This is a genomic window from Niastella populi (genome assembly GCF_002078015.1).
Taxonomy (GTDB): domain Bacteria; phylum Bacteroidota; class Bacteroidia; order Chitinophagales; family Chitinophagaceae; genus Niastella; species Niastella populi.
Genome location: NZ_LWBP01000001.1, coordinates 230,685 through 288,355, shown reverse-complemented (window position 1 = coordinate 288,355; position 57,671 = coordinate 230,685). Strand labels below are relative to the sequence as shown.

General features: G+C 44.5%; 36 protein-coding genes and 1 pseudogene (2 of these 37 cut by a window edge). 14 read left to right on the top strand and 23 right to left on the bottom strand.

What is annotated here, in order from left to right; translation table 11 throughout:
* Window positions 1–2,169 carry the 5' portion of a PKD domain-containing protein gene (locus A4R26_RS01045; RefSeq protein ID WP_133054502.1) on the bottom strand. It extends 774 nt beyond the left edge of the window, so the window shows 2,169 of its 2,943 coding nt (coding positions 1–2,169); it begins with the start codon at window positions 2,167–2,169; its stop codon lies beyond the left edge, outside the window.
* Window positions 2,170–2,496: 327 nt separating this feature from the next.
* Here A4R26_RS01045 and A4R26_RS01040 point away from each other — a divergent pair, with 327 nt between their 5' ends.
* Together A4R26_RS01040 and A4R26_RS01035 are read left to right on the top strand one after the other, a co-directional pair.
* Window positions 2,497–4,479, top strand: coding sequence for a tetratricopeptide repeat-containing sensor histidine kinase (locus tag A4R26_RS01040; RefSeq protein ID WP_242674794.1), 1,983 nt, complete (start codon window positions 2,497–2,499; stop codon window positions 4,477–4,479).
* The gene (locus A4R26_RS01035) at window positions 4,476–5,111 is read left to right on the top strand and encodes a response regulator (protein WP_081158751.1); all 636 of its coding nucleotides are present in this window, start codon (window positions 4,476–4,478) and stop codon (window positions 5,109–5,111) included. The genes A4R26_RS01040 and A4R26_RS01035 overlap by 4 nt, the downstream gene beginning before the upstream one ends.
* 267 nt (window positions 5,112–5,378) lie before the next feature.
* Here A4R26_RS01035 and A4R26_RS01030 read toward each other — a convergent pair whose 3' ends face one another.
* From A4R26_RS01030 to A4R26_RS01015, 4 genes are all read right to left on the bottom strand, one after another.
* A complete protein-coding gene (locus tag A4R26_RS01030) occupies window positions 5,379–6,626 on the bottom strand; it encodes an OmpA family protein (protein WP_081158749.1) in 1,248 nt (415 codons plus the stop codon).
* A gap of 165 nt (window positions 6,627–6,791) precedes the next feature.
* A complete protein-coding gene (locus tag A4R26_RS01025; RefSeq protein ID WP_081158747.1) occupies window positions 6,792–7,403 on the bottom strand; it encodes a hypothetical protein in 612 nt (203 codons plus the stop codon).
* A gap of 979 nt (window positions 7,404–8,382) precedes the next feature.
* Window positions 8,383–8,619: a hypothetical protein gene (locus tag A4R26_RS01020; protein ID WP_081158745.1), complete on the bottom strand. Its 237-nt coding sequence runs from the start codon at window positions 8,617–8,619 to the stop codon at window positions 8,383–8,385.
* Between the two features lie 34 nt (window positions 8,620–8,653).
* Window positions 8,654–9,097 (bottom strand): hypothetical protein, encoded by a 444-nt coding sequence (locus A4R26_RS01015; RefSeq protein ID WP_081158743.1) that lies wholly within the window; start codon window positions 9,095–9,097, stop codon window positions 8,654–8,656.
* Between the two features lie 428 nt (window positions 9,098–9,525).
* Here A4R26_RS01015 and A4R26_RS01010 point away from each other — a divergent pair, with 428 nt between their 5' ends.
* Window positions 9,526–10,077, top strand: coding sequence for a DUF6985 domain-containing protein (locus A4R26_RS01010; protein ID WP_081158741.1), 552 nt, complete (start codon window positions 9,526–9,528; stop codon window positions 10,075–10,077).
* A gap of 190 nt (window positions 10,078–10,267) precedes the next feature.
* On the opposite strand, the gene A4R26_RS01005 is transcribed toward A4R26_RS01010, so the two are convergent.
* The 4 genes from A4R26_RS01005 to A4R26_RS36005 form a co-directional block, all read right to left on the bottom strand.
* A complete protein-coding gene (locus A4R26_RS01005; protein ID WP_081158739.1) occupies window positions 10,268–10,750 on the bottom strand; it encodes a hypothetical protein in 483 nt (160 codons plus the stop codon).
* A gap of 55 nt (window positions 10,751–10,805) precedes the next feature.
* Window positions 10,806–11,588: a hypothetical protein gene (locus A4R26_RS01000; RefSeq protein WP_081158737.1), complete on the bottom strand. Its 783-nt coding sequence runs from the start codon at window positions 11,586–11,588 to the stop codon at window positions 10,806–10,808.
* Between the two features lie 296 nt (window positions 11,589–11,884).
* Window positions 11,885–12,334, bottom strand: a complete 450-nt coding sequence (locus A4R26_RS00995; protein ID WP_081158735.1) for a hypothetical protein — start codon at window positions 12,332–12,334, stop codon at window positions 11,885–11,887.
* A gap of 1,111 nt (window positions 12,335–13,445) precedes the next feature.
* Window positions 13,446–13,526, bottom strand: coding sequence for a hypothetical protein (locus A4R26_RS36005; RefSeq protein ID WP_500684384.1), 81 nt, complete (start codon window positions 13,524–13,526; stop codon window positions 13,446–13,448).
* On the opposite strand from A4R26_RS36005, the gene A4R26_RS35545 reads away from it, so the two are divergent.
* On the top strand, window positions 13,494–13,694 hold the full coding sequence (locus tag A4R26_RS35545) for a hypothetical protein (protein WP_242674793.1): 201 nt from the start codon (window positions 13,494–13,496) through the stop codon (window positions 13,692–13,694). The two genes, A4R26_RS36005 and A4R26_RS35545, sit on opposite strands and share 33 nt — an antisense overlap.
* Window positions 13,695–13,729: 35 nt before the next feature.
* Here A4R26_RS35545 and A4R26_RS36000 read toward each other — a convergent pair whose 3' ends face one another.
* The 11 genes and pseudogenes from A4R26_RS36000 to A4R26_RS00930 form a co-directional block, all read right to left on the bottom strand.
* Window positions 13,730–14,029: a type II toxin-antitoxin system RelE/ParE family toxin gene (locus A4R26_RS36000; protein WP_081158729.1), complete on the bottom strand. Its 300-nt coding sequence runs from the start codon at window positions 14,027–14,029 to the stop codon at window positions 13,730–13,732.
* Window positions 14,026–14,271, bottom strand: coding sequence for a hypothetical protein (locus A4R26_RS00975; protein ID WP_081158727.1), 246 nt, complete (start codon window positions 14,269–14,271; stop codon window positions 14,026–14,028). The genes A4R26_RS36000 and A4R26_RS00975 overlap by 4 nt, the downstream gene beginning before the upstream one ends.
* Window positions 14,272–14,308: 37 nt before the next feature.
* Window positions 14,309–15,187 carry a tyrosine-type recombinase/integrase gene (locus tag A4R26_RS00970; protein WP_081158725.1) on the bottom strand — a complete coding sequence of 293 codons (879 nt, stop codon included), beginning with the start codon at window positions 15,185–15,187 and terminating at the stop codon, window positions 14,309–14,311.
* A pseudogene (locus tag A4R26_RS34720) lies at window positions 15,180–15,605 on the bottom strand (tyrosine-type recombinase/integrase); the annotation flags it as partial. The pseudogene A4R26_RS34720 and the gene A4R26_RS00970, both read right to left, overlap by 8 nt.
* 176 nt (window positions 15,606–15,781) lie before the next feature.
* Window positions 15,782–17,182, bottom strand: a complete 1,401-nt coding sequence (locus A4R26_RS00960; protein ID WP_081158721.1) for an MTBMA_p00010-related P-loop-containing protein — start codon at window positions 17,180–17,182, stop codon at window positions 15,782–15,784.
* Between the two features lie 173 nt (window positions 17,183–17,355).
* Window positions 17,356–17,586 carry a hypothetical protein gene (locus A4R26_RS00955; protein ID WP_081158719.1) on the bottom strand — a complete coding sequence of 77 codons (231 nt, stop codon included), beginning with the start codon at window positions 17,584–17,586 and terminating at the stop codon, window positions 17,356–17,358.
* Window positions 17,587–17,597: 11 nt separating this feature from the next.
* The gene (locus A4R26_RS00950) at window positions 17,598–27,557 is read right to left on the bottom strand and encodes an RHS repeat domain-containing protein (protein ID WP_081158717.1); all 9,960 of its coding nucleotides are present in this window, start codon (window positions 27,555–27,557) and stop codon (window positions 17,598–17,600) included.
* Between the two features lie 10 nt (window positions 27,558–27,567).
* A complete protein-coding gene (locus A4R26_RS00945; protein WP_081158716.1) occupies window positions 27,568–28,302 on the bottom strand; it encodes a LolA3 family protein in 735 nt (244 codons plus the stop codon).
* Between the two features lie 28 nt (window positions 28,303–28,330).
* Window positions 28,331–35,941, bottom strand: a complete 7,611-nt coding sequence (locus A4R26_RS00940; protein ID WP_081158714.1) for a GLEYA domain-containing protein — start codon at window positions 35,939–35,941, stop codon at window positions 28,331–28,333.
* A 33-nt stretch (window positions 35,942–35,974) separates the two neighbouring features.
* Window positions 35,975–37,093 carry a hypothetical protein gene (locus A4R26_RS00935; RefSeq protein WP_081158712.1) on the bottom strand — a complete coding sequence of 373 codons (1,119 nt, stop codon included), beginning with the start codon at window positions 37,091–37,093 and terminating at the stop codon, window positions 35,975–35,977.
* A gap of 1 nt (window position 37,094) precedes the next feature.
* The gene (locus A4R26_RS00930; RefSeq protein ID WP_081158710.1) at window positions 37,095–39,350 is read right to left on the bottom strand and encodes a hypothetical protein; all 2,256 of its coding nucleotides are present in this window, start codon (window positions 39,348–39,350) and stop codon (window positions 37,095–37,097) included.
* A gap of 480 nt (window positions 39,351–39,830) precedes the next feature.
* On the opposite strand from A4R26_RS00930, the gene A4R26_RS00925 reads away from it, so the two are divergent.
* Complete coding sequence (locus A4R26_RS00925; protein ID WP_107685782.1) at window positions 39,831–41,282, top strand: NAD(P)/FAD-dependent oxidoreductase; 1,452 nt, start codon at window positions 39,831–39,833, stop codon at window positions 41,280–41,282.
* A 45-nt stretch (window positions 41,283–41,327) separates the two neighbouring features.
* Window positions 41,328–42,638: a glycosyltransferase 87 family protein gene (locus tag A4R26_RS00920; protein ID WP_081158707.1), complete on the top strand. Its 1,311-nt coding sequence runs from the start codon at window positions 41,328–41,330 to the stop codon at window positions 42,636–42,638.
* Here A4R26_RS00920 and A4R26_RS00915 read toward each other — a convergent pair.
* Window positions 42,631–43,095: a hypothetical protein gene (locus tag A4R26_RS00915; RefSeq protein WP_081158705.1), complete on the bottom strand. Its 465-nt coding sequence runs from the start codon at window positions 43,093–43,095 to the stop codon at window positions 42,631–42,633. The genes A4R26_RS00920 and A4R26_RS00915 overlap by 8 nt on opposite strands.
* Before the next feature lie 470 nt (window positions 43,096–43,565).
* Here A4R26_RS00915 and A4R26_RS00910 point away from each other — a divergent pair, with 470 nt between their 5' ends.
* Both A4R26_RS00910 and A4R26_RS00905 read left to right on the top strand, forming a co-directional pair.
* Window positions 43,566–43,934 (top strand): helix-turn-helix domain-containing protein, encoded by a 369-nt coding sequence (locus A4R26_RS00910; protein WP_081158703.1) that lies wholly within the window; start codon window positions 43,566–43,568, stop codon window positions 43,932–43,934.
* 285 nt (window positions 43,935–44,219) lie between these two features.
* Window positions 44,220–50,129: a fibronectin type III domain-containing protein gene (locus tag A4R26_RS00905; protein ID WP_081158701.1), complete on the top strand. Its 5,910-nt coding sequence runs from the start codon at window positions 44,220–44,222 to the stop codon at window positions 50,127–50,129.
* A gap of 81 nt (window positions 50,130–50,210) precedes the next feature.
* On the opposite strand, the gene A4R26_RS00900 is transcribed toward A4R26_RS00905, so the two are convergent.
* Window positions 50,211–50,963, bottom strand: coding sequence for an SDR family NAD(P)-dependent oxidoreductase (locus A4R26_RS00900; protein WP_081158699.1), 753 nt, complete (start codon window positions 50,961–50,963; stop codon window positions 50,211–50,213).
* A gap of 126 nt (window positions 50,964–51,089) precedes the next feature.
* Here A4R26_RS00900 and A4R26_RS00895 point away from each other — a divergent pair, with 126 nt between their 5' ends.
* From A4R26_RS00895 to A4R26_RS34715, 3 genes are all read left to right on the top strand, one after another.
* Window positions 51,090–52,553, top strand: a complete 1,464-nt coding sequence (locus A4R26_RS00895; protein WP_081158697.1) for a 2OG-Fe(II) oxygenase — start codon at window positions 51,090–51,092, stop codon at window positions 52,551–52,553.
* Window positions 52,554–52,748: 195 nt separating this feature from the next.
* A complete protein-coding gene (locus A4R26_RS00890; protein ID WP_081158695.1) occupies window positions 52,749–53,186 on the top strand; it encodes a DUF6934 family protein in 438 nt (145 codons plus the stop codon).
* Between the two features lie 37 nt (window positions 53,187–53,223).
* Window positions 53,224–53,382 carry a hypothetical protein gene (locus tag A4R26_RS34715; protein ID WP_165760111.1) on the top strand — a complete coding sequence of 53 codons (159 nt, stop codon included), beginning with the start codon at window positions 53,224–53,226 and terminating at the stop codon, window positions 53,380–53,382.
* Between the two features lie 69 nt (window positions 53,383–53,451).
* Here A4R26_RS34715 and A4R26_RS00885 read toward each other — a convergent pair whose 3' ends face one another.
* Window positions 53,452–53,922, bottom strand: coding sequence for a group II truncated hemoglobin (locus tag A4R26_RS00885; protein WP_081158693.1), 471 nt, complete (start codon window positions 53,920–53,922; stop codon window positions 53,452–53,454).
* Window positions 53,923–54,058: 136 nt separating this feature from the next.
* On the opposite strand from A4R26_RS00885, the gene A4R26_RS00880 reads away from it, so the two are divergent.
* The 3 genes in view from A4R26_RS00880 to A4R26_RS00870 are tightly spaced (at most 51 nt apart) and all read left to right on the top strand, a layout consistent with a single transcriptional unit that may run on beyond the window.
* Window positions 54,059–54,628, top strand: coding sequence for an RNA polymerase sigma-70 factor (locus tag A4R26_RS00880; protein ID WP_165760110.1), 570 nt, complete (start codon window positions 54,059–54,061; stop codon window positions 54,626–54,628).
* A 51-nt stretch (window positions 54,629–54,679) separates the two neighbouring features.
* Window positions 54,680–55,657, top strand: coding sequence for a FecR family protein (locus A4R26_RS00875; protein WP_081158689.1), 978 nt, complete (start codon window positions 54,680–54,682; stop codon window positions 55,655–55,657).
* Between the two features lie 29 nt (window positions 55,658–55,686).
* Window positions 55,687–57,671 carry the 5' portion of a TonB-dependent receptor gene (locus tag A4R26_RS00870; protein WP_081158687.1) on the top strand. 550 nt of this gene lie beyond the right edge of the window, so the window shows 1,985 of its 2,535 coding nt (coding positions 1–1,985); the start codon lies at window positions 55,687–55,689; its stop codon lies beyond the right edge, outside the window.

Below are 57,671 nucleotides of genomic sequence, written 5' to 3'. Positions count from 1 at the left end.
GGCAATAACCGCATCGATGGTATCGGCGCAACCGGCGGTGGAAGTAGCGATCAACGTTACGGGGTAACTGCCGCGGGCGGTGTAATAATGAACAGGATGTTCACCGGTGGCTGTGCCGCCATCGCCAAACGTCCATTGGTATTGCATAGCGGCATTACCAGCACCGGGCATTGTTGTTTTGTTCACAAACTTCGATTCGCCGCCGGGCATACACACCACCGCGGGCGCATCAAAAGCTGCCACCGGAGTACCAGGGATGGCCACTGCTTTTGTTACCGGTATGGCGCAGCCATCGATACTTCTGCCGGCCAGCATGGTAACGGTATAATTCCCGCCTGCTGTGTAAATTCTTTCAGCGCGGCTTCCGGTACCGAATGCGCCATCGTCAAAATCCCATTCCCAGGTATCCACCGCCGCTTCGGGCGAGGCGCCTGAAAAAACAGATGGTTTGTAGGCGCAGTCAGGAGCCGCGGTAAAATCTGCCGTGGGACCGGCCAGTACTTTTACTTCCACAATAAATTTCTCGCTGTTACTGCAGTTATCGATCGATGGCGATTGTATGGTAACCGGTATATAGTAGGTGCCTATCGATGGCGCTGCAGCCGGCAGCGGTTGTTTGTACAGGTTGTATGTTTTCCCGTTCACTACCTCGGTGCCCGCCAGCACGGGGCTCGTATACACTATGTTGGCGTTTGGCGTAAACCCGGCCACTTCACCATAATGCCAGGTGATACCGGTAAGCGGGTACAAGGTCTTAATGGTAATACCGAATGGGGTTTTCGGACAGGTATATGTATTCGGACCGGCGCTCAGGTCGTTCTTCAGTTCTGCCAGAAAGGTAAGGTTGTTCACGTAGCTGCCGGCGTTATAGCCATAACTTTCGTACAGGCCCAGCCCGTACGTAATGGCATTGAAACCGCTGTCGCAGGTTACGGTATGCTGCGCTGCAACGGCGGCGAGTTTTTTCACCACCACTTTGTAACCGGCAAGTCCGGGATGATCGTACGAATGATCGACAGCGGGGCTGCCATCGATCATAAGCGACGGCAACCCGTTATTATGAACGATCAGCGTTAAATAATTTACCTGGATGCTTTCCTTATTGGTGCTGTAAAAAGTTACGTTTTTGATGGCCTGTTCCACCGGGCTCAGGAAAATGATCTCGGGATCGCCCAGGTCGGTATAACCACAGGCATCGTGCGAAGGCATCACCTGCGCCACCATGATAGGTTTGTTGGCCGTAATGTATTGGGAAGCGGTGGCGAGGAAATCGTAATAAGCGAAATTCACCAGGCCAGTCAACCTTACACCATTCGCATACACCGCTGTTGAAGGGTCACGCACATAAACGCGAAAGCGGTTCGGGTTTAAGGTAGCGGCTGCTGTACTTGACGATGTTAAACCAGTGAGGTAGCGCGCACCCCAGGCCGTTGCGGGGAACACCTGCTGCATCATAAAATCACCGCCGCCGAACAGCGGGGCCTGACAAACATTTGTTCGGCTGCTGCCGGAGAATACAGAAATGGGATGACATTTACCATCACTGCCGGGAATGGATTGGATCACACTGCCCGACAGGTCGTTGCCAATATTGGTACCGGGATTATTACCCATTACATTGTATACTTCGCCTTTATTCAGATCGATATCGAACGGTGTATCCTGTGGCCTGCCGCCTTTGGTTAACGCTGCCGGCGTAATGCGAACGCGGGTACTGTTTTCCGAAGCCACCACATAAAACCAGGAATAACAATCCCTGTCATAATCCTGCGTGGTGTTCAGCGACATATACGTGTACCCATAGGTTTCAACCGGCAACAGCATGGCCGCGCCCGAACTGGCGCTGCCATAAATATGCGCATAGGCCACAATGGGCACATTGCTTTCGATATGTATATTCTTCCGGTAAAGGCCTTCGTTGGTGATGCGGCAGTCATCGCCCCCGCTCCTGGGAATGAGATCTGTTACAACAACGGAATTGGCAGGTATGGAATAGGTTCTCACCCATAAAGTGCCAGAGATGCTTACGGTAACATTGGCCGGTTGTTCAGCGCTGAGGTAAACAACCATGTCTTGTGAGTTGCCAAAGCTGGCGCCGAACAACTGGTTGTGACCATACCCAACCCAAAACTCCCTGCCCTTGTTGGTGAAGCTTTGCCCGTGTGACAAAAAGCAGGTAATTGCAAATATAAATGTCAAAATGACTCTCAAATCAGTTGGCTTTTACCTACGAATTTATTCTTCCGTCTTTTTTTTGTTACCACACCAAAACACCGAAAAGAAAAATAGTGTAAAAGCACTATTTTATTTCTTTAACCCGTTGAATGGTGTTAACTTTCCGTTACCTAATCAGTTGACGCTTACTTTGCCTGGCTTATCCCATTGAAACATATTTGCCTGCCAGCGAAAATTCACTTTCAAAAAAAATGTATATGTATGCGGCGGAAGTATAGCATCGGGCTTCGATTTTTATGCTTGACCTTACTGCCTTGCTATATGAATCTGCTGTTTTCGGGTATTGCAAAGGCCCAGGAAAATAACCCGCAAACAATGGTTACCGGCAGTCACCTGCGCGATACCGCCTCCATCAATAAATTGATCAAAAGGGCCGATGCCCTGCGCGAGCAGGCCATCGACAGCGCCATTAAACTTTACGATCAGGCCGCCCAATCGAGCCTTCTGCTAAACTATAACTGGGGCATAGCAAAGTCTTATTTCGGTTTAAGCCGGTGTTATAATAATAAAGAACACCAGGAAAAATCGGTGGCCTATGCCCGGCAATCCCTTGCCTGGTGCCCCGACGATATCCATGGCCATGAGCTCACCGCTTCGCTTTATCTCGCATTATCGGAAACGTACTATTATCAGAACCGGCTCGACTCGTGTTCGTGGTACCGGTATGCCGCATTGCGCGAGCTCGAGAACAACCAGTTGCTGAGCCCGCGTATGCAGCTGGGTGTGTTATGCAGCATTCTACAGTTCTGGCTCAACGTGCATGAAGACATTCACAACGATCTTTATATCCGCGAAATAGTTCACCGTATCAATCATATAGAACACATCGCCCTTGCCACGAACGACAGCAGTTTGCTCATGAAGATCTATTTTCATAAGGGCGGGTATTATAATAATATAGGGCAGAACGATTCGGCGCGGTTTTATTGCGACCGGCACCTCGAACTGGGCCGTGCACTCAATGCCTCCCCTTCCATGGCTATCGCAACGTTGCTCAATATCGGGTTAACGTATATGGGTGATAAACTGCCCGAGCGGGCACTGCAATATTATCAGAAGGCCATTGACGAAATTCCCATAGAAAGAAGAAGCGAATACCGTTATTTTATCTTTGCCAGGATCTTCCAGGGCGAAGCATACAGCATGCAGCACAACTGGAAAAAAGCCATCGCTTTTACCGAACCGGCGCTGGAAAAAGCCTATAAGCTGAAGATCATTCACCTTATTGACCATGGACATAAAACGCTGGCCGATGCCTATGAAGGGCTGGGACAATTCAGAAAAGCGAATGAGCATCGCAAACAGTATTCACTGTTGCGCGACAGTTTGCAGCTGGTGCAGAAGCTGGAAATGATGTACGATATGGAAGCGAAGTACCGCATTTCCGACAAAGACAAACAGATTGCACAGAAAGAACTGGCCATAGAACGGAATGAAAGCCGCATTCGATCGAAAAACTTCTGGATCATTGCCATCTCAGCGGGATTCGTCTTAATTTCGCTGATCAGTATGTTGATCTACCGGAACAATTATCATAAACAAACCTTACAATCTGAAAAGATCCGCAACCTGCGGCAGGAAATGGAAATTGCCAGCCTGCAGGCCATGGTGAACGGGGAAGAAAAAGAACGCAGCCGTATTGCGCGGGAACTGCACGACGGAATTGGCGGAACCCTCGGCGCCATACGTACGCGGGTAAGTGCGCTGATGCGGAAGTACAAAACGGTTCATACGAATGATGATTTCACTGAACTGATGCAGATGCTGGAAGAAGCGTCGGCCGATCTGCGCAAGACAGCGCACAACCTGATGCCGGAGATCCTGTTGCAGGAAGGACTGGCCAATGCATCCAGGCTGTTCTGCGAAAGGGTGCGCAAAGGGCATATGCTGCAGATCGATACCGAGATCTGGGGCAAGATACGCCGGCTTCCCGGCGATGTGGAACTGACGGCGTATCGTATTATACAGGAACTGATGCACAATATTCTGAAACATGCCGGTGCAACGCAGGCCCTTGTTCAGATTGTCTTTCATGAAACGCAATTGTGCATTACGGTAGAAGACAATGGCCGCGGTTTGCCGGCAGCTGGAACAGGAAGTGAAGGCATGGGACTGAGAACGATCCGCGAACGGGCAAAATTACTGAACGGCCAGGTTGATACCGTAAGTACGCCGGGACAGGGCACCAGTGTTTATATTGAACTTGACCTGGCCGGCGCCAAACAAAACAGTTTAGAACAATGACGATAAAAATAGCTATTACAGATGATCATCCGATCGTTGCCAACGGGTTGAAAAAGATTTTGGATGATTTTGCCAATATAGATGTGGTAGCCGTATATACGACGGGCAACGACATGCTCAAAGAAGTAGGCGCATCGCTGCCCGATGTGATGCTGCTCGATATGAACCTCCCCGACCTCGAAGGGCCGGACCTTGCCCGCCAGTTGCTGAAAAAATTTCCTTCTATAAAAATCATTGTGCTCACCAGCTCAGACGTAACCGTGCAGGTAAAGAAAATGCTGCAGATCGGCTGCCAGGGTTATTTGCTGAAAGACAGCGACGACAAGACCATTGTACAGGCCATTGAAACGGTGTACGGCGGCGGACAATTTCTTTCGCCCGTAATACAACAGCAACTGGTGAACGATATGTTCAGAACAAAGAACCAGAAGCAGAACACCCTCCTCACCCGCCGTGAAAAAGAAGTGCTGCAACTGATAACGCAGGAGTACACCAACCAGGAAATTGCCGACAAATTATTTATCAGTTTGCATACGGTAGACAATCACCGCAGCAGCCTGTTGCAAAAGCTCGATGCGAAGAATACCGCGGGGCTGGTAAAGAAGGCGATTGAAAATGGATTGGTGGAATAGGTTCGTTGTTTGTTGTTTGTGGTTGTTTACATTCGGGCGGACTGATCAATAGCTGTAACCTGTAGCTTTTTGGAGGCTTCGACCCGCCTTCGCTTACGTTTCAAATGGGCAGCATTAAACTTTAAAACTCATCAGTCGGTTGTCTACCTTTATCAACTCCATCACCTCTACCACCTTTTCAACTTACTCTTGTATTTTCTTTTTCATTCCCGGCTTTCACTTCGACATTCGACATTGAACATTCGATATTCAATATTCCGAATTTCCCTACTGCATTTTCAACACCACTCTCCTGTTCATCGCTCTTCCTTCCGCCGTGTTATTATCCGCCACCGGTTGTTGCCGGCCGTATCCCACAGCTTTCAGGCGACTTGTATCTATACCCGCCTTCACCAGGTATTGCAATACGGCGCCGGCACGTTTTTCGCTTAATGTTTGATTATACTGTATGCCGCCCACATTATCGGTATGCCCTTCGATGGTGAGTTGAATGACGGGATACTTCTTCATTAAATTAGCCACCGAATCAAGAGCGGTAAAAGAGCTGGTCAGCAAACGATGGCTGTCATTTTCGAAAAAAATATTTTGCGCAGCCCAATTGAAAATTGATCTTAACACGGCAGTTTCCGGACAACCGCCATTTACCGCGCTGCCTGCCAGTTCGGGGCATTTATCCAACGAATCGGCGACCCCATCCAGGTCTTTATCGGGCATGGGACAGCCTTTATATTCAATGATCCCTTTTACGTCGGGGCATGCATCATCCGCATCATAGATGCCGTCGCCATCCCGGTCGGGAACCGGACAGCCCTTAAACTGCGCCACACCGGGAACCTGCGGACAGGCATCGAGGCTATCGAGGATGCCATCGCCATCACTGTCTGAATGAACAGCTTTTTTTACAACAGGCAAAGGAATGGGCTGCGGTTGTGCGTGAACGATCTTTTTGCGGCTGATGGCGCCGGCAATGCCGATGCTATGAAAAAAGTGACCTTGCTGCTGCGAGGTAAGCCGGATACGGTATTGTGTGTTCACCAGCAGAAAGAGATCGGGGGTAATGTTTACCTGTACGCCGGCGCCGGCTGGGGCGTATGATGCGAACCGGTTGTCGTACTGCGACCATCCTATTCCCGCCAGTATATATGGGTTGAACAGGGCGGGCGATCTAAGCAGCCGCGCCCGGATGGCGAAATCATTTTCCAGCAACAGTTGTTTATCATCTTCATTGGTGGCGCCGCTTTTTTCGCCGGGAAATTCAAGAAAAGCGCCGGCAAGGGAAATGGTATAATCGAACCGTTTCGACAAATTGTTTTGAAAATGCAGGGCGAGACCGGGTTTCATGCGCCTGCCAAAGTGAGACAACTTATCAGCGCCATTGAAATCGAAATAAGCCAGGTGCACGCCGATGGCCGGCGTTTTTGTAAAACCGGCGGGTGGAACCTGTGCTTTGGCCTGAATGGCTGGTAAACAGCTAACGATAACGAAACTGAGAAGGCGATTGACAATTTTGGCCACCTGGGTAAAAGTGCAAACGGGGTTAAAATTTGCGGTGTTAAAAATACAGATAAAATTCGCTTCGTGAACTGGCGTGACAAAGCTATTACACAAACCAAACGAGGCCGTCCCGATAAATCGGGACAGCCTCGTGTAATCCTGCAAAGGACAATTAACTATGTGAGGTTATTGAATAACCATGGATACAATCGGCGAATAGCCCCGTTGCCTGTTATAGCCGATGGCTACCACGCGGAACCAGTGCCGCTTTTCGGAGGCGAGGCCCTCGAAGGTATAGCTACCTTCGGACAAGCCTTCCCCGCCGCTCCACACGGTATTAATACCTGGCGGCTCCATAGTATACTGATGAACGTAGGCTTTGGCCCCCGTTACGTTTTTTACCCGGGTAGTTGCTTTACCAGATGAGCCCAGGTTAACTTCCAGTATTTCAATGGATGGTGGCAGGTCATACGTGCTGGCGCTTTCACCGGCAACGTCGAAACCGCTGTTTAGGATCAGCGCCCTGTCGCCTTTGCTGGTTACGGTTACGTATTCCGCCACTATTTGCAGCTTATCCAGGATAGCAGCCTTCAGGTTGTTTTTGATGGCCACCTTCTCCTTGTCACCGGTTTTAGCGTTTGCACGTGCGGTCTGAAATGTGATCCGCATTGCTTTAAGCTCAGCCAGTTCAGCAGGAGGATTGGGAAAAGCGGGATTGTTTTCCATTTTTTCAAGGCGTTCTATTGTTGTTGGTAATTCGCTCTCGCGTTTTACGAACTTTGCGCGTATCTCTCTCATACAATTAAATTTAAATAGTGAATAAAAGGGTGTTGTTCCGCCTGACTCATTCCCGATTGTTTTTTAAAGGGAAGAAGGCAGGCACGCTATGATCTCCCGATAACCTTGCGGCATCGCGCTCCTTAATAAAGCTATAGCATATTCGCTAAGCCTGGCGACGAATAGTCATTGAGTTATTGATACATTAAAGGCCGGACGGGAATAAGAAATGTATTGGCCAATACAAGTGATCAGCATTTCCTGTTTGCAAACCGTTTTACTGCAGGATCCTTTTAAGTTGAACGATCAAAAGTGGTTAACCGGTTTAACCCGTTTGACTTTTCCAACCTGTTGCTACGTAGTGAACAGCAACTTCGGTTATTCATTCAGATGTCATTGTTCCATACAAAGATAATATCATATAAAAGTGAAATCCAAATTTTCGGCGGTCTAAAAACGCGTTTCCCGTTTAAACTCGTTATTTCTAACTTCTTTAGCTTTTTGGCTTGCAAAATTATTATTATGCTTGACTAAGATCAAGTGAAGGTAAATTCTGGAAGGAAGGTGGCGGAAAGCATATTATAGTTACTGTTACAATCAGGATCGCTGATAGTTTGCAGCGTATCGTTTTAATGCATAAACGAGCCCTAAAAGTTTGTGGCGTACTTATACAAACCTGAAATGTGGTCTTACAAGTTAATCGTGTATTGCTTCAAACTAAAATTGGGTCTTATTAGTTGTAACCTGGTGTTTAAAGGGAAAAATGGGGCATTATTAATTTATAGCGTACCATTTTAACGTATAAATGAGTTAAAATAGTTTGTGCCGTACTGTTGGTAGCTTGAAATGGGGTGCTAACATTGTGTGGCTAACTGTTTCAAGCTACAAATGGAGTGCTGCCAGGTTATAACGTACTGTTTCTGCACGGAAACGGTGCGTTTTGAGGTTTTAGCGTACCGCTACAAACTATTAATAAACCCCAAAATATGTTGGAGGTTGATCAGGACGACATGTGTTCCAATGCTTTGAGTGTTTCCTTAAGTGGAAGTTTCCTTTTAGCGCAAAACTCATTTACGGTTATACCGGCATTTTTAGGTTTCTTCAACTCCCGGCGCATATTTTTAAGCATCTCCTGGGCATTGCGGATATGCATGCCTAATAATAGTGACACCTGCCAGGTTTCTATGAAGGAAGCCTTATAAAAACCTGACGAGCCGGATGTAGCCTTTTCTTTCATCTAAAAGTTATTTATAGTGGTTGTGCGGTGGGCATTAGTGTATGCTCATATCTGGTTTTATTTTCTTCAATGTTATCCGGATCTCTTCTTCAGACCTGTCGTGTATACAACAAAATTCGTTAACCGTAATATGATACCTGGGAGGTTTACTAAAAAAAATGCGGTTTACTGCCAGTATTCTCTGTGCAGTTCGTATATCCTTATTAAGCAATTCGGCTACCTGGTTGGTCCATAAAACTAGCTGGTAATTATCTTTGCGGCAGTAATGAGGCTCCCCATATGGATTTTTATCGAACCAATCCATAACCCTTGGTGTGACTATCTCAATTGTTTCAGCGGTCAGGTAGTTTAACCCGTAAACAGTAGCCCATGGCGTATCCTGTGGTTTTAGCGTAGCGATTGACAAGCGCGCTTTCTGTTTCAATTTTTCAGCCTGCCGCCTTGCTTCGGGCGAGTTGAAGAATTCATCCATATCCATGGTAAACGATTTAGATTATGTATTAAATACAATTACTAATCTTTACCAATCAGAGCGGGTTTACATAGAGGCTGGATGAAGCCGGTGGGATGTATAAACTTAGGAAAAAAATTGGAGCAATACAAGCTATCAAAAAATATCCTGATCAGAATCAATTCTAATATTTAGTCAAGGTAAGTTAGATCTTTGAAACCAGGTAAGATTATTTATGTCTGTTCGCTTTATCCTTCTTCTGATTACTATCCACAACCTTTATAAAATCATGAATAATATTTACCAGCACCCTGGCGGATGTTGTATCTATATTTGTGCCGTTCTTTAGCGACCGCATGTTAATCGTATCTTTTGGATTTATAGTGTAAAGCTGATATAGGATTCTCCCAATGTATTTGTATATTGCCAACTATTATATTACCAATCTTTATCAAATGAAAACAATCACGTCAAAGGTTATAGGCGACCTTACGCAGGATGAGGAATTCAATAATTGGTGGCACGCAGAGTTTATACCCATACCATTCTTTGATAACACCAGGCTTTGCGTTACCATGGTCGGTTTTACCCCCGGTCAGGATTACTTTTTTTTGCAACAGGCAGATGAGGCCTTGTCTAACTTCCTGCAAAAAGGAAAGGACGACCGCCTGGCTATTTCATCATTTGTATTTGATAATTTAGAAGATTTCAAGTGTGCTGCAGGGACATCCAGCTTAAGTGAAGAACTTAAGGAACTGGAGAACGAGCAATCCATCTGGAACTTCGTCACACCGCATGGAATTACCGTTCAAAGGCGTCACAGGCGTGACCAGGACATTTATATCAGCATTAGCTTAAATTGTGAATGGGAAGAAGAGCATGGATTGCAACTTGTATTTCGGCAGGGTAAAAAACTTACACGGGTAAGCAGTTTAGACGGACACCTGACTGACGCGGATGCATATGGTCTCTCAGATGATAAAGATAAACTGCTGTCAGCATATTAAGATACAAAGAAAAGAGGCTGCCTCAAAAGTAATTTTTGTCCGATTTTTCCCGGGTACCTGATGGAGAAAATTTTCGTTTAGAAAATTCTCAGAGCCTTCAGTTTACTTTTGAGACAACCTCTTCAAAAAACACAGTAAGGTTACACTACAACCTTACTATTCTACTCTATTTTATATCACTAATTTAATTTTATTGCTCTTTCTGTTTTGATACCCTTAATGCTTCAATTGCTATAGGAAACTGATCCATAGCCATGTAACCTGTATATTCTCTCGTTTTATATTCTTTTTGAGTTTTTCGATCTTTCATGTAGTAATGGCTTTTATCGTCATAAACAGCCCGTCCATTAAAATTTCCTCCATAGTGCCCTATAACTATGGCTCTTACTAAAAATCGATATTTGTCCAGGTCGGAATATTTTGACAAATCTTTTTCTCTTATGATAATGAAATCACCTTTGTAATATTTTCGGAGACCTTTAATTGTATACCTGTCAAAACTATTGTAACGATTGTTATCACGGTTTTTTATTACTAATAAAGTACCAGTATAGCCTGCAAAATTAGGATCCAGTTGGTCTTTGTCATTTTCTGTAATTCTTATTGTAGGCCCACATTGTGTATTTAAGATCAGTACTCCTATTAAAACAATTGGAGTTAAAAGCTTCATCATTTACAGTCTTTGAATATTTGTTATTGATTTAATTACATTTTTATACATATTATGCTTATGGTGCAGTAAGTGCTCCGGTGGCTGTAGTCTTCACAGGTCCACCCGAGTAACCACTAAGCGTTATATTACAGAAGGTAACTCGAAGTTTGTTATTAACATGCGACACGTACACTTTACCTGAGCCAGCCTGAAGGAAAATTCCAGAGTATAGGGAGCTGATATAAACCGTATATGGAGGATATTCATTAGTTGCCGCCATACCAACAATATTGTATTCACCGTCTTCAGGTTCTTTGGCATCCCAAAAAGTATTAAAGTAAATTTTGAAATCAGGATATATCCAATCACTGTAGGCTTCTAATACTCTACGTTTCCATCCATCATCATATGACCAGGTAACCGTAGCAGGAGCAATATCGGGTATTGTCGAAAAGGTTACTGCATTATTAGTTGGATTACAGGGTGAAACCGCTGGTTTGTTTTTAACAGATACATACACACTGTCTATTAGAACAGCGCATCCGGGATAGCTTACCTGCATATAAAACCATCCCTCATCGGCCTTTTCAGCAGAATGAATATGCACCTCTGGTGAGGTGGATATATTATTTACGCGATTTGTGTGAGTCCAACTGTAATAAGCGGAAAAAGATAAATCATCAAATTTGGCTCTTAAATAAATTTCATCGCCAACATAAAAACTGTTCTTTTCAGCTGCTATCGTCACTTGTTGTATGGCCGAACAGTTTTCTTCCTCGGAGACTTTTTTACATCCGAACAAAACGGAAAAAAATAACGAGAGCAATAAAATGCCCAACACACAGTGAGACCTGAACATAAAATTTAGGGTTATTATTCTTTTAAGGTTTTGAAAACTGTTTAAAATACCTTTTAAATGGGATCGAAAACGGGAAATGTCTTTAGTAGAAGATTGGACGAATTTTAAGGCGGGCAAATGTATGTAAAAATATTAATTTTATTCCGGAAGAGGTAAATATTATGGTTATACTTTTTTGTACAGAACAATTGCTCTATTTCGTTAAATAGTATTGCGGTAGCACCTATTACTACCCGTTGGGCACAAAAAAAGCCATCCGCCCGTTGGCAGATGGCTATCACCAGCAAAAAATATTTTTACTTGATGCAGGGAGTAAACGATTGCACAAATTCAGCCGCGACGGCGTTTCCCCCGCATTTGCCGGGTACCCAAACCCCTGATTTAAGATACACGCGCATTACCTCTTTTTCATTGGCATTCGGTTCTTTCACCTCTATATCGCCATGCATAGGCACTGCTTTTTGGATTTTTCCGGCAGCATCTACGATCATTTTTAATTTGACATTGCAATCAACAGCGGGGTCAAGATTCCCCTCGATGAGGTTGCTGTTAATATACTGTCCCAAAGCAGACGATCCGCCCGGAAATTCCGGTTCTTTATCTACACCGGTATATACAGTCAGATTAAGTTTGGCATCAACATAACTTGCGCATCCCAATGCAGGTTGCGGGTCATGAGCTGTTTTGATCGATGAATTGGGTAAAAACGAGGAAACTAAAAGCGTTAAAAAAGTAGTCAGGTTCATAAGAGATGTAGGATTTACGGCAATTCCGTTCTGGAATAGCCGCGCTAATATACAGTTTCTGTAATTTTTGTCAAATACTCCATATTATATTTTCAAATAACCAGTACGTTTTTACATAGAACGAGCACCAAAAAGCCACTGCTTAAGGCAATGGCTATTAAACACTCTCATGTTCTGTAATTTTTACGATGGTATTTTTTCGTTTAACATCTACATTTACTTTCTATATTTAAGCATTCTATCCTTTTCTACAACTCCCAGGAATTTTATAGTCACAACAAGGGCAGGGAAATAATTTATAAATTGTATTTCTATTCATTTTTTTCAGTGTCAGTATTTTTCATCATATTTTAAACCTCTGCGACCATTCAACAAGTAGGAGCATAAAAAAAGCCACTGCTTTATGCAATGACTTTTTAAATAGATTTTAACCCCACACCTTAAAACCCGTAAACAAAAAAAGCTGCATCAAATTGATACAGCCTTGTATTTACAGTTCAGTACTTCGGTTTTCTTTTTACATGCCTTATCGAGTTAATTATACATCAGTTTCAACAACTTTTCATCCCCTTTATCTATATATTGATGTAGTTTCTGACGAATATTAGCTGGTGCCATAAATACATTGATTTTCAAAATATTTAATGATTTTTAGTGATTATCCAAATGGGTGATGTTTGAGGTGGGTCGATTTAGCCGGACAGTAGAGTCTCTTAGGTTAATAGATATGTTTTAGTAGTAGAACTCATGTTGTCAGATCAGGATATATGCTTTGATCCAATGCCTCTGCAAACCTAATAAAATAATATATGGGCGAAGCCCATTCCTTTTCTTTTTCTTTTTTTTCTTCTTTTTTTCTTTAAAAAATCGAGCTTCTCCTTCTTGCCAAATACTTGTCCTCATTGAGTTGTAGAGGGTTTTATTTTTATTCGCATACACCAAATATGCATACATTTGTTTTGCCGGAAACAGGCTCTGCTGAGGAGCAACCTGTCAGGAATATTTCCGGTATCGGAGCATTAGAAGTTCTTTGATAAAACTTTTTCAGGTGTTTTTGGGCGGACTCAGGTTGCCTGGTGATATGAGCCAGCGTAATGATATTTGCATATAGCTATAGAGTGTTTTCAAATGCATTAGGTGATAAATAACCAATAGAGGAATGCAATCTTTTAGGATTGTAATACATCTCAATAAACTCGAAAATTTCAGTCTGGGAATCTTCGGCAAACAGGAACTGAAACACAAATTGATCTTAATTGAAGATTTGGATGGAGCAGGAGAGGTGCTTTATCCCTTACGTGAGCTGCAAAGTAAAAAGACGATCACCAAAACGGTGGTATATAAGAACCAGGCTGGCTAAGCACAAACTGTTCATTTACGGGTGGAGTGATAGATTTACTTCCTGTATTTCTTCTGAGGTTTTCGCTTATGATGGTATACAGATGAAACAACAACTACCTTCTTAACCTCATCTACCAAATAAACAATATAATAAGGATATTTCTTCAATGATATTTCACGGTAGTACTGATATGTATTTCGGAAGCGAAAAGGGTTGTTACAAATTACAGCCAATTTTTCATTTACCTCTTTAATAAAGCCTTCTGCTGCAAGTTCACTCCGTTCCAAATACCAACTAATAGCGTCCTTAAATTCATTCAAAGCAACAGGGTCATAAATATACCTGTAACTCATTTCTTCTTACTCTTCTTAAATAACTCATTAATTTGTTTGTTGGCATCCTTTGCACTTACCATTTTGCCTCCATCCTTATAATATGCAAACCTGCGGTCAAGGTCAGCTTTAAACTCGTCGGTATACTCCCATTCATCCTGAGCAATTTCATCTTCTAATAGTGCATATATAGCCTTCACTTTCTTTTCCTCTGCGGTTTCAATGAATTGATGCAGCTTTTGACGGATAATTGCAGTTCTCATTACATTGATTTTCAACAAATTTAATGATTTTTAATGATTATCCAAAAGGGTGATGTTTGCTCAATTCGTCCTGTAAAGTATCCAAATTCTGTACAGCATACGCCTCAGTGCTACTGATATATTTATGTCCAGCCATATACTGAACCTGCCTCTTATTATACACCTTCAACCAATTAATGATCACTGAACCGCGAATATGTAAGGCATTGGTAATTATCGGATTTATGCCCTGTAGCTCCTGAACCAGCAAATAAATAGTATTGTGCAGATTACCGGGGAATAGCTCTTCCCCCATTGGTTTTAGTTGGGGTCTGGTATCCTGTAGATATTCATAAATAGGCAGAATCTGAGCAGGTTTTAACTGAAGGGTTCTGCTATTGCTCTTGCTAGAAGATGGAATGTATACAGTTCCGGCATCTACTGAAACATGGTTTACTTCCATCTTTTGTAGCTCTCCACTATGTACACCCTGATATACCAATAACCCCAATATGACTATGTTACGCTGATGGGCTAGGTCTGTGTTAAGCTGATGCGGTGAAACCTTCTTTAACAGCTTGTAATGATCGTACAAAGCCTGTAGCTCATCTACACTTAAAGGATTCTCAACTACCCGCTTAACTGTTCCCTTTACCCGTAGTGTTCTTGCTGGGTTCTTTCTTACCTCATCAATCTTCTTTAGGTAGTCAAAATAGTGGGTAATGCTGTTCAGGCGCAAATTGATTGTGGCAGGGCTTAAATTATTCTGCTTCTGGTGTTGAATGTATGCTAGCAGACCATTATAGCCTACACTGGCTGCTTCAATATGCTTTTCTTTATTAATCCAGCCAATAAACAGTTTCACATTATAACAATGCCCGGCAATAGTGCTTTCACTGAGCTTCAACCCCAATAAGTATTGTTCAAATTCATCCATCTGGCCTATGATTTAAGTCGTTATTTAAATGGGTGTATATCTGTGTGCTATCGAGGGAACCATGACCAAGAAAACGGGCTATTTCTACTATAGGCATTCCACTTTGGAGTAAATGAGTGGCAATACTATGCCTGAGACTGTGCAAACGAAACTGTTTTTCAATACCTGCTTTTTCTTTTAGGTAAGTAAGCCGGGGATAGAATTCAGTTAACCTGCCACCCTTTTGAGAAATAAAAAAGGCTCCATCATCAGACGCCTGCTTTCTTTTTGCATGTTTGTTGGTGTAATCCCTGGCATAATGTTCATGTAAGAACCATTCCCTGCCTTCCATAATATAACTCTTAATATCCTCTGCGTGTTTACTGGCAATAGGTACATACCGTTGCTTCCCTCCTTTCCATTTCGAACAAACAACAGCTTTTTGGTTAAATCAATATCATCGAGGTTTAACCTGGTGCCTTCCATCTTTCTCAATCCACAGCCATAAAATATCTGGCTCAGTGGTATTTTGAGCTGATGGTGAGCTGGTCGGCTGGTGATCTGTGGCCTGTATATTGCTCAGAATGGTTTCCAGCACGGTGGTAATGTTATTTTTCATCTGCTGGTATTCTTCCTGGTCGGCAACAACATAAAGTTATGTCGTTTTACCGTACTTAAAGGGATGTGCAGTTCTTTACTGATCATCCTGTTGGTAAATCCATCCTTTAGTTGCTGTTGCAGGTGCTGTTTTAACGCTTCATAATAGTTCCTACAGGCGCCTGGTAATTCATCGCTCTTTCGCAGTAACACTTCGCTCATTAGCAAGTTAGCTGCTTTAATGTCTGCTACCGTAGTTTCAATATAAACTTCACCCGTAGTTTGATCTTTCTTTTGCTCCCGCTGGTATTGGTGGTAGAAAGTAATTACTTCAATGAAGGCCAGATAATGGGCGTTCGTTCTTCTCGGTTTAAAAACACCGGGCGGTAGTTGTAATAATTCTGCATAAGGATTTCTTACTGATACAGGCACTAACACCCGTTGAACATTCTGCAAAAGTTGTTTCACCCTGGCCTGCTCTCTGAGATCAATTTTTCCAGCACTTTTTAACCGTTGATAATGCATGATCTTTTCATCCTGCTCCTTGCTTTCATCCAGGTGTACCAGGAAACTACGGTTGCTGTTATCTTCATACACAGATTCCTTTGTTGTGCATCCTGCAACACAAATTGGCCCCTCCACCCTTAAATGAACAGTTTGTGCTTCACCTGCCTGATTCTTATAAACCACCGTTTTGGAGATCATCTTTTTACTTTGAAGTTCACGTAATGGATAAAGCACCTCCCCTGCTCCATCCAAATCTTCAATTAAGATCAATTTGTGTTTCAGTTCCTGCTTTCCAAAATAGTACAGAGCGTTCTCTGACAGGCTGGTAATCTGGATTACCTCTTCTGCCGGCATTAACTCCCCTACTTTTTCCTGTAAATGGGTTTTACCCGCGCCACTGCTCCCCAGGCTTATTGCATGAAGCGGTTCTTCCCTTTTCCTGCTGGTAAACACCAGGTACATGAGTAGCCGGTTATTTTCTTCTCCTATTACACCACTGCGCCCGATCAGTTCATTGGTTCTTTGCAATAGCGCCGGCTGCTTTAAAAATTCTTCAGCTTCTTTTCTTTCTGCTTCGGTAAGTTGCTTTACCGGTTCCTTTTCTTTTGCCAGTAGCTGCAATTGTTCCAGCCGGTATTCTTCCAATAAGTTGATCAGGGTTGCAAAAGCAGTAGCCAGGTATGCCGTACCCAGTGTAAATCTTTCAGCACACCGCCTTACCAGTTTATCCAGGCTATCATTATTGTACAGGTCAAGGTTATGCCGTACTGCCTGCTGTTTGTACTCCACTTTAAGGGTTACACGCATTCTTTCCAGTCCTTCTATTTTAAGGCCACCCAGTAGCCCAAAATTGAGTTGTTCGAATTGCCATGTAATGTATTCCCGATTATCTGTATTGAGCTTTACAGTCATGTAATAGTGTTTAATGGGGTGAAATAAAAAAGAAGGTCAATCCAGACCTTCTTCAACTGTTATAAAAGAAAAAAGCCAAGCTGTTATGCCTGGCTTTGTGTTATGTCTTACTGTTAATTACTTAATATCCGAACACTTTATTGTGTAAAGTTCGTGGAGGTTGCACTGAGTAATCATAAATCATCAAAACTGGTGTTAAGAGACCTTGAATTTACAAGAATGTTATTTGCTTTCTCCATTGAAATATCCAACTGTTCAACAAGCAACATTACTATTGCAATATTGGAACATCGCTTTTTCCTAAATGCTATTAATATTTGTTCCAATGACTCTTTATCATCATTTATATAATTTTCTTTAAAAAAGCTCCGCATTTCATCAGGTATAAATGAATATTTTGTCATTTTATCTTAGTTTATTCATTAATTAAATCGTAAACGAATTCTTTCGTTGATCCCGGATTTTTTGATGAACTTCCTTCCGATCTAGTATAGATCACCGTAAGTTTTTCAAACCCATTTTCTTTTGCATACTTTTTATACAAATCCATTATGGCATTTAACCCATTTCGACCTAATTCTCCTTTTGCTTCATCATTTGATAGCGTTATTTTAGTTATGGCATCCCTAACATAAGAAATTCCTTTAAGAATTAGATGCTTTCCATCTGCAGCCATTTCGGCTCCAAGTTCCAATTGTCTTTCCAGTCCGCTCTTTTCACCAACAAAATTAAAATAACCACCTATCATATCATCTCCATATTTAGCAAAGCTTCCTGCAGTAAAATATGCCGCCTTTGCCCCGCCAACTGAACCACTTTCATCTAAAAATTCAGCTACATTCATTCCAATCTTACCAATAGCTGGTGCATGGTACCAATATTTAAGCAATGCATTTCCTATAACCTTCAAAGCATTTGATTCAACAGTTGACCATATCGCAGCACTTCCTTCAATAGCTCCCATTGCAACAAAAGGTGTTGATAACATCCCAACCATTGCATAATGAAACGATCTATCCTCACTTAGATGTGTTGGCTTAAATTGCTTAAACAATCCCGTCCATTGATTTTCATATCTATTCAGACCGGTATTTTGTGGTATAAATAGCTTGTTTGCTCCTTCGTATTTTGTTTGCCAATAATAGTATTCATTAGTATTAGGGTAATGCATCACAGTCCATGTCTGTTTAGTTTTATAGTCATAAACATCTTGTACTGTATATCCCCATTTCGTTGGATACTCTTTTGTCTTTGCCTTCCAATATTCCATAAATCCTTGTGGCTCCAATCCATCCAAATCTATAGCTTGTATAGGAGTGTTGCCGGAAAACTGGTAAGGTGTTAAATCAGGAAACTGTCTCTGCAACGGATCCACACTCAAAAACCTTCCAATCCTCGGATCATAAATCCTCATCCCATAATCCTGCTGATTCCCCAATCCTCCCTTCACATCATTATCATTCATCTTCCCATTAAACCCAAACTTGTAATCTTTTCCACTATTAGGCAGCGCTACACGTGACAACATCCCAAACGGATAGTAATCCTGCGCGGTCACTATATGCGGATCATAGTGATCTATCAAAGAACTGCCGCCGGAAGATACGCCAAATTTACGATCTGATACAGTGGCCAGTACGTTTCCTAAATGGTTGGTGAGCTCGTACTGCTTATAACCACGCTCGTAAGGGAATTTTCGGTTCTCATAGTAAAACTCGGTACTGCCCGGTTCGCCATTTGCACTTTCATTTGCCGCAATCGTTCCTAACCGGCTGCTGCCGTACAAGAAGCGGTCAGATAGTTTAAAATCAAGGGTGCCCAGGTCGGTATTGGCGCCTTCGGCGCTATAAGTCGTAAGAATATTTCCCTGTGCATCGCGTACATACCAGGTATACTTTTTAGTTCCATCAGCGGTCATCACCTGGCTAATGCGATTGCCCATCGCATCGTAAGTATATTTAATATTACTGGCCGGTACCGTGGCTGTGGCCGTTCTGGTGATCTCTGCTATTTTACCATAGACATTCCATTTGATGCTGGTAATGTTTTCCTGCTTGTCTGCGACCAGGTTACCAATGGAATCATATATATAATTATCATCCACCTGGCCATCAATATCTATTATCCGGTTTTCAGGATGGATAAACCCATCGGCGCCAACTGTGTCTTTGATCCACCGTAACTGGTTGGTATTGGCGTAATAATGGTAAGTAAGGCTATCCATTCGTGCCTGCGGATTAATGCTATTGCGCAAATACTTCAGGATATTCCCATTCGCATCGTACGCTATCCGCTCTTTCAGCCGGTCGCCCATACTGGTCATGGGGCTGCTCCATTCGTTGGTCGTTGTATTGAACCCGGTAAATGCATCCTGCTGCGTTAACCGGTTTAACTGATCGTACTTATAATTATAAAAGATAAGCGGTCCGCCCACTTCGCCTTCAAACTTCCTTTGGTATACACTGCTGCTGCTTATGTTGCCATTATAGAGCGGACGGAATTCGTTAACAGGCAATTTACTGCTGTATCCCGGGAAAGGCGCCCCTCCGCTTATTGCGGTATAGTCGTTCCCAAAATAATTCAGCGTCAATCCCAACGCATCGCGGGCGGTGAACTGGTTCAAACTTCCCGTTTTTCCATCTTCACCCATATCGAAGGTTTCGCTGCCGCCCGTGCTGTTGATGCCTTTTAACCAACCCTGCAAGGTGTACGCATAATCAATACCCTGCACCTGCTGATCGCCCAGCGTTACCCTTGCCAGCGGCCCATGCCGGTAATACTCATAGCGGGCATCTTTCTCCCAAATCAAACTATCCTTACTTGTTTCAACCAGGGTAAGACGGTTCTCCGCATCGTAGCTGTACCGATGGAAAAATCCATCGCGCCAGCCCTGCTGGAACATCACCATATTCACTTTTCCGCTGATGAGGTCATACTGGTAACTGATCTTCTTCCACCGGTTACCATTCTTATTCATCACATTGGATGTAATATTATTACCATCATCGCCATAATCCTGCAACAGATGATCCACATTACCTAATATATCATAGGTATAAAAAGTACCCTGGCTTGGTATATTGTACAGACCCGTATCGGTAAGCGTTGTATAACTTACCCGGTTACGCAGGTTGCGCTGCGTTATCACCCGGCGGGGATCGCCAAAATTAACAAACCCGGGGTACGGCAGATCATAAACTGTATTGGTGATCTGTCCGCGACGGCTGTACAAGGCAGCCAGCCAGTTCTCCAACACCGGCTGATTACGGCTTACCGCATCGGTCATAGCACCGTTCGATGCCTGGTTGCTTACCTGCCCTACTTCCGTTATACGGCCCAGTGAATCGTACTTTGTATAACTATATAAACGGTTCTCTTCCGTTGCACTGGCCAATCGCTGCTTTGCATTGCGGCTGATGGCGAGGCGGCCCAACCTGTCGTACCAGAATTCCGACAAACCGCCATCAGGCGACTTTTGCGCCATTACCTGGTTCAACGTATTGTACCGGTACTGCGTTGGTAGTTTATGTTGTGGTGTTAACGCCTCGTTTCTTCTATGTGCTGTTCTTACCGAATCGGACCATGCGCGGGCATGGCCGAATTTGCTTACGTCTACTCCTTCGGGTGGAATGGTTTTTACCAGGTTACCTGCCTGATCGTAATAATACAGCGTATAGTGATATTCACTTACCGGCTGATAAAGCGTAAAGGTTTCATTATACCGGGCTTTTAAACATTTGGCGAGGTACCGGTCGTTGAAACTGCCTATAAGCGAATCGCGATATGCGTCATGGATCAATGTACCCGTTGAATTTGAAAACAGGGTGCTGTCGGCACAGGTTGTGTGCTGCCTCGGGGTTACCGCAGCAAATACCGGTTCAGTTTTGCCGCAAAGTGTCAAAGCAGGTTCCCCGCACAAACTCAAATGAGCGCCACAGCCGTTAAAGTATATTGAATCGATTGAGGCATAAGTATAATTTGAACTATTTCGCTCATTGAAATAATTGGCAAAGCTCACTTCGCATGGCGCGCATTTTCCCTTGTTACTTATCTGCGCCAGCTTATGGGCATCATCGAAATCCTCATTATACAACATCGTACTATCGACATCGTAAATCCTTATGTAATCTACCTGCCCTTTCAAAGAACGTGGAGCTATACTCGCAGTATATAAATTCGATATGGGCGCATCCAACGTACGTTCCGACTTCAGCACACCATCAATATAAACTTTAAAATTCCTGCCACGGAACTGCAGCTTAACTACCGTCCAGTCATTCAAATGAAGCCCGGCGTTCTGTAGAATACATGACTTCAGGGGGTCATTCAAATGGGTACAAACGCCCGTACCTTGTCCATCGTACGGCGAAATAGTAAGCAAAATATCCCCCACTTCTTTATTTGGGTATAAGTAAACCCACCAAATAGTACCAAATGCATCTATATTCGCAAGACTATCCGGCAACTTGATTCGGCTTTCCCAGGTGAACCCGGTAGTATCAAAACATATCGTATCTTTAATATAATCAAAGGCTACAAAAGTTTTGGAAAGTGTATCTGCATAATAGTCTGGCAAAGCCATTACACCATTCCTGATCACTTCTCCTAACGGTACTTCGGCGGTATAATTCCAACCACCGAAATCCACTTTCCAGTGTGTAGTATCGCTTCCACTAGCATCGAGGTGCGGAACACCGCCATACTTTTTATAATCATTCATCCATTTGGTGAGGGTGTCGCAGGTTGTGACAAAACCACAGCCATCCAGAGTAATACCACAATTGGCATATTCCTGTTCAATTTGGGCATAAGTCAAAGTAGAATGAGTCTGTTGATTATAATACCTTGCAAATTTGGCCTTACAACTATCCTCGCATCTGAATGCAGCCGGTTCGTTCGAAGGCGACTGTAATGCATCTTCGAATTCTTCCACATACTGCAACTTATTATTTTGATCATAGATCTTAACATAATCCACATATCCATTATTGGCCTTTCCCTGAAAAATAACCTGGAAGCCCGCCAACCGGTTAACCGTTTTCGGAACATAGAGCTGGTTAATAAACGTGTCGTTGTAATAAACCCGCCATATGCTATCGGCGCTACGGGTAATTTTTACTTCCGCCCAGTCGAAATAATCTGCAATAAAATGATTAGAAGTTGGCAAATAATAACTTAAATAACCTATCATTCCGTTATGCGCCAATACATAAGCTGTATCCGCCGCGGTTGGGTTTGGCGGCAACAGGTAAAAATGCGCCCCGAAATTTTTAAACCCTTCATCATCGATGAAATGTACCTGTACGGTTAAACTGGTTGTTGTACTGTCGCGCCCTGGCTTTTTTACCCTTGTTACAAACGTAAACTCGTTACCGGCGCATAATGTATCGTATTTCCGGTAATGGGAGCCAAAGTTGGTAGTGTTTATATACTGGTCAGGAATATGGGCATACCCGTTTTTATAAATATCCGAAAGCGAATAGGTAAAATCCTCTTCCGTTGTAATTCTGTTACGATGAAAATGCGAAGAATCTGTTAACCGCTTCTGCGTATAAGAAGTAAGTAATTCTTTCTGTTTATTGCAGGTACTTTTATTATCACAGCTATTTAATTTCAACCCATTGCAACCATTGGCATAAAGCGACTCAATTTGCTCATAGGAAAGATTGGTATTCCTGTTTTCATTATAATAACTGGTAAAAACCGTTTTGTAATCGTCCGGTGCAACCCTTACAGAAAGGTCCGGACAAACTTTATCATTTACCGAATTGAACTCCTGGTTCATCACCAGTCCATCGCATTCATTATAAACCCTAATATAGTCTACAGCCGGAATAGCTTTTGAATAATTGGAGCCAGTACCGAAAAACAGGCCGAACCTGGTCATTTCAGTGAGTGTTCCCGTATAGGGCATTTCCATTAGAAACGTATCGGCCACATATATCTGGTACTTATTGTTCCGGATGGTCATTCTTATTTTCACCCAATCGGTCATATCGATGGCCAGCTCATTATGCTGGGTAATAATACGGTTGGGAGTGGGGTGCGTACTGTCGCCCAGATCGAAATTGCCATAGGTTCTACCACATGGAATTGATTTGGTAAAGAACATGGCATTCACAAACCCACCCACAGGCCTGAGCTGAAATTGAAAATTGGGTACATTACAATTCGTTGAATCAAGCACGGGAAATTTCAATCTTGTTTCAATCGAAAAGCCATTAGCGGGTATCTTCATTGGTTTCAGGTAAACATATTCCAGTGCGCCCGGGTTTACACTGCCTCCCGTAACCCGCGACGGAAACGTCAATACCCCGTTTTGAATACTTTCAGCCCATGACACAGGAAATTGTGTCCAAATAGCCCAATCGGTTGTATCACCTTTATACTGTCCGCCCGGCGTATACGTTGAATTATTCTTATAATTGGCATTAAACTGATCGAGAAGATCTACCAATGCTTCGTCACAGGGAATATTATGTTGTTTACTACAAGTATCTATAAACGACAGGTATTCCTGCACAGTTTTGGAAAATCCTGTATTGTAATTCATGTAGTTCTCAAAGAGCCGGTTATTTACTCTTTGCAAACTATCGTCTTCTGTATAGGTTGGAAATGAGAATGGAAAATCGCGTTTATAATTTCGTACCAGGGTATCTACCGTTATGCAGCTCACGCATACATTCTTAACCCCGCATTGCAATACCGGTGGTAAGTAAACAGGGGTAGCCAGGTTGTTGCAATTCACCTGCCCGTTGCAGGCCAAACGCAAGGTATCGAGCGCGCCCTGGGATATTTTTGTTCCGGTTGTTCTCAGCAGGTAAGCCGACAGGCTGGCATCCTTTCCGTCCAACTGATATTGATCATTCAGTGAATCTAAGATTTCGCATTCACAGTCAGCCGGCTTTTGAAACACCGGTTTGTTGATATATACCGGTTGCTGATCGTACGGTAGCGGTGCGCTCATGAGGTAAACGTTACAGGTACTATTGTACGACCTGCCACTGATAGCGCTATACGCCTTCAATACTTCTTCAAAATTTTTATACTGATATGTACTGGATGGTTTTACTGTACTGGCGCCAAACAAATGCTCTAAATCTCCACCTTCCACACATACCTGTATAAGCCTTGGCACGATCCATAAACTATCGGTGCTGTTATAATTGCATGGTTTCAGTTCTTCCCACCATTGCTGAACATAAGACGCACAATTCTGATTGATATATGTCTGAACGCTATCGCGGGCAGCCTGCTCCGTGAGGGGCATATCGCTCACGGGTATCAACTGCGGATCAATGAAGTTTAACCTGTGCTTTAAATTCGGCAGCGAGCTTAGATCGGCATACAGCGGATGAACAGCCTGTGCATTCCTTAAAATATCGGCGATCAGTTCCCGTTTGCGCTGCAAATACATTTCCCTGAAATATTTCCAGGCCAGGTCAAGATCGCCCGTACAATCAGTACTGGTAGAAAATGCGCTGTTCAGAAGCTTATATTGATTCATGCAGGCAGCATCGTCTGAAGAACAATTGGCCAGCATAGTTGCCACCGACCACATGGATATCGCATTACCACCTTCCTGCACTTTACTCAGCAGCGTCATCTCCATTAAGTTTTTAAAATAAGGATTTACCTTGCCATCATTTATCAGGTCAGTAAAGAACGGATCGCGATAAGTTGCATTATAAGCGAAACCGGCGCCTGCGGGGTGGGTTGCAAAATCACCCGGGTTCAAATAACCTCTGGCGACAGCTTCCTGGTATGTTTGGGTGTTGCCAAATTGCTGGTCCCAGGTATTACTTGCTGCCAGCTCATTAAATTTTTGCAGTTTTAAATACTCCGGGTGTTTCTCCAGTAATGCTTCTGCCCAGGAGCTTTTAAACGAGGCAATAAATTCTTCGCGGCCCATGATCTTAGGATCACGGGTTTCTACCATTCCATTCTCATCAAGATAAACGGTGACATCCTGGTAATTTTCTTTGTCATCATAGGGCTTATAGAAAATAGAGTACATGGTAATATTGGCCGGGTTCGCATACTGGCCGGAAGGGGGAGTTACATCGGCCAGCATTTGCATTTTTGTAGTCTGGGTCAATGTAGGACCTTCACATAATTTTTTACATTCTTCCAATTCGGCATTGAAAGCGCGCCATGCCTGTGTATAATACGCTCCTTCCTCATTAACAGGAATGCCATTTTGCTGCATGTACCCGCTGCGGAATGTATCCCAATCGCTTACACTGGCTGTACAGGTAGCACAGGAAGGTTCACATTGAAGGGTAGCTGCCAACAGGTTTTTTTGTTCCTGAATGGTTTGCTCAAGGCTTTTGCAGGTATTTTTAGCCAGGAACACTTCCCGGTAATGATCCATCGCCTGCTGATTCAGGGTAAGCGTTTTTGTTACCAGGTAACTGCCTTCCATTAAATACACGGTAGTATCAACAGCAGGCAATAGCGTCAGAGAGCCGCAGGTAGTATCTATTGTATAATTGGTGCGGTTGATTACCACCTGTTTGCCATTGGTAAATGTGCTGTTATTGCATTCGTCAGTGATGGTAATCCTCAAATCATATATACAGTCGTAACAAACCGTGTTATTGTTACAGTCTGAAATATTGATGCTGTCTGGCAACAACGAGTACTTAAACCGATGGGGACCCGCTTTGGTAACCGACAATCCGTTGCTGCTTTCAATCACCGTACCTTTTATGATATTCCTGTTGCTGTCGATCAGATTTTTGGATATGAAGTTCGTGTTATTTGAAGACAGGGCATCTACGGCTACAGGTGGCGTACCGGCCAATGCAGTGGCAATGGTACGGCCATGCATATCCACATAACTGATGCTTACCTGCCCATTGGCATCGCGCACGGTATTTTTGAAATAATGACTGGCATTTCCCACTTCGGTGCCAAACAGGGCATCCAGTTCTTCCTGATCTGCTCCGTTATAAGTGTAGCTGGTTTCATGCCCTTTACCGATCTGGTAAGTTTCTCCAACACCCCCCTGCATGCTTATACGGCCCGTATTATCGGGTGTATACCTCGTTTCGGCAAATACATACCCTTTGGCATTGGGTATATATTTATGGTACCCTTCAGATGCCAGCGGATTTGCGCCCGAATAATATTGCGCTGCGCCATAAACTGTATCCATCACCGGGGCGCCCTCTTTACAAACATTATCGGCCTGTAGCATGCCGTCATATTCGTTTTTCCTGTATTCAGTCCCCGGTGCATTCAGCCTGTTGAAATTGGGAGTATAGTTTATGATGCTGCTCAGGGAAGGCGTTGGCATTACCTGTATCACCGGCCGGCCCTGGTAATCGTACAGGGTTTCGGCGATAATAGTGGTATCGGTAGTATTATCCTTTGTTACGGTTTGTCTGCTTTTCAATGAGCCGTCGAAATACTGCACTACCGATTTCCGTTTTCCTTCTTCGGCAAAACTGGTGGAAGCCTGCCAGTTAAATGTTGAATCATGGCCCTGGAACAAGTATGATCCCATACCGCCGGTATAGTTTGAGCTCCATACCGATTCTATGCGCTGGCCATCGCGCTTTACCTGCACAGCCCTTACCCGGTAAAACAACCGGCCTGAGGCTTCGTACAGCATTGGTATATGATAGAATTCGCTGGTTACACTTACCCGCGTTGCATTATTTTTAAATAATCTGCCGGGATCAAACTGTCCACCCACCTTATAATTGTCTATCGACAATTCGTCAATATAAGTCCATTCAAGGTCATATTCATCGGCGGCCCGCTCCGGAGCCCACGACACATTGTACTCGCCTTTTTTGAGCAATACACTATCGCTTCCGGAAACCGTTTGAATGGCGTTATTGGTGCAGGAAAAATCATACTCACGGTTGATCAGTATCTCATTGGTAAGCACCAACGCTTCACGGAAATCGTTCAGGTTACCCTCCGTGGCCCAAATGGAATCGATTATTATCTCCACTTTGTACCAGTTGCTTCCTATATACACTTCTTTATTCTTGTAGGAGGTATACTTCGTATACTCGATATTCAAAGTTTTAGGGTCCGACTCCGTTACAACCGGTGTGCCATTGTTATCTTCAGTATATCGGATCCTGAATTTCAGGTTAACAATGAACTCATCGGGCAATACATGCCGGTAGTCTTCATTTATTTTAAATGTGATCAGGTTCTTTACAAACCAGGTAGTTTGCAGCGGCTTTAACTGCGGATTGAAATATACCTCATCCATTACTATACTGGTTGAATCGGGCGCCAGCGAATTTCCACTGAGCTCCCGAGCCGCATATCGTTCATCTATGGCTTTAACGGAAAGAAAGCTTCCGAGCAGAAGATATAAAAACAATAAACGGTAAATTATCCGTTGCATGTGATACGGTTTATCGATTTAGAGTATTGATTAGTTGATAACTGGTATAAGGCGCTACCATACCTGCTTTTCCCTTACTCCAGATAAAATAGGAATCGGTTAAAAAGGCGCTATCGGTGAAACCTCCTACCCGGTAATTGCCGAAAGAAATGGTCACCGTAAATGGCATTTTGCTGCCGGCCGGCGCAGCAACTGCACCGGTCGTATTGAAGCTGTATTGAATAGCTTGTATCAGATAGCTGGTCTTATCATATATAATGTCGTATTGCCGGTAAGGACTTTCCGGTTTAAACAGGTACGACAGCTTTTTGTACCCCCCGGTATCTGCAACAGCCATTCCACTCACATATGATTTGTTAAACGAAGCCCCCATAATATCGACCTGTAACAGATATTTAAAAACATCTACCGGTGGCGATAACGTGGCGCGTTGCCTGTTATGCTTTAACAACAAATAATACAACCCGCTTTGAATGAATTCGGAACTATCGTCTGATACTACATGCATCCTGTTCCCGCATACCCGGTAGTGGTAATGTAACGTATTACTTGTACCATCATTATAAGCAATGACATAAGTACCCTGAAAACTCTTATGGCTGGTATCCTGTAATGTTCTTTTAATATTCATCAATTCCCGGGAGGCCAGGAAAGTATTGGAGGCAGGCTGCCCGGTTACTTTCACCAAACCGGCCATTACCAGCAGGGCCGAAAGTTGTATGGGTAAGCTTCTTATAATTCGCATAAAATTTAATTTTGGTATTAACCCCGCGTTACTCTTTGCTCATTGCGCTCCGGGTTTCTTTAATGGTTTTTATACCGCGCTCTGTTTCTTTTTTAAGCCTGATGAGGGTGCCTTCATCATCATACTCATAGTAGGTGGCATAGTTGTTTTCATCAAGCTCTGCCATCAACCGCAAATTGAGCGGGTTATATACAAACGATTTCATACTGCTATTGAACGGCTGTACCCTTATGTCATCAAAGTAAACAGGTGCTGTCGAAGTGGCATTCATGGAAACAGATACCTGTGTAGCCGTTTCGGGAATTGTCAACGTATCTTCTATCCGCTGCCAGCCTTCGATTATGGTTCCGGTTGGTTTCAGTGAAAAGAAGCTGGCGCCTGACTGATTGTTGAAAGTGAGGTTGAGCCGCACGCCATCATAGCTTCCTGTTGAACACGGGCCTTCCTGCTTTACCCAGGTGCTTACTACCACTTTTTGCTTCTGTAACGGCGAAAAGCGCTTATTGATCACATTGGCAGCGGTGGGAGGTTTGAACTGGACGCACCAGTTGGTATCCCTGAACACCGTATTCGCTTTTACGGTATTAATGTCAGAACCTTCAGGATATAACTGGGTTACAGGCACCACATCGAGGCCTTGTAACTGGGAGTCCTCGGTTTGCCACTCCAGCTTAGCCTGGTAACCGCCATTATTATTATCCCAAAGTATTTGAATATAATACAGCTCGCCGGCTTCCAGTGCTATGGATTCCGTTTCATATGCCGTTGCGTATGATTGCTCACTCCTGTCATGGATCTCCATCGTTCTGCCCGCTGTAATTTTATGGGATTGGCCATTTTTTGTAATGAATATCGACATAGCATCATCGGTGGTTACCCAGAATTTATACACCCCGGTATAGCGGGGCTGTATATAACCCCTGAAGGAATAGTAGATCCAGTCTGTACGGCAGGTATTGGATATCGGGTTTACACCTGTCTTATAGTTCACATCGGAATTAATACCTGTATATAAAGGTGGTTTATTTTGCTCATATGGATAACAACCGCCCCCATTGGTATAATAATAGTTGCCTAACCCGGTACCGTTCCCATTTACCACTGTAGAAACAAGCGGAATGGAATCTTCTTTCATCGACAATTCCGGTTTAAGACCATCTTCGGTTACTGAACCCAGGTTGAAAGATTTATTAAACGAACTGTTGCCTTCAACCCGCAGGCTGTACAAACCGGTATGGCTTTCCGTTTCAACAAGGTTGGCATCGCTGCCGAAGTCAACGTGGCGGTTCATCAAACAATTCTTACAGTTGTTCGTTTGATAGCCATAATCTTCAAAGCCATCATACGCAATTTCCCGGCTTCGTGCATTTTGCGCCACCGCCACCGGCAGGGTGTTGTTATAACCATACTGCCCTGCATTGAACCGGTTTAACGGATCATGGTTTTCGATTTCAAAGCCTTTATTATTGAATCTGGTAAGTTCGCTATTCCAAACCCAGCGGCTTTCATCATTACTGGCAGTCATCGGTGTATTGGTGAACGACCAAAAGGGTGCGAAATCAGCAATTACCCCGTCTTTGCGAATATTGGTGGCGGTAGAAGGATCAGACTGCTGCCTTCTGCTGTAGTATGTATAAGCCCGGTCCATACGCCAGTTGCCCAATATGCCAAAACGGTAGAAGTTAACTGCTGTATCATTGATATTCGGCCGGCAAACAAAACTTTTAACAAGCTGATCGAAACAATAATAATAATCTACAGGCGCCGGCACTGCTGCTGCCATCATCATGGTCGATTCGCCGTCCCCAGAAAGCGGTCCGTCCAGTTTAACAGGATGCGACCCATCGGCGCAGGGGTCGTAATACTGGATATCGATATAAGGTTTGCAATCATATTCAACCAGCGGACATTCTTCTGCTGTTTTACCGGAATTATAGGTTAACCGGCTTAATTTATTTACCCCAGACCCTACATCGAGCAGGGATATCCGTATTCCGGGTGAAACAATACCGTTGGAAATGTAATAATCATCTAGCATCGCCTGCGCCATGGCAGTAATGTCTTTGCCTTCCTCATTTCTGGCCTCCTCTGCATCTTGCGTTGTTTCAGGCAGCATTATCCTGTTTTGCTGATCAACAGTTGTATGATCGTTATCATAAAAGTATGCTGAACAAACGTCGCCATAATTAGTGGCAGGCATTATCTCTCTTGGCCATTGGGCCTTCAGTCTTTCAAGATAACATTCATTACTGTTCCTGTAATTCTCGTGTAGTTCTCCCTGCCGGCCATATAAATACAATTTAGCCGACTTTATCAATGCCCCCTGTGGAATACCATTCATATTAAACTTCAACCAGCTCTTAATTTGTTCATGCCAATTTCCTGCGCCTGCATCAAAAGCCGAAGCTTCGAAATATTTAAAATCCGGCGCCGGCCCTAAGGCTGTGGAGGAACTTCCATCAGAATAATCATGTATAGCATAATTATCAGTAGCAACTGCCTGATAGTGCTTCAATTCCATTCTACGCCCCGATATGACCATGGTATCTTTTGAATACAAAGTGCTGTCCACCATCCACAGGTCATTGAACTTTGCGGCATTGGCAGCAATTACATGAGTGGCGGTGTCAAATACCAGCTTTGGCACACCACCTACCAGGCGAACAGGCGTTTCCTGTGATGTAATGCTTCCAACCGCTACGCCTGCCAAATTGCGCTTTCCCGAGCGGATTATTTTTATATTCTGCGCATCGCATGAATACGGGAGACCATCTGCATCGATAAAATAAAAACCTTTTTGCCCCTGTTTACCCCGTGATGCATCTATTGCCCAGATCTTCTTGTATTGGGGGTTATTCTCAAACTGAAAAAAAACCTCTTCACAATGATCATCCGTGGCAGCATTACGCTTATCGTTACCGTACACCAACAACTCATCGCCACTTTCAAAATAACGTTCAGCCGGCACCCGGCTCTTATTGGCATAAAACATAATGCCTTTGCGGAAAAAAACATTCTTTAAAACAGTACCAACGTTCAGATATGCAGGCGCCATTCCTGTATATGCCCAGTGTGCAGGATAATTGAAATTATAGACAGGATCATCAAACTCGTTATTGGTCTGTGATAATAACGCATCGCCCGTTTCTCCGTCAAATACCAGGTTGCGCGTAGTTACCCTGCTGCCTTTCTCTATATGTAAAACACTATCGAGTATTCCATACCGGTTCACGATCTTCAGCACAGCTACCGAGCGATAGCGGTTAGCCTCCCCATTGAAAAGCGGTACGAACGTAAATACAGGAGTAGCGACTGGCGGCGCCACCCAAATGAGATCCAGATTAGCTTCTAAATTCCCACTGGTAGTTACAGATTTTTGCTCGCGTACATCTATCATCACTTCCACTTCCTTACCCATCTCCGCTTCCGTATCTATCACTCCGTCCCTGCCTGCTATAGCCACCTGATTAGACAACCTTGCCTGAGCAGCGTTATCATTCACCAGTTTGTAATAATTATAAGTATAGCTGATCGGATTTTTCAGATCATTCTGCCCATAACTGGCCTGTGATCTTGGCTTTCCGTGCATATCGTTCAATTCTATCTTGAAACCCTGGCTCAACGTTACATAATTCCGCGAATCAAAAAAGAATGGATTCTTAATTGGGCTCTTGTATGATTTTTTGCTATCGTTATCTATAGGAGTGTATTCAACAATTGTTGGGAAATCCTTTGCAGTATAAAAGGTGGTTTCGCTGAACCCATTGGCCGACTTCCTTTCTTTATGAATGGTTTGCACACGTACCTTGCTATACCCTACTGACGGACCAGGAAAAAAGGTTTCTGCAAATGGTTCTTCTGCATACAGGTAATCGGTAGGCCCCAAAGCACCCATCTTTTCTGCATATACTTTGGCAGGTACGTGGAAAGGGTTCTCATCTGCACCGATCATTGGTTCGTACGAAGCTACCCCGCTGCTTATACCGGTGGGTACGCCATCTATCATTACCGTATCTGTATAGGTATAGGTTTGCCCGTACACTGCTTCCTGTTGCTGTTGACCGGTCATCTTATGCCAGCTATCAAACACCTCCACTTTTTTCACCCGCAATCCACCGCCGAATTTCCTGTAGATGGGATTATCCAGGCGGGCGAACGATCTGTCCAATATCACGCTGCGGCAGCGATTGTCACCGCGGGCTTTGTTCTCATAATTGGCTTCTTTTAACAAATTCACCACACCACTGAATACTGAGGTCATCATCCCTACTGCCGCCCGGATATCAATTTTATCGCCGGGTTCAGACCATGGATATGCTTTTGATGGCAGGTTCAACCGCAGAAACTGTATGGCCGCAGTTGCAAACGGCCCCTGACGGCTTTTTATAGCTTTAACCCTTACCCAGATGGTTTTGTTATTTATATGTGAGGCAACTCCATAATTTTCAATCTCTGCATAGCAGGGCACCAGTTCATATCCACTTCCCCATCTATCGCCTGGCACATTCACCGCCAGCTTAAAGAATAACTGGTTTACACCGGCAAGGTACTTTTGCCCTACTTCCGCTGCATTATTAACCGGCTCCGAAACATTTATAAATACAACATGATAATCATCATTGGCTGTTCTATTGGGATACAATACTGCTTGTGGAGTGCTGTTTTCAGCGTTGGCAAAACCGGCTATTGAAAAGAATTGCATGGCGCGTTTGTTCTGCACATAGGCATAGTCATCCGACTCATAGGTAACCTTCATTCTTCCACCTGAGGGCAGTTTGATCTCTGACAATGTCCAGGGAGCAGCGTTATTGGCTGCAGCGTCTGCATCCCAGTTTTTTACCCCTGTTTGAAGGGTATATGGATAATCGGCATTGGTCATTGCCGTGCCATTACCCGGATTATGGACCGGGTCTTTATAATTACCCCACCGGTCAACCGACCTTTGAGAGAAATCAGGGTTTTTGGCATTGTAGGTAAAAATATAGGGGTTGCGCTGCCCTTTTCCATTCTTATTGTATGTGAACCAAACCTTCTTCAGGGTGAGTTTACCACTATCGGTTAGTGAACCAGGATTCTTTTTACACAACTCATAGTTATATTCAAAATGCACCGTTTTTATTGGACGGGCATTTGTTCCGTGTTTTAAAAAATCGGCCTTTGTATACAGGTTAACTTCTTTGAGCTTATACAATTTTTGGCCGGCGTTTTGTCCACCATCCTCGCCAATCACCCCATATCCGTCTTTGCGATCCGCATCCAATACAAAAGTGGCGATCATGGTTTTTGATTCAATTGAATTCAGGTACCACACTTCACGTTCTCCATAGGTAAAACTGCCTTTATCGTCGCGGTTATCGGTCTTTAACCCTTCGTTATAGGAAGCCGAATCCGGTTGATACGGCGCCCGCCATCTATAAGGGGAGTTTAAACTATAGGCCTGGCTGTAATTAAATTTCACCGCATCGCCATTGTCATCTTCGGTAATTCCATCACCAGTGAGATCGACATAATCACCCGACAAAATGCCTGACAATAAAAAGGAGTGCGAATAAGCCGGCGTTTGTTCTTCATTAAAAAAGCCATCTTTTCCCTGGTTGTTGTTTACTGACTTATCCTTACTGCTGTATTTAACAAGTGCAGTCGAATTGTTTCCATTGTCTTTACTGGTCGCCATAGTGATTTCAACCTGCGACTTATTATATACCGGAATGCCATATACATACCGCCGGCCATCGGGGTTCAGCACCGTAATCTCTGAAAGATGATGGGGTTTGCGCTCTCCTTCATTCCGGTTAATATACTGATAACCGCAGCCACTGACAGGATATGAATTAATGTGGTACCATTTTATCTGTTTATCAAGCGCAGCCACTTCAGCTTCCTCTGCATTTAGATAAGTTATAACCTGGCTGCGTTTATCTCTTTGTTTACGAACCGTATTCAGGTTGAACGGTTGTTTACCGGTTACCCGGGCGTTTTTAAACAACAACATATTACGTGTGGCCGTAACCAGGGAATTATTCCTATTGCCCGCTGCCAGTTCCACACGCATCAGGTTATCTCCACCCAGCGCCTGTTGATATGTTTTGTCAACCGCAACTTTTTCACCGGGATTTTTGAAATATACATTCTCGTACGTAGTATCTGCTTCTCTGAATTTTATTACATCCACGAGCCGGTTATCGCCAATCCATGCATTGGTACTTGTAACATTGTTTACCAGGTTATAGTCAACGCCCGCTTTTAAAATACTTCCAAATCCTACATTCATTCCAATATTGTCGTTATCGCTTTTTGTCGTCATTTTATGATCGAACACAAATCCGATATCACTTCGGAAAGGCCGGAACATACCCCCGGTACCTTCTCCGCTTATCGACCATGTATCGTAAGTATATATAGGTATAGCAATGTGTGGTGAGCTTTCACTCCAGGAAATGTCTTTTTCCCTGTTATAATCTAATAATACATTTTGATCGCTGCCTGCTTTTTCATAATACATATAACCATAAGCAGGCATGGTACGGGTCTTTGTTTCCACTTTTTGTTCGGAAATGTACCCCTGTACAAATAAACTACCAGTATAAAAACCCTGAGCCTGACCTCCTGCCTTAGCCCGGTAAGAAAACCCCTGTGAGGTATAAGGTATCCTGATGGTAGGTGTGTAAGATGGCTTCGAGAATGAAATATTGGAACTGAATCGTCCAATGCCCGGATCAAATTTTTGTTTCCTGCTACCGTCGTCAGCCCGTTTCAATTCACCGCTGATCTGCAGGTTCTGAATGCCGGTGCGGGAATTGTAATTGGTACCAATAGTTATACCGCCCTGCAATTGGGATTCCCTGCTGCCCATGGTAAAGCCCATTGATGGACTAATATCTGTTCCGTTCTGGGAATTGCTGGTGATGGACAGGCCGCCGGTCAATTCGCCCTGCGATCCCGTACCCACACTGATGCTTACATGCGTTTCTTTCTCGAGCCCCCAACCTTTATACGTATTATGAAAGATGCCGTATGACCGGTCTACCCCAATGGGAATGGGCGCTCCAAAAACTTCGAGGTTCACACCGGCACCGAAGTTGCCCCCGATGGTACGGTTAGGTTTAACACTAACGGTTTTAGTTACCTCGTCTGCATTTGCTCCGCCTTTGAAATCATCGGGCAGCCCGCGCATATTTCGGGAAATAACACCGGGGTTGATATTCCAGCCCAGCCCTACCCAACTAGCTTCCTGGTCCATAGTGATCCCGCTCTGATAATGCAGGTTCACCGGGTAACCGCCCACATCCAATAAAGGAATATTATAGGAAAAATCACCTGAAAACGGATCAACCAGGTTGTTCCCATTCACCGATTGGAAGCTTTGCATCTCGGGTTGTGTAGGACCGGTGGTGGCAATGCCTTTTACATGGGCCGGATTTTTCAACTCAACGGCCTGCCGGTTTATTGCCGGTTCTTCCTGCGCTTTGCTGTTTTCGTTTTTATCGAACAGCTGGCCGGTCTTATAAGACTGAATAGTTTTTGGTAACGGCCTTGCATTTGCCCTGGTTACAACCGGTATCAATACCAGTTGCAGATAGAACAGGATTACGAAAAACCAGGCAATAGATTTAGGCTTACGGGCTAATGTCTGTAACATTATTAATTTATTTTCTACTGTTATGATCCGATGTTATTGCTGTTGCTGTCTGTATTCGAATTTGAGGTACAAATGCTCATTGCGGTCGTTGGCAATATCGAGCAAATACAGGTGACGGTCGGCCAGTCCTTTACCGGTCAGATCGAGGTCTACATAATTGACGCCATACTTTACTGAAATATTTGCTGAATCAAGTTGTACCGCCTGATGAGCCGTATGGTTGATATCGGTTATTTTCACCTTCACCGAACTACTGTTTATTTCATGCCGGTATACAAACCGCAGCAGGCCGCCAGTAATAACATAAGAAGCATCCTGTTCCCGGCGCAATTGCGCATAATACCCTTTATTGGGCGCCTGCACAGTATCGCTGGTGAATTTTTGCATGCTGAAACTCCACACTTCGCTGTTGGCAATGGGCGACAAATTATTCTTCGCCGTAACCCGCCATGCATAGAGTTTATTAGTATCGAGCTCCGGCATCGATAACGGGTATTGCAGGCTGGTAAATGAAATATTCGATTGCAACAGCACCGGTATGTTCTGCTGAATGGCATCCGCGGCACTTTGGGTTGGAAACACTTCAACCAGCACCCAGTCGTACAATAAATTACTGAAAGAATTATAAGGCGTTGGCGGCAGCCAGGTAAAGAAAGGGCGGCGCGGCAGCACAAGATCGCTGTCGGCCGGTTGTACCAGTTGGGGCGGACTAATTGGTTCCACCTCCGCGGTTATACATTCATCGGCTATCTGTTCGGAAATGTCGTTCGTCCACCGCGTAATAGTATAACATATATTAAACACCCCTACCGGTAAAAACCCATTAGGGCTGGCATCGATGGTATATCCGGCGCCTGCTGTATAAGTGATGGGCGCTACTGCAGCTGCATTGATCACTTTGGCCCCGGAAGGCAACAGGAAGGTGGGCGTGGCAGCGCTCAATACGGTTTGACCGGTTCCGGCATCCGTCATTACCATTTGCAGTTCCACCGTCATGGCAGCGCCTGTTGTATTGATCAACGACATATTCCATAACTGCGGTTTTATGGTAAGGCCCAATGGAGGCAGTTGTAAGGATACAACAACCTGCGCCTGCAGGCCCCACCCCATCAGCAAACCGGTAATTAGCAATAGTTTTAGTTTCATCTTCATTTTATCGAAAATTAAAAGTCTTTACAAATTGAATAGTGCCCATCTCATTCCGAACGAGCCCATGTTTATTGCCGGGCAAATAGCCATGCTCGTAATTGATAAATAACAGATCCCGTTTGAACAACCGGATATTGGCCGATACATAACCGCCCGCTTTGATCACCGTATTGTTCAGGTTATTGATCCTGATACCAAAACCGATGGTACCGAACCTGGGAATATTGGGTTGTATACCGCCATCCATTACCTGTAAGGTATAGTTGCTGTTTTTGGTAAAGGAAATGCCCGCATTGGCGGTGAATGTTTTAAAATAGAATGTCTGGGTGAAATAGCTGTTGGTGGCATTATAATACAGGAAACCGGTATCGGCCTGGTTATTATAAAATTTGTTTACCATTATGGTAGTGGCCATCTTCAACTGGCGCACCGGGTACAAATGAAACAGTGTAGCGTTAACCGTTTGAAAGCGGTTCTCGATAACCACCTCATCTACTTTGGTGTATTGCGACATGGGCTGATAGCCAACCGTAACAACCGGCCACCGGCGTACCCGTACCGTTGCGCTGAGGCTTTTAAAAACCGTATTGCTTTTATAATCCTGTACCAGGAAAGGATTTGAAAATTCATTTTTGCGTAATGAACCGGCAATACGTAATTGTCGTTTAAAAAGGTTTTGATCGGCCTTTATATACCAGCTTTCCATGGCCGAATTGGTAGTATAACTGCCGAACGACTGGTAGTTGGCGCCCGTTTGTTTAAAGAACGCTTCCACCCGCGACCGGGTAAGCGGGATGGTGGAATTCAAACGCAAGGCTATCGCCTGGTTATTCTTATCCTTCAGCACGAATTTGTTACCGCCCAGTGAAGGATTGTTCCGGTAATCGGGTGTAATGGACTTGGCAACTTCAGCGGTTAACCAGGTTGTTCTGTTTATAGCCCAGCGGCTTTCTGCGCTGAAACCGGTTATATGTATGGTTGAATTGACCGCGGCGCCGGTGGCAAACAATTGCTTTTGTCCTTTGAATGCCGACAGGATGAAAAAATCTTTTTCGAGCCTGCCGATACCCGCACGCACCATGGCCAGGTACTGCGGCTTCCTGTTTTTGTTCGCTACCACGAAATCGCGGAAACGGTAATTTACCGAACCGGCCGTTAAAGCAAAGTAATACCAGCTATTATACTCCACGTTAATGCCGTTTATGCTGACGTTTTTGGCGGTTAGTTCGCTGTAGTTGACCGGGCTGCGGCCTAAACTGAAGTTGCGGATACCCAGCAGCCAGCGGTATTTTGCCGGTACTTCCATGTTATCCATTCCGTATTCCCGGAATTTATTTTTCCAGGCGCGCACCGACTGCAGCTGGCTCCAGTCGCCATTGATCATCTGTTGGTACTGCTTTACCTTTTTGAGGTTTGCCTCATATTTGTCTTTTAATGAATCAACCTGTGCATGCAATGAATCATACCGCTTTTTGGTATCAGCATATTGATTGAGAAAATCCGTTGCTTTCCTTTTGAAAGAATCTTCGCGACTGAGATTTAAACTGTCGGGCAAACTGTTATCCCAGGTTAGCTTTGGTACCTTCAGCGTTTCATTGGCCGCTATCAGTTTCTGTTCGCTGAAGATCGTTTTCAATTGATTCGCCAAACCGGTAAGATCGGCCTGTTTCAACGTATACAACTTCTCCAACAGGGTGTCTTTTATCGTGGGCGCCAGGGCCAGCATTCTTGTACGAAGGGAACTTTTTATACTGTTTTGAAAAGCGGCCTGGTTGAACGAAGCCTGCACATCGTAAATGTTCCTGAAGAAAGAAGAATTGCTTTGCCGCACCCGGTAATTGATCTGTAACGGGAAGATATTGGCTAGGGTAATATCCCAGCGGCCCGTTATATTATGTTGTATAATTCCTTTTTCGGCATACGGCGTGTCTATGATCGACCTGTAATTGCCAACATAACCTATCATCCCCCCATTCAACCGGAATGCCGGACGGGTTATAAATAATTTGTCGAAAGGATTATTTACGTCTACTTCAATTACATTCTTCAACGAATCTTTTGTTCTTTTTAAGAGCCGGCTTCCGGCAAAGGTTAACTGCTTTTTTAAAGTATCTTTTTCAGGAATGGGAATACTATCGGGAATACCGGAATGGAGTTTACCGGCCGGCAACTGGCCATATGTTATGGCCGTGCATGCATGCAGCAGGAGCAGGCTACAACAGGCAATAAGATATCTATAACATGGGTAACTGTGTACCATGCCGGGTTTAGGGGTTTAAGGTCAATAAAATGCCTGGGACGCTTTTTCAAACGCCCAGTAAATGGCTTTCGTGGTTTTATATTAATTGTAAAGGCGACAGTGGTACATTGTCAACAAGAAGTGCAATTGAAGTGCATCATTTTATTATTGTGCCTTATACATTTGTACGAGTTGTAAAAATAGAAAAAAATATAATTCAAACATTAATCGCATATTAATTAATGTTCACGTGCCTAACACCCATGAGTATATCTTTTTCTATCTATACTCATTACATTTTTTTTGTGCATCGATCAATGCAGCAATCCGCATCAGCAAAACATTTTCGGCAATTCCGCAGTTATTACACCGGCGCCTGGCCCTAAAACCACCCACTTCCCCCTATCCAAAAAATAATCTATATTTGGTGCCCTGATTACATTAGCACATCCTTCGACCGGTGTCATTAAGAAATGATAATCAGTTAGTTCCAAAACAAATATGAAAATGAAAGTTGGTGTTATCGGCGCCGGTCCTGCAGGGTTGACTGCTGCTTATCTTCTTGCTAAAAGCGGGCACGAGGTCGTTGTCTTTGAAGCCCATCCTCACATGGTAGGCGGCATTTCAAGAACCGAAAAATACAAAGGTTTCCTGTTCGATATAGGCGGCCATCGCTTTTTCTCCAAATCGGCCGAAGTAAATGCTTTCTGGCACGAGATCCTTGGCCCCGACCTTATAAAATGCAAACGCAGCTCCAGCATCTACTATAACCATAATTTTTTTAGCTACCCGCTCGCGCTTTCTGAAGTCATCACCAAACTGGGCCCCATTACTTCACTGCGCTGTTTCCTGAGCTATCTCAAAGCAAAGATGTTCCCGGTGAAAAACCCGGTTAGCTTTGAAGACTGGGTAGTGAACAATTTCGGCCGGCTGCTTTTTGAGATCTTCTTTAAGTCATACACCGAAAAAGTTTGGGGTATCCCTACCAGCAAGATCTCGGCCGACTGGGCGGCGCAACGCATAAAAGGACTTTCCATCCGCACCATCCTCAGCAGCGCACTGAAAATAAAAAAGAACGACAAGATCATAAAAACACTGATCGATTCATTTCTTTATCCGCGGCTCGGCCCCGGTATGATGTGGGAAGTATGCGCAAAGAAAGCTACCGCTATGAGCGCCCGCATTCAAATGAATGCACCTGTGCGCGGTTTGCAATTTAAAAAAGCGCCAACGCAATGGTCGGTTACACTGGCTGATAACACCACCCATGAAGGATTCCACCATATCATTTCTTCCGCCCCTATCTATGATCTTATTCCCGGTATTGCGCCACAGGTTAGCGCCCCGGCCTTTGAGGCGGCAAAAGGATTGAATTACCGCGACTTCATTACCGTGGTGCTGATCCTGAAAAATGCCCGCACCTTTTCGGAGAACTGGATCTATATTCATGAACCTTCGGTTAAGGTTGGACGAATTCAAAACTTCAAAAGCTGGAGCAGGGAAATGGTGCCCGATCAATCGATGGATTGTTACGGACTCGAATACTTTTGTTTTGAAGGCGATGGCATGTGGACGATGGAAGATGCAAATCTCATCTCACTCGGCACGCAGGAACTGCTGCAGCTTGGCCTTGCCAACAAGGAAGAGATCGTTGACGGTTATGTGGTTCGACAGCCAAAGGCCTATCCTGTGTACGACCAGGGCTATAAAGAAAAGATCAGCGTAATAAAAGATGAACTGCAGCACTACCCCAACCTGCACCTGATCGGCCGCAATGGTATGCATAAATACAATAACCAGGATCACAGCATTATGACCGCCATGCTGGTAGCTAAAAATATCGATGCCGGCGAAATAAAATACGATCCCTGGAAAGTGAACCAGGATGCAGAATACCATGAAGAAGACGGCCAGGAAATGGAAGGCGGCAGAAAATTGCCCGATAGCCTGTAACGCGGGTTGTACAACTATAATTTTTTATCCTGCTATACCAATTGTATGCTACCAGATAAATGGAAATTATTTGCCGGGATTATTGTTCTCATTGTACTGGGCCTGATCTTTTACCGCGACACGCTGCTGGAAAAAGGCGGCACTGCCGATCTCAGGAACCGCATTGTAGGCGCCCGTTTACAAAAAGACGGCGTGGCGCCTTATACTTATATTTACCATGCGGGCGACCCCGTTCGATATTACGATGAAAACAACTGCTTTGAAGGTGTTTCCAATATCACTTCCTCTCCTTTTCAACACACGCTGCTTTATCCGCTTTGCGAATTACCCCAACGCACCATTTCCCGGATCTGGCTGTTTATAGAATACCTGCTTTTACTCATTACGGGATTGCTGGCATACCGCCTTGCAAAAAACAATACGCAAAAAGTTATCGTTTGCATTGCCTTTGCGCTTTTTTTGTGCACCGAAGCCTGGAAAGTACATATCGCTATGGGACAAACGTATGTGCTTTTACCATTCCTTGCCATGGTAATATACTTCTGCTTTACGCAGAAGCAAAGCCGGGTGGCGGCGATCGTTGCCGGCCTCGCCTCCCTGTCGCTGGTATTGGTAAGGCCAAACGCTGCAATATTCTTTCTGCCCTTCCTGTTCTTAATTGGTACCTATAGCCGCCAATACCTGATCTGGTTTTCTGCATCCATCCTGCTGCTGTCGGCCATCTATTTTTCATCTTCAAACAACCGGTCATTATGGAAACAATTCCCGGCTGCAGTAAAGGAATCTGTTAAACAGCACCAGGGTTTTGTGAAGACGGATACCACCGGCTTTTACAAAGTAAAATTGAAGGAATATGAAGGATGGAAGGCCGACGAGGTCAGAAAGACAACGGAATCTGCGTTTTTCACCCGGCATTCGGAGCATGGCAACATCTTTAATTTATATGCCCTGGTATTGAAACGGCAAATGCCGGTGAGCATGATGAACCTCTTTATGGGCGGTGCGATCATTATATTGTTTGCATTCCATTATTTTTCCCGTAAAAAATATGGCGCCGTTGAACTATCCAATGTAGCCATCTTTGCTTTCTGTTTGTATATGATCAGCGATCTGTCGTCGCCCATTTACAGGCACCAGTATTACACCATGCAATGGCTTTTCCCGGTTTTGCTGGCGGCAGCCGTTTACAAACCAGCTTATAAATGGCTGTATGGCGGTTTGCTGCTCGGGCTGTTACTGAATATTATCAATACCGATCTGATAAAAATGGAGCATACCATTGGTGAATACCTCCTTTTATTCATCCTGCTGCTCCTGAGCCTTACGAAGAATTTAAAGACTGCCGGAACTACTTAGTTCCTTTTGTAAAAATGAACAGCGGATATTTCGGATCGGCCACTAAACCCAGGGCCTTTGCAAAATCGGCGTCTTTCACCCAATCGAGGAGAATTTTATTGCCTGATTCAACCACTATCAGAATACGGCTGGCCTTTTTTTGAAGGAACACATACTCCATACAGTTATATAATCCCTCGTGTATAACGTTCATGGGCGCATGCGGGGAAAACTGGAACCGGAGCGTATAATCATCCGTTCCCAATGGATCGCAGGTGCCGGGATCGTCAAAAATGGCCTGGCAGATATCAACCTCGAAAAGCGGCTGCTCGCCATCCCATACCAGCATCGGCTGCATAAAACTTCCATTTGCAATGTTTTCATGAAATGCGATAAGGGATTCCGCATCCATTTCTGTACACTGTTGCAGTCCCTGCAGATCATCAGGAATTACAACAGGCCGTATAGCAATACCCATTTTTACAATATTTTCAGAATGTGTTGTTCTGACCATCATTTGAGTTATTAATAACTGTTACAGCTATACTCGCCGGCGCTGCAGCAGCAGTAAATAAAATAATTACCAAATGAGTCACCAGGGAACCGGATGCACCATACTACCGGGAACAACTATTCAGAAAGGCGTTAACAGTGAAAAAAAATATTTCGAAGTGGAATAAAGGTACACACTTTGCGCATAGCAAACAATGAAAAAAACATTGAAATACTGTACCATCTCATTAATTATCAATAGGAATATGCCATAACCACTTTGTGATGCGCCAACATTTTCGAATAGCTGTCACTGATCACATGACAAAATATATTTCCGATTTCATAATGGTTGGAATACAAGAATCGCTAAATTTCATTAAAGGAAGTTTAGCGTATTTCCTTTTATGTGATCCGCTCCCTTGAAAAAATTTCAAGCACAATTAAACCTTTTCCATGTATCAGATTCATTTATCCCTGAAGGATCTTCAAAAGGTCCGTGATGCTGCACAGATCATTATTGAAAGGATCGAGCATCATTATACGATCCCCGAGCTTGCCGAACTGGTTGATGTACCGGAAAAAAAACTCAAGGCAGGATTCCGGCAATTATTCGATAAAGGCGCATTCCGGTTCCGGTGCGATTATCTCTGGAACAAAGTAAAGGGCCTGTTACTGGAGGACAAGCCCCTGAAGTCTATTGCCCAGGACACCGGCTTTAAGGACAAAAGCGCCCTGATAAAAGCCTTCAAGAATGAATTCGGGGTTACACCGGTTCAGTGGAAAAAAGACCAGGAGAATAATGTAATAAAACAGGAAGGTTGAATACCGCCCAACAATTATATAAAAAAATTTAAACCATAACCGGTCAGAAATAAATAAAGGTGAGCCGCAGGCGTCCCCGGTAACGATCAGGGTCGCGTGCAGCTCACCTTTCCATACCCACCTGCTCTTTTGTTATTCTACAGGAAGATGGCAGTAATAACCTGAATGCAAATTGATTTTCTATAACATATTTTAAATACATAATACCACAAACTTTTCCAGTTGTGAAAAATATTGCATAGGCAGCACCGGTATTGTAAATTACACCTGCAAATATCCCTTACTGTGAAAATTATTACCGGTCCTGCTTTAATTTTTCAACATATCAACTATTTTCTGCCAGGCAAAAAGCAAACGCTTTTTGCTTCTGCCTTAATTGCGCTGTTCCTCTTTACAGGTGCGGCCGCGCATAGCAATAATACCGTTGATCAACCGGCGCTGCATAGTCCGGCGAAAAACGTAACAGCCTACCCTGAGCTTTCGCCCACCTTTCAATGGACGGCGGGCAGTTCTTCGGCCAGCCTGGTGTTCGATCTGTACCTGGGCACCAATGCCAACCAATTGCAGCTGCTTGCAGAGCATGCGATCGATGGTAGTTTTAACGATTCCTGCATCATCTATCTTTCCCAGGATACGTTCAACCTCTTTTATTTCGGCCAGCTTAACAGGAACACCACGTATTACTGGAAAGTAGTGGCCAAAGACAATACCGGCGCCAGCGCCGCCAGCGAAACCTGGGCTTTTACAACGGGCAGCCCTAACCTGCATCCACCCGATGCACCAGTGTACGTTTCTCCCGGCAACAATACTTTGAATATACTCACCACGCCGCTCTTCAAATGGCAGGAAGGAACCGACCCCGATGGCGATAAACCGGTATACGATCTGTATCTTTCTGAAAATGCATCGGCCACCAGTTTAATTGCCGCCAGTCTTTCCACGCCTTCCTTTCAAATGAACACGCCGCTAAAAGGCAACACAAATTATTTCTGGAAAATAGTGGTACGTGATGCCGGTGGCAAAGAAGCCACGGGCGCAGTTTGGAGGTTCACAACGCAGAACAATGCACCCGCGCCTGCTGTTCTTTCTACCCCCGTACATCAGGCAACAGGAACCGATTATAATATCACCCTTACCTGGCAAAAAGCATTGGATGCAGAGGGTGACAGCGTTTATTACGAAGTGTGGTATGGAGCAGGCGCCATGCCAGATCGCATGCAGGTCACCGGCAACAACAACCTGTTGCTTAACCTGGCAGCAAATACAGTTTACAACTGGAAAATAGTTTCGGTAGATATTCATGGCGGCAGAAGCGAGAGCGAAATAAGAACATTCACCACCCGTAACAATACAGCCAATACCCCGCCAACCGTCCCCGTGCTTATAATGCCAGCAAATAACGGCACCGGCATTTCGTTTCAGCCGGCATTGCAATGGAATACGGCAAACGATAATGACCAGGATGCTATTTCGTACACCGTATATATGGGAACCGATGCCGTTAACCTTACGGCTGTAGTTTCCGGCCTGGCAAATAACAGTTACACACCGGTGCTGGAAGCCGGGAAAAAATATTTTTGGAAAGTGGTGGCGCTCGATAACAGGGGCGGCGTTTCGGAAAGCGATACCTGGCAATTCACTACCACCACCCAGGATGTGGGCATTACCAACTTAAGGGTTTATTACCGGTATACCGACCCCACATCTATCTATAACTTTGAATCATCGGCGTTAAAACCGGTATTCAATATCAACACCCGTTCTTATACCGTGCGGGGCAGAACCACCGTAAAAGATGCAATAGCTATCGTGCTCGACTACACCGATCCTAATACGGTGGTCACGGTTGATCTGCCGCCATCTTTTACCAGCACCACCAATATCATTTACAACAAAGGGCTGCCTTCAAACGCCACAAAATATATACAGGTAGAAGGAAACTTCACCACGCATAACGTCATAAAGGTTCGTTTGCAGCATGGCGCCATTACGAGGGAATACAGCATCGATGCGCAGATCAATCAAAAGCCAACCCTACCCGTTTTACAACAACCCGCCAATGGAGCAGCCAATGCAGCCGTTCAACCTGCATTCGGGTGGACCGGCGGAGACGACACCGACGGCAATACGGTCATATACAGGTTATTCATTGGTTCATCAGCCACAACTTTAAGCGCCGGCGGATCGAGCCTGAACCAAAAGTCGATCACTCCCTTTAACCCGTTGGCAGGCGCGCAAAAATATTACTGGAAGATCACCGCCACCGACGCCGACAATGAAACCGTGGAAAGCGCCGTACATTCATTCGTAACACAAGCCATACCACTGAGCGCACCCCGGTTGCAGTACCCACGGGAAATTTCCACTTATGTAGAACCAAACGTAACGCTTAGCTGGAAGTACAGGGATGCACCGGGTATCACTTACGACATTTACCTCGACAGGAACCCTTCTCCACAACGCATTGCACAGGGTATAACCGGCAATACTTTTCAGGTTCAGAACCTGGCGCCCAATACTACCTATTACTGGAAAGTATCGGCGACCGATCGACAGGGCGTGGTAACAACCAGTAAAACCAACCAGTTCATAACCAAACCTGTCAATGGCAATGTAACAGGCACTTTCACCGATACACGCGATGGAGAAATATACCAATGGGTGCAAATAAACGGACTGCGCTGGATGACCCACAATCTGGCTTACCGGCCACAGGTAAAAGACGGTTACTTCGATTACGATTATTTCAATACCTCCGGAACTACCAAAAGTTATACTGCGCTTAACAATAGCAGTTTGAACATAAGTAAATACGGCTACCTGTATAATTGGGAAGCCGCGCTGAATTTCGACAGTGAAACAGATACCGGCGTCAATAAACAGGGCGTTTGTCCCTGCGGCTGGCGGGTTGCCACCCCGGCCGACTGGCAGAAACTGGCGCCCCTGAATACCGATATTCCCTCTTATGTACATCACAGCACCTGGACCGTTCCGGGAAAAGAGAATGAATGGTTGAATACAAGCGGGCTCAGTATGCTGCCCTCAGGGCTTTATAGCACACAGACATGGCCGGCCGGATTTCAAACCAATGCTTTCCAGTTCTGGCTGGCGAACAACCGGCTCACTAATAACGAGGCCGGGTACGCGTGGTACAGCACCCATAACAGATTTTTATCCATAAGCAACGGCAGCGCAGGCTTCGCATCTGTACGCTGTGTAAAAAACGATAATGAAAATCACGCACCAAATAAACCGGTATTACAGACGCCACTCAATAACAGCACCCAAACGAATTACAATATGCTGCTGCAATGGGCGGCGGCAACAGATGCAGACGGTAATGCCATTACCTATAACCTGTATGTCGATACCATACCTGATCCGGCCCGGTGTATACAAACAGGCATTACGGGAACAGGTTTTCACGTAACAGAACTGGAACAAAACAAAACTTACTACTGGAAAGTACGGGCGCGCGACAGCCATGGCGAAATGGCTGAGAGCGAAGTTTGGGTATTCACCATGCAGGCCGGTAACAATACCGCCCCAACTGCCGTACAATTATTATCACCTGCGCATGGGAGCACCGGCGTAAACGTATCATCGGTTAATGTTACCTGGACAGCTGCAACCGATACCGATGGCGATGCCATTGCCTATAACCTGTATGCAGGTAAACAACCAACGGCCCTTCACCAGATAGCCGCCGGCATTACCGCCACCGGTTATCATCTTACGAATCTCCTTAGCAGCACCCAATACTTCTGGAAAGTGGTTGCCATAGACGGCCGTGGCGGCGTAACCGAAAGTGCCATCCATAATTTTTCTACGCTCAACCATGCGCCAACCGCACCGGTATTGATAGCACCGGTGAATGGGTTAACAGGCGCCCCCAAAGAGCTGGTGCTGTCATGGAACCGGTCGACCGACCCGGACGGAGATGCGGTCTATTACAGTATAGCCTTCGGCACCGACCCGGCTGCATTGAATCCAATTCCCGGTTTACAGGATACCACCTATAATTTCGGCGGAAGCGCATTTCTTGCAAATACAACCTATTACTGGAAGGTGATTGCCACCGACCAGAAAGGCGGTGAAACAGCCAGCGAGCTGCGACAGTATACAACGTTCAGGAATGAATTTCCCAGCCTGGGTTTAACACCGGTAAACCCGGCCAACAATAACACCGGCGTTAGCCTCACGCCTTCCCTTAGCTGGACGAAGCCTGCACGCAATATGCTATTTGATGTATATGCCGGCACATCTTATACATTTTATTCTCTGGTTGCCGGCAATATTACCGACACGCCATTTGTTTTGAACCATATAAACGGCGCCGCACTTAAACCGCATACTACCTATTTGTGGAAAGTAGTACCGAAAGATGCGGCGGGCAATACGCATGCGGCAGATGTATGGCAGTTTACCACCCGTAACAGCGTTCCTGCAAAACCACAACTCAGCGCACCAACAAATAACGCTGCCGCACAGCCTTATTCAGTATCCCTTAACTGGTTACCGGTTAACGATGCAGACGGCGACCTGGTGTTATATGATGTATACCTGGGCAGTAATACGAACCCCACTGCCCTGATCGCTTCGGGTTTGCAGCAAACGAACTATACCACCGCATTACTTACACCCAACGCCACCTATTACTGGAAAGTGGTGGCAAAAGACGCATTTGGCGGAACCATTGCCAGTGATGAATTTTCGTTTACCGTACAAAACAACAGCCAGAACACAGCGCCTGCGGCGCCTCAGCTTACCAGCCCGCTGACGTATGAAAGCGGCATAAGCAATACAGCCGTACTTCAATGGAATGCCGCATTCGATATAGATGGCGATGCGCTGGTATATGATGTTTATGTAAGCACCAGCCAGGCATGGGGCGCCCCTGTTGCCACCGGCGTTGGTAGTTTACAATACACCACTGCGGCATTGACCCATGGCGTTACCTGGTACTGGAAAGTAGTAGCCCGCGATAACAAAGGCGGAGAAACGGCCAGCGAAGTATGGAACTTCACCGTAAAGAACAATGCGCCATCCGCACCCATACCGCTTACTCCGCTATTGAATGCAGTACTAACAGGCACCAATACATCGCTTACCTGGGCCGCCGCCACCGACCCTGAAAATGATGCTATCGTATACGATGTGTACCTCGATAAAAATCCGCAACCGGTAACCCTGTTGGCCAAAGGATTAACAACGTTAAATTATAACACGCCGGCCATCGATAATAATGGCGTGTATTACTGGCAGGTGATCGCACGTGATGCATTGGGTGCAGCAACCCCCGGCCCTGTATATACGTTTACCGGAAAGAACGAAGCACCCTCGGCGCCTGCTTTACAACTGCCTGCCAATAACAATAATATCACCACCAATACTGCAACGCTAACCTGGCAGGCAAGTACCGATATCGACAGCGATGCGCCGGCATATGATATGTATATGGGAAGCAGTGCAGCCACGTTACAAAAAGCAGGAACGGTGTTTACCACGTCCTTTACCTCCGCTACTTTAACCGTCGGCACTACATACTACTGGAAGGTGGTTGCGCGCGATAAGCAACAGGCAACAACAGAAAGCGCTGTATGGTCATTTACCGTTCAGTCGATAACGCCCAATCAACCACCTGCAGCGCCGCAACTGGTTAGTCCGGCCAACCAAAGCGTCAACATTCCGGTACAGCAAATACAGTTTACCTGGACGGCCGCCATCGATCCTGAAGCCGACCCGGTACAATATGACCTGTATTTATCAACCAATGCGCAGGCCGAAACAAGGATCGCCGCAGATATAAACAGTGTCAGCTACACGCTGAACAATCTTGTTGCCAATACCACTTATTACTGGAAAGTTGTTGCCAAAGACGATCATGGTAACAGTACAGCAGGCAACATCAATCAATTCACTACCGGTTCGGTAACGGGTACCATTGACCCCGAACTCGACAGGGCAATAAAGATATCACCCAACCCAACCAGTGGGCATATTGTAATTACCTTACCGGAATTATTACATAGCTGGAATATTGAACTATATACAGGTAACGGGCATAAACTGTATTCCCGTACAGTTAACGGCTATGTGCGCAAACAGGAACTGGTTATACCGGTGAAAGGCATTTTCTTCATCAGGCTTACGAACAACCGGAAGACCGCAGTAAGAAAAATAATAGTGTTATAAATTCAGGAGAATAAAAAGTGGCTGTCTGCCATGAATACCAAAACATGAAGGCAGCCACTTTTATTTTTTATGCGGAATGGTTCAAAACGCATAATGCCGCCACCCCCCATCAACAACGGCAACCGACCCCGTAATATATTTCGCGCGGGGCGATAATAGAAAGGCAGCCATATTGGCAATATCCGCAGCTTCGCCAAAATCGCCCAGCGGAATTTCTTTTTCGGCAAACTGGCGGCGTTCATCACCCGGGAAAAAGCGGCGAATGTTTTCCGTATCTATCAAACCCGGTTGTAAACAGTTCACTCTTATGCCATACTTTCCCAACTCTCCTGCCAGTTGTTTCGACCATACCACCACACCTGCCTTGAACACCGCCGAGGCATTGATGCTACGTAGTTCGTATGTGCTGATGACATTCAGGATCGAGCCTTGTTTACGTTCCATAAAATGCGGCAGCAGCTGTTGGGTCAGTTGGCGGTGACGATCGAAATCGAGTGTCAATGCCGCATGCCATTCTTCATCGGGACCGGTAACATTTAACGGGCGGCTGCGGCCGGCGTTATTGACAAGCAGGTCAACATGCCCCAGTTGTTGCAATGCCGCAGCGGCGATTGTACGCGGGGCATCGGGTGCAGTAAGATCCTGAATGAATGTAATGGGCGCTACACCACCGCTCGCTGTTACTTCTGTGATCAAACTTTTTAACAATGCTTCGTTTCTGGCAACCGCCAGCACTTTCACGCCTTCAAGGGCCAGTTCTTTTGTAATGGCCCGGCCCATACCCTGGCTGGCGCCGGTAATTACCGCTGTTTTTCCTTTCAAATACAGATCCATAATTATGCTATTGTTTCTATATCAAAAGTAGCAGGTAGGCGCTGATTAAACAGCGTATGCAAAAAATGTGAGGGACTTACAAAAATGTGAGTAAGTTTGCCAGGTATAGAAGTAATTCCATAAACCATGAATCCAACCTTAGAGGTACAACACATCTTACCCGACCCCGACATTACCTGTTTTGTGATCCCTTCCCTATTCTCACAAACAGAATGTGAAGAATTATTGAACGGAGACATTAAAAATTCATTTCAAAAAGCTATAGCAAATTATCCAACTTATTATCGGAATAACGACCGGTTTGTAATGGACAACGAATCCCTGGCAAATAAACTTTTTGAAAAAGTAAAACCTTATTTGCCAGAAACGATCACCATAAACTCCTCTATTCATGCAGAGAACGGCATCTGGCATTTAAAAGATTTGAACAGCCGGCTTCGTTTTTGTAAGTATTCAGCCAATCAATATTTTCATCGGCACCTCGACGGCATTCATTACCGGTCTGCAAACATGCAATCAAAGCTCACTTTCATGATCTATTTGAACAGTGCTGCGGAATTCAAGGGTGGCCGTACTTTATTCTTTAAAACAAAAGACACTGAAGATATTTGGGCTACCTATAATCCCAGGCAAGGTGATCTCATTGTTTTTGATCACAATGTCTGGCATGAAGGAGAAGAATTAACGGAAGGAGAAAAGTTTGTATTAAGAAGCGATATCCTCTACTCCAGGGAATTAACCGATATGAGTAAAGAACCATTTTCTGGACATCTTGGATATATATGGTCACTTTTAAAGCTCAATGATACTACCATCCTTAGCGGAGGCAGAGATACTACTATCAAAGTATGGAATACTAAAGGGGAAGAAAAGATCTCACTTCAGGAACATAAAAATTCCATTCTATGTATAGAGAAAATGAATGACGATATTTTTATTTCAGGATCGAGGGACAAACAGATCATCGTTTGGAATAATTTCAAACCTGTCAATAAAATAGAAATTCATCGCGCCATAGTACTGTCTCTTTGCCGGATAAACGATACCACCTTTGCTTCAGCAGGCGGAGACAACAACATTCATATTGCCAATATTAATGGAAATATTATCAAAACGTTTAACGAGCATACCAATTGGGTCTGGCATTTAATAAAATTGACTGATAATTCAATTGCCTCATGCTCGGAAGATGCATCGATAAAAATATGGAACATTGAAACCGGTCAATTAATTAGTACATTCCATAAGAGCTACCCTATAATGAGTCTTGCATTCAATTCCTCCACCAATCAATTGATCAGCGGCAATCTCAAAGGAGAAATATCTATTCATACACTCAACGAGGACCTCCAACTGGAAAATCCAGTATCATTTTCTGCACATAACGGTATTATTAGAACCATCAAATTTCTGAGTAATACAACCATAGCAACCGGCGGCGAAGATAATAAGGTAAAGATCTGGCGTTTGAACGGCCAACTCATCGCCGAGCTTAACCATCATAACTTTGTTCAGGCCATTGAAGTACTGCACGACAATAAAATACTAAGCGCATCTTACGACGGTTTTATAAAAATGTGGCCCATCTAAGGCTAACGGAGCTACGATTGTACCAATTTTAACTCTGCTGAGTATTTTATTTTACTCAATTCGATAATTCATCTCATTCTTGGCTATTCACTCAATGTTTTGTACTTTCAAAATTCCAACCAACAATTACACCTCCCGTCATTTCTCACTTACGTTAAACCTTTAAGGAAAGAAACGTCCTTTGTATAATACAATATGAACCTTAATAAATATCCTTTAGTATCAACTAATGAGCATTTAACATTCGAATTTTTAAGTGAAGGGCCTAACGGCAGCATTAAGAAAGTTGTATACTTTGAGGCAATTGGCGATAACCTTTTTAACCTGGCATTTGGTGATTGGAGTGAATTTGAACAGGGAATAGATGACAAGGTCAGAAGCAATAATCATGATCGGGATAAAGTAATGGCAACAGTAGCAGCAACGGTAATTGAGTTTATAAAACACTATCCCAAAGCTATAATATTTGCGAAAGGCAGTACACCCTCCAGAACCAGACTTTATCAAATCGGCATATTTGCCAATTGGCATGAGATCAGCCAACTATTTGTAATTGAGGGCCTTATTAGCGGTGTATGGCAGCCATTCGAAAAACACGTAAATTACCATGCTTTTATGGCCAGCCTAAAATAAATATTGTAATTTTATATCAATAGAAAATTAGAAGCCTATGTCTTCAGCAGCAATAAATAAGATTCAAACAAATGTAACCATAGTTAAAAAACTAAGGGATTACAGTAAAGATCCTGTAATTAGAAAAAAAGTAGATGAAGCAAAAAAGATAATTAAAAAATACGGGATTCCCGATTCATTTAAAAAGAAGAAGTAAAAGTTGTAAACAACCATATTTAAAAGCATCCGAATAAGTCCCGGATGCTTTTTTATTTTGATTCAACCATTATTCCGGTACATACGGCCCGCCCGTTTCGCCCCAGCCCCATTTGGGCATTGGTTCGGCCAACTGCATCGGGTTTTCGGTCAACTGCGAATTGATGACCGCTATGCGGCTGCCCCACTCGAGGTAACCTACGAATGCCGACCGGAATTCGGGATCGCTTTTCAACCCTACTTCATCGGCTGTTTGCAATAACAACTGCACCCAGCGCTGCCGCTTTTCTTCCGTCAACATTTTGCCAATATGTTTGCCTACCATTTGCGCATGACTGCCGCCATCATTGGTATATAAATTCCCGCCGCCAAAAACTTCCGCTACAAAATGCGCCACATGGGTCCGGTGCTCCGGCGACATATTCCTGAACACCTCGCCTAACAATTCATCCTTTACAACCTTATCGTAAAACTTTTCAAACAACGTCTCGAACGTATTCAGATCGCCGGCCCATTCATACAAAGTAGGAATATTTTTCATCTGAAAATATTAAAATGATTGGATGCTTTTGTGCAAGGTAGAAAGATACCGTCAAAAACAAAAAGCCATATCTTTCGTTTTTAGCCGGGTAAACCGTCACCCGGTTTGCCAGTGTTTTTATTCAAAACCTATTCTTGTGAATCGAAATGATTTGTACGGGCAGTTCAAGCTGCTTTTCGGGGAATTCTATGATCCGCTTAGCAAGTATGCCTACACGCTTGTAGCAGACCATGATACCGCCGAGGATATTGTTCAGGACGTGTTTGTGCGCATCTGGGAAAAACACCAGTCCGTTATTGATTCGCCGCAAATACGCGCATACCTGTACCGCGCGGTAAGAAATACCTGTTTCAATCATCTGGGCGCGCAAAAGCGCATGCCGCTCGCCTCCCTTTCCAATGAAGAGCTGGCAGAGGAATCGGAGATCAACTGGAGTGTGGAAGAAGAACCTGATGAAACGGACCTACCCAATTACCGGGAATTGCTGAAAAAAGGGATAGAGCAGCTTCCCGAAAAATGCAAGGAGGTTTTCCTTTTAAGCAGACAGGGACATTTAAGCAACCAGGAAATAGCCGACCAACTCGGTATTTCCATCAAAACCGTCAACAATCAAACCTGGAAGGCCATGAAACTGCTGAAAGCCTTTGTTTCAAAAGCTAAAAACTGGCTTGGACCGGTGCTTACCTATTTTTTCATCAGATTCTAACCAAAACATTAGGAGTTTTTTACAATTCCCTGTCTTATCAACACACGACACATGATACAAATACCCGAATATATAATCGCGCTTATTGAAAAAGAACTGAAGGGCCAGGCAAACGCCGATGAAAATGCCAGCCTGCAGCAGTGGCGCGCAGAAAATTCGTCACACGATACCATTTACCGGCAGCTGGAAAAAGTATGGAATGAATCGGGCGCCATATTAACGGAAAATACATATGATACAACAGCCGCATGGGATAAAATTGACCAAAGACTCGACCATGGCACCAAAAAGGCGCCCATTCGGATGATCACCCGCCTGGCGGCCGCGGCCTCCATAGTGGGAATACTGTTTATTGCAGGCTTGTTATTTTTCCGGAAAAGCACACCCGGATTGCAGGTCGCTAAAGGGGAACAAAACAATTTGTCCATTACCCTGCCCGATGGCTCGCAGGTTAGCCTGCGCAAAGGCGCTACGCTCTCTTATCCCCAAACCTTTACCGGTAAAGAACGGGAAGTAGCATTAACAGGGGAAGCCTTTTTTGAGGTTCAACATGACGCCGGCCATCCTTTCCGTATTCAAACAGTACGGGCCACCCTCGAAGTGCTGGGTACATCTTTTACCATCAATACCACCAACCGGCAGGATGAATTGATAGTAACCACCGGCAAAGTGCAGTTCACTGATAAAAGCGGCAACGGTGAAAAACATATCATTACCCCCCAACAATACAGCAAACTGGATGCAAAAGGTTTTGAGATCAAAACCCTGAACGATCCCAACTTTCTTTCATGGAAAACAGGTTTGTTGCAATTCGACAACACCCCTATTGACCAGGTGGCCGCTACCCTTTCGCATCATTTCGGCATTAACATAACGGCAGACAGTTCATTACTCAAACAACCGGTAATGCCAACTATTACAGCCCGGTTCAACCAACAATCTATCGATGCCGTGCTCGATGAGATCAGGCTGCTTGCCAATGTCAGTCACCGCAAAGAAAACGATACAGTAATATTATTTAAACAATAAAAACCGGCAATAGCACCTTTCCTATAAGCATGAACATCCTTCGCGTATTACTGCTCTCAATTGGCGTATGCCTGGCAGATAGCGCCACGGCCCAGCATCATTTATTAAAAACAAAGTTTGTTTGCAAAACAGCCAGCGGAAATGCGCATGCCTTGTTACATGAACTGGTGTCCTATTGCGGGGTAAATATCGAATACTCGCCCTCGAACCTCGATACAACAAAAAGGATCAACCTCCCGGGCGGCGAAACCACCATTGGCGCGGTACTTAATAAAATACTAAAAGGACAACGGGTAAACGTAATAGAAAAGAACAATAAGATCCTCATTGCTTCGGCTACTACGCCACTACCACCCGATGCATTTCCTGAAAAGCTTGTACTTTTCGGTTTTATACAACAGGAAGGCAGCCGTGAACCACTCCCCTATGCTACCGTGCGGGATAAAACAACCGGCACTGTTTGCGAATCGAATATCGCCGGTTTCTATAGTATGGAACTTGCTGAAGGTGCTCATACGTTCGAGATCTCATTCACCGGCTTTTCGACACGTACTGTTGACGTTGACCTGGCCCAAGATACCCGGTTCAACCTCATACTTTCACCCATAACCCTACCCGAAATACAGGTAAATACCAGTAACACGCTGAAACGCGACGCCGGTAACAAACTGGATAATGACCGATCGGGTATGTACAGCAATATGCTGGGGGAAACCGATCCCGTACGCGCCGTTTATTTATTACCGGGCAATATGGAAAGCCAGGAAACGGGCGGCAAACTGATCGTTCGCGGCGGTGAGCCCGGACAAAGCCTTTTGCTGCTGGATGGCAATCCCGTTTTCAATCCCGCGCATTTACTGGGCGAGATCTCCGTAGTGAGTAATACCAGTGTAAAATCACTGCGGCAATATAAAAATGATTTTCCCAGCCGGTATACCGGCGCTATCTCGTCTATAACAGCCATCAATACAAAAGACGGGAACATGCAGCGCTGGACCGGAGAAGGCGCTCTCGGGTTCAGTTCCGCCTCCGTTTCGGTTGAAGGGCCGCTTAAAAAAGAACGTACCGCCCTGATGGCTTCTGTTCGCCATAGCCTCGGCGATGCCGGCAATAACGACCTGCTTACCTATGACGCATTATTCAACGATATACATCTTAAACTCACCCACCGGATCAATAAAAACAATAAACTGCTGATCTCCCGTTATACCGGCGACGACCGGTTGCAGTTAACCCAGGAAAACAGCGATTACCTGCAAAAATGGAGCAACGGCCTTTTTACCATCAACTTAAATACAGTTACCGGCAAACGGTCCTTTACCAATACAACGCTTAATTTCAGCGATTTCGATAATTATGTTGCCTTGAAATATATTGTTACGCCTGCCGTTGGTACGGGAATACCGTTTAACGGTAATACCGTATTCAATAATTATTCAAAAGGCAATCGTTTTGAAGCAAAAACCGCCTGGGAAATAACCGCCTCGCCCAGCCTGCAATTCCAGTTTGGCAGCCGGTTTGAGCATGTGCAAATTAAACCTTACACCACGCTGGTAACTACAGCATTTGAAGAAGAAGAAATGAACTTTCGTCCCTTATCCAAACTGTCGTTCAATAATGTATCCGTATGGTATGAGAATGAGATCAGGATCGGGCAGCACCTGCTGATTCGGCCCGGCATTCATGCGAATGCATATGTAACGGAGAACTATAATAATCCTTCCATACAGCCGCGGCTCTTCGCCAGTTACCGGCTCAATAACAAACAGCAACTACATATATCCTATAGCCATATTGGTCAGTGGCTGCACCAGGTAACCAGTATGTATCCCGGTATCAACCGCGAGCTTTGGCTGCCGGCCAATGAACGGTTACTGCCGGCGCTTAGTAAAATGATCAATGCGGGTTACCAGTATAAGAATAACCGGTTGATAAATTTTTCGGCGGATGTTTATTATAAACAAATGACCAACCTGGTATATTTTTCTGAAAAAGCCAATGTGCTTTTTTACAA

What these genes read in the sequence shown, in the direction of transcription:
- A4R26_RS01040 (WP_242674794.1), top strand. Translation starts at nt 2,497, where the DNA reads ATGAATCTGCTGTTTTCGGGTATTGCAAAGGCCCAGGAAAATAACCCG.
- A4R26_RS01035 (WP_081158751.1), top strand. Translation starts at nt 4,476, where the DNA reads ATGACGATAAAAATAGCTATTACAGATGATCATCCGATCGTTGCCAAC.
- A4R26_RS01025 (WP_081158747.1), bottom strand. Translation starts at nt 7,403, where the DNA reads ATGAGAGAGATACGCGCAAAGTTCGTAAAACGCGAGAGCGAATTACCA.
- A4R26_RS01020 (WP_081158745.1), bottom strand. Translation starts at nt 8,619, where the DNA reads ATGAAAGAAAAGGCTACATCCGGCTCGTCAGGTTTTTATAAGGCTTCC.
- A4R26_RS01015 (WP_081158743.1), bottom strand. Translation starts at nt 9,097, where the DNA reads ATGGATATGGATGAATTCTTCAACTCGCCCGAAGCAAGGCGGCAGGCT.
- A4R26_RS01010 (WP_081158741.1), top strand. Translation starts at nt 9,526, where the DNA reads ATGAAAACAATCACGTCAAAGGTTATAGGCGACCTTACGCAGGATGAG.
- A4R26_RS01005 (WP_081158739.1), bottom strand. Translation starts at nt 10,750, where the DNA reads ATGATGAAGCTTTTAACTCCAATTGTTTTAATAGGAGTACTGATCTTA.
- A4R26_RS01000 (WP_081158737.1), bottom strand. Translation starts at nt 11,588, where the DNA reads ATGTTCAGGTCTCACTGTGTGTTGGGCATTTTATTGCTCTCGTTATTT.
- A4R26_RS00995 (WP_081158735.1), bottom strand. Translation starts at nt 12,334, where the DNA reads ATGAACCTGACTACTTTTTTAACGCTTTTAGTTTCCTCGTTTTTACCC.
- A4R26_RS35545 (WP_242674793.1), top strand. Translation starts at nt 13,494, where the DNA reads ATGCAATCTTTTAGGATTGTAATACATCTCAATAAACTCGAAAATTTC.
- A4R26_RS36000 (WP_081158729.1), bottom strand. Translation starts at nt 14,029, where the DNA reads ATGAGTTACAGGTATATTTATGACCCTGTTGCTTTGAATGAATTTAAG.
- A4R26_RS00975 (WP_081158727.1), bottom strand. Translation starts at nt 14,271, where the DNA reads ATGAGAACTGCAATTATCCGTCAAAAGCTGCATCAATTCATTGAAACC.
- A4R26_RS00970 (WP_081158725.1), bottom strand. Translation starts at nt 15,187, where the DNA reads ATGGATGAATTTGAACAATACTTATTGGGGTTGAAGCTCAGTGAAAGC.
- A4R26_RS00960 (WP_081158721.1), bottom strand. Translation starts at nt 17,182, where the DNA reads ATGACTGTAAAGCTCAATACAGATAATCGGGAATACATTACATGGCAA.
- A4R26_RS00955 (WP_081158719.1), bottom strand. Translation starts at nt 17,586, where the DNA reads ATGACAAAATATTCATTTATACCTGATGAAATGCGGAGCTTTTTTAAA.
- A4R26_RS00950 (WP_081158717.1), bottom strand. Translation starts at nt 27,557, where the DNA reads ATGCAACGGATAATTTACCGTTTATTGTTTTTATATCTTCTGCTCGGA.
- A4R26_RS00945 (WP_081158716.1), bottom strand. Translation starts at nt 28,302, where the DNA reads ATGCGAATTATAAGAAGCTTACCCATACAACTTTCGGCCCTGCTGGTA.
- A4R26_RS00940 (WP_081158714.1), bottom strand. Translation starts at nt 35,941, where the DNA reads ATGTTACAGACATTAGCCCGTAAGCCTAAATCTATTGCCTGGTTTTTC.
- A4R26_RS00935 (WP_081158712.1), bottom strand. Translation starts at nt 37,093, where the DNA reads ATGAAGATGAAACTAAAACTATTGCTAATTACCGGTTTGCTGATGGGG.
- A4R26_RS00930 (WP_081158710.1), bottom strand. Translation starts at nt 39,350, where the DNA reads ATGGTACACAGTTACCCATGTTATAGATATCTTATTGCCTGTTGTAGC.
- A4R26_RS00925 (WP_107685782.1), top strand. Translation starts at nt 39,831, where the DNA reads ATGAAAATGAAAGTTGGTGTTATCGGCGCCGGTCCTGCAGGGTTGACT.
- A4R26_RS00920 (WP_081158707.1), top strand. Translation starts at nt 41,328, where the DNA reads ATGCTACCAGATAAATGGAAATTATTTGCCGGGATTATTGTTCTCATT.
- A4R26_RS00915 (WP_081158705.1), bottom strand. Translation starts at nt 43,095, where the DNA reads ATGGGTATTGCTATACGGCCTGTTGTAATTCCTGATGATCTGCAGGGA.
- A4R26_RS00910 (WP_081158703.1), top strand. Translation starts at nt 43,566, where the DNA reads ATGTATCAGATTCATTTATCCCTGAAGGATCTTCAAAAGGTCCGTGAT.
- A4R26_RS00900 (WP_081158699.1), bottom strand. Translation starts at nt 50,963, where the DNA reads ATGGATCTGTATTTGAAAGGAAAAACAGCGGTAATTACCGGCGCCAGC.
- A4R26_RS00895 (WP_081158697.1), top strand. Translation starts at nt 51,090, where the DNA reads ATGAATCCAACCTTAGAGGTACAACACATCTTACCCGACCCCGACATT.
- A4R26_RS00890 (WP_081158695.1), top strand. Translation starts at nt 52,749, where the DNA reads ATGAACCTTAATAAATATCCTTTAGTATCAACTAATGAGCATTTAACA.
- A4R26_RS34715 (WP_165760111.1), top strand. Translation starts at nt 53,224, where the DNA reads ATGTCTTCAGCAGCAATAAATAAGATTCAAACAAATGTAACCATAGTT.
- A4R26_RS00885 (WP_081158693.1), bottom strand. Translation starts at nt 53,922, where the DNA reads ATGAAAAATATTCCTACTTTGTATGAATGGGCCGGCGATCTGAATACG.
- A4R26_RS00875 (WP_081158689.1), top strand. Translation starts at nt 54,680, where the DNA reads ATGATACAAATACCCGAATATATAATCGCGCTTATTGAAAAAGAACTG.